Below are 57,671 nucleotides of genomic sequence, written 5' to 3' on the forward strand. Positions count from 1 at the left end.
CTCGATAATGTCTCATGCTTCGGACGAGTTTTTCGAAATGGGCAAATATTTGATCTTCGGCGCTTTTTTAACCGCTATTCTCCAGACCGCCATTGACCGAAGCACGTTTGACGCCTTTGCGGACCAGCCTTTATTCTCATACTTCTTTATGATGGCTTTTGCCTTTATCCTATCCATTTGCTCTACGTCGGACGCGTTCATTGCCTCGTCGTTCAGCGGCATGTTTGATTTTGGACCGCTGCTCGCTTTTATGGTGTTCGGGCCGATGATCGATCTCAAAAACACGCTTATGCTGCTGACCACATTCCGTGTTAAATTTGTGCTTAGCCTCATTGCTTTAACCGCTGTGCTGACTTTTGCAGGAGCCTGGATAACGGAGGTAATTATTCGATGACTCATCACCTTATACGAGCCGCTATATTGACCGGTTTTGCCATGTTTATCGTCTATTTGGACCGTACTGGCGAAATGATGCTGTACATTGCCCCCAGAATGGAGCTATACGTCAAGCTGTCAGCGATTGGGCTCTATGCTGCCGCTATTTATCAAGTCTACGCAGCACTGCAGAAGCGACTCGGCAATCATGCGCCAGACTGCGATTGCGAGCATGAGCATTCGCCTTCTATTTTTAAAAATATAATGATTTACGGACTCTTTATTTTCCCGCTACTGCTAGGATTTCTTGTTCCTACCGGAACGCTTGGCAGTGCGCTTGCAGCCAAAAAAGGGATAAGCCTCTCGGGAAGCGCCTCTATTGAACGGACTGATGCGCCTGGCTCGCCCTCGCCTTCAGTCAATGAAGAAGTAATTGCTGCGCCGCCTATTAATCAGGATGATCCGGATGCAGGCAGCATCGATGTCTTATTTCCTGCCGATGAATATACGGAAGACCATGCTGCATATGGGAAGAAGCTTTATAAACAGCCGCTAATCTCCGTCCCTGAGAAGCAGTTTATTGAAACGTTAACGACGCTTGATCTATACCGTGAAGCCTTTATTGGCAAGGAAATTGAACTAACAGGCTTTGTTTACCGCGAGGAGGATATGGGCAAGGATCGTTTTGCGGTCAGCCGGTTTGCCATGAACTGCTGCTCTGCCGATGCGCTGCCTTACGGATTAATGATCACGTGGCCTAAAGCGATGGATTATGTAGACGACGAGTGGGTATCCGTCAGAGGAACATTAACCACCTCAACTTATCTGGATAACGAAATCATTACACTCGAAGCTGTCAAGGTTGCGAGAATAAATGCGCCGGCATCGCCCTATGTTTATCCTGATTTGGATTTTGGACTGTAAAAATAACGAGCTGACGAATGCCGTCAGCTCGTTTTTGATTATGCTTGTGAGTCCCATAACTCATTTTTTTTAGGATAATAGCGTGAATTCCAATTGGCCATATTGTAGTTTGATTCGAACAAAATGCTTGCTGACCAAGAATTCGCGCTTGCACGTACAGAGAAATCGTAGAGAATTTCTCCATGTGTCCATTCGCTTCGATACTTAAGCGCTTCGATAGCCATTTGTTTAAAGGCTTGTACCTGCATTGCGGTCAGTCCCTTTTCCACGTTTTCAAACTTTCCATTTTTGCTCTCAATGGGATGATGCCTAACGCCAAACTTCCCTACCGCGTTATTGCGAACATGAATTAATACGGTACCAGCAGTTGCATTCGTAAGCTCACCCTCAAGCTGACGAAACACAAACTCTACTTGACGAGCGAGCGATGTGGATTCCAGCATCATACTAATTACCCTCCTTATTAATGAATTAGGAATGAGTTTCCATATAGGTCTCATCGCATATTATATAGTTCATTTCTATCATTTACAATATACGAAATTATTTTATTTCGTAAAACTTCAATTATTTCAGCTTAGTTTAATAACATTATTACATTATTATACATAATCAAATAAGACTTTTGGGCAACACCGTAAAATGAATCATACTCCCGAGTCTGACGAAGCTACTTATCAACTGAAAGTAAGCGATCTGACCTATTTTAGATCCTCCTCCTCCTTCGATTTAGGTTCTTTGAACCATACCTATTATGCCATTTAAAAATAAACAAAATTTAACGTCAATTACCGATTATAGTATCATTATCTAAATATTGTTACACCGAAAACGTATTTGGTATTTTCCGAAAAGCCGATTGCGCGTACTATTATTATTTATTATTATGAATCGACAATTATAGACCAATTTCGCACCGGGTGCTATAATATGGATAATCTAATAAAAGGAGCGTTTTCATAATGATCCAATGGTACTATTCGCTTTCTGTGCGCAATAAGCTGCTGATCACTTCCTATCTAAATTTAGTAGTGTTTGCCCTCATTATGCTTATCGTCTTATCAGTATCTGGCGGCTCGATTATTGCAGGCATATTCGTTACGATCATTATGGCAGTCGCGACGCTTCCGTTCGTTTCTTTCATTGAAAGATCAATTAATAATTCCTTCGATGAGATAAAGGGAACTGCGTTACGCATATCCAAGGGTGACTTCACCCAAAAAATTGACACCAACTCCTCTTCCGCATTAGGCGAGCTGGGACATTCCTTCAATAGCATGATTGATAAGCTTCGCGAAATTCTTACGGAAACGTCCAACATTATCCGTCACGTGTCCGATACGAGCCACAGCATTTTTGACAAAAATAACAATATCCAAATCGCCATGCAGCAGGTAGCCGCGTCTGCCAACGAGCTTGCAACTGGGGCGAACGAAATTTCCGAGGATGTATCGGATATGAGCGAGTCCATTACCGAGATCGAAGAGAAGGTATCCGACTACGCTACATCTACCAAAGAGATGAACACTCGCTCTGAACAGACGCTTCAGCTCGTTGACAAAGGCATGAAAGCTCTTGATGTACAAGCGGATGGCATGCGCCGCAACGTCGAGGCCACGGAGAAAGTTTCCGCTACAATTGAGGATCTTGCCCGCAAAGCACAAGGTATTAGCGCAATTACAACAACGATTTCTGATATTGCAGAACAAACGAATCTCTTATCACTGAACGCTTCGATTGAAGCCGCCAGAGCAGGCGAGCACGGCAGAGGCTTTGCCGTTGTTGCTCAGGAGGTTCGCAAGCTGGCCGAGGAATCAAGCGCCTCAACAAAAGAAGTTTTTAATTTAGTGAAGAGCATTGACGAAGGCATCAAGCAAGCTATCCGAAACATGAAGACAAACGAAGAGATCGTCAAAGTGCAAACCGAGCATATTAAGGAATCAGAAGTCGTCTTTTCTGAAATTGTTGAAAGCGTTCAATTCATTACAGATAAAATCTATGTATTCTCCCAAGAAAGCGATGCGATGCTCGAAAGCGCGCGCAAAATTTCCGGAGCGATTCAAAATATATCCGCGATTACGCAGCAATCTGCTGCGGGCACCGAGCAAGTATCGGCTTCTATGAACGAGCAGATCGCTTCCGTGCAAGCGGTCGTCGAAGAGACCGAGCGCATGCGTACGATGGCAGCCCAGCTGCTTAGAACGATTAGCGTATTTAAGATGAAATAATCATAATGACTGCCCCTATAGCAAAAGACCATGATCCACCGCAACACAGCGGTGAGAATCATGGTCTTTTTTTAAGCTTGCTGCTTCGATCGATAGGCTGTACGCTGCTCCTTGCGCTCAGCTTCTTTGAGCCTAGGGCATGTAAAGCAATAATAACCGCCGTCAACAAGATAATACAAGCAGCAGGCTGATTTCATTCTTACTTGCTTATCTGGATCGCCAAGCGATTCCGTCATACGGAATTTGACGTCCAACGGATTTTTGCTCCTGCCGAAAACAGCTCCTTCCAGCGATTTCACAAGCTCAAAGTTCTGATCAGCCAGCTGCTTTACTTGCTCGCTTTCGTCTCCATTCATTAGCCGTTCATAGCCATAAGCTAGAGAGGTTGGAAGCTGGCTCCAAAGCATGCCCACCTGTAATGTTCCGACCTTGGCTATCGATTCAAATACCGGTCGAACTGTCTGCTCGAAAAAAGCGATAAGCGTTTTCCTCGTCCACTCCTCCCTCTCTTCCGCTTGCTGAGGGGCAGATAATAGGTCAACGTTATGCATAAGGAAGGAGGTTGCATAATATTCATGATCATTATAAGCAGCTTTATAAATTTGAACGGTCAAATTGTTTAATGATAAGTCCGGTACTTTGTTCCATGCGGACAGCATATAGATCAAGCCTAGCATCGGTCCTCTAAACCAGCTCGCCATATATACTTCTCCTACAGAAGGGTCTGTGCCTTTTACCAATGGCGTATAAAGCTCTAACAATGACTTCATGTTACTCTCATCCAGCAAATCCAACGCAGGACAGCTGAAGACAAGATTTTCCGGCTTGCTAACCGTCAAATCAAAGCTGCTCTCCAGCAGCGCAACCCTTGTAGCATTCATCGATAACTCGCCCTCTCTTGTCAGACCATGTACAATATTACCTTTTATTATACCGTGACTGACAATGATTATCAATTAGCCTTTGACATCGTAACAGTCAGCTCGCCAAGCTTCTCGATTTGAACCGTAACGCTGTCACCGGATTGCAAGTAAACGCGCTCATCCCTCGGATAGCCGATCACTACGCCTTCAGGGGTTCCCGTTAAAATAATGTCACCTGGAACGAGCGTCATATGCTTAGATATGTAGCTAATGATCTCTCGGCAAGAAAATATCATGTCCGCCGTATTGGAATGCTGCTTTTGTATGCCATTCACGCTGCAGGAGATGGAAAGCTGATCTGGACTCGGCACTTCGTCTGCCGTAACAAGATATGGCCCAATCGGCGCAAACCCGTCACAGCTTTTGCCAAGCATCCATTGGGACGTGCGGCGCTGCAAATTGCGAGCCGACAAATCATTGGCGCAGCTATAGCCAAAAACGTAGTCAAGCGCATCCGCTTCTTCGATGTTTTTGGCTTTTTTTCCAATAATGATCGCAAGCTCAGCTTCATAATCTACCTCGTCGCTGGTGTCTGGAAGTTCTACAAAGTCGCCGTGAGCGCTAAGGGCATTTACAAACTTGTTGAACAAAATTGGCGAAGTTGGTATTTCCGCCTTTGTTTCCTCTGCATGCTTGCGGTAATTCAGGCCGACACATATGATCTTTTGCGGATTCACAACGACTGGGGCGAACGAGAGCTTTGATTCCTCTAGTATGCAGGAACGGTTTGTCTCATCTAATGCAGACTTGATTAATGCAACAAGCTGAGCAGCTGTCTCTTCGCCGCCTGCCATAGCCTCTTCAATCGTTTGCGGAGCAGCCAGTCCAAAAGCCTGCGATGCAGACGTCACATCGATAATCCCTTCCTCAACCTTAACGCCAAGCCTCAAATGGTTCGAATGCTTATAGTGCAGCAGCTTCATTTTCGCGCTCTCCTTTGTTTGGCAAATACAATCTGTATTTATCTTAAGCTTCCGCTTTTTTAATGTAAAGCGAATGAAAGGCATACACATGGGTAAAATAGCGGCACGACTCATTTACACTCAACTGCGGGGACTGATAAAGCATGAGGAACGTTGTATGCAAAATGGGGATGACTACAATTGGCGCTGCTTTAATAGGCTGCTTACTGCTTAATATGACATCCGACTCCTCTGTCGCATCTGCCAACGGTAAGCAGCTAATAACAGCCTATCATCCAACCAAAAACGATAAGAAGCGACGAGCAGCCGACATGTCATGGGTTAGGCTGAATAAGCAATTTCCGAGCGCCTTTCTCACCAACGGACCTCGCCATACGAAGCGAGTTGCACTAACGTTCGATGACGCTCCCGATCCTAGATATACACCAGCTATATTAGATGTATTAGCCCATTATGATGTTTGCGCTACCTTTTTTGTTGTAGGAAATCGCGCCTCCAAAAATCCTTCGATTGTAAAAAGGATACATAATGAAGGGCATATTATTGGCAACCACTCCTACAACCATGCCGTGCTATCGACCCTTTCTTTAAACAATTACCAAAAACAAATTTGGAGCACGGATGCAATTATCAAAAGCATTGTTGGCTATTCCCCTCATTTCATCCGTCCACCCTATGGCGAATTGCTTCCGCAGCAGGTGAGATGGAGCAAGCAGGCGGGATTTACCATTGTGAATTGGGATGTGGATTCGATCGATTGGAAAAACAACCCAAGCAGCACGGCGATCATGCAAAATATTAAAAAAACGCTTCAGCCAGGATCAATTGTGCTTCAGCATGCCGGCGGCGGGTCCAACCAAAATTTATCAGGCACGATTCATGCTTTACCTAAGCTTATTCAACTGCTCCAAAGCAAAGGATATGAGCTCGTGACGCTGCCTGAGCTTGTTGGACAAGCTGCAGCCCGCTAGATCACAAAAACAAAAAAAGGAATCCGCTGATTGATACGGATTCCTTCTAAACGATCTATTTTAAAACAAACACTTTAACGTTTTGGATACCAAACGACTTCGCTTGGCTCGTAACGCCCGGAACAAATATATCGATACGGTTGCCTTTAATGGAGCCTCCGATATCGGTTGCAGTTGCAACCATACCGCCTTGTGGCAAGCCGTTGTAATCATAACCAGTAACATAGAGCTTCGTTCCAAGCGGAATCATTTTGGGATCTACCGCAATTGTCCCCACCTTTAGCTTATCGCCAAAATAGTCGACAGCGCCCCATTTCCCATTTTCCGATGCTGCTGCCGTATAAGCTGTAGCTTGTACGATTAGCGCTTTCGAGTAATCGTACTCTTTGCCATTCATGGCTTTGACTGTCTTTGAGGAATCATCAGCGGCGGTAGCTGCCAGCGTTTCTGTTTTCTTGGCTGCTGCTGCTTTTGTAGTTGGAATGTTTAGCTTTATGCCTTTATATAAATTAAGCGGATCGACTTTTGGATTCGCTTCCATTAATGTATCCAAAGGAACGCTGTATTTCTTGGATAGCTTCCAGAATGTATCATTGTCATTCGTAGTATGTGTTTTTGTAGCTGCATTAACCGTTCCAGTTCCAGCCGCCATCATGACGGATAATCCAATTAAAGCTGCTGCCATTGTCCGTTTTTTAAACATAGGGGTAAAGCCTCCTGTGCTCTTCCGACGTTTCACAACCTCGGTAGCAATATTGTAAAAGAATAGTTAAGGGCGACAAGCGCCCTTAACATTAACCGTTTTGTTTATTCAGTTGATTAATATTAACCAGTGAATTCTTGTACCCATTCGCCGTTCACATAACCAACGCCGATTTTAGTGAAATTAGCGCTAAGAATGTTCGCGCGGTGACCGGCACTGTTCATCCATGCCGTCATAACCTCTTGCGGCGATCTTTGACCGGAAGCAATGTTCTCACCAGCGTAGGAATAAGTTACTCCGAAAGAACGCATCATATCAAAAGGTGATCCGTAAGTCGGCGATGTGTGGCTGAAATAGTTGTTAACATCCATGTCTCTTGCTTTCTCAGTAGCTACTTTCGTAAGCAGAGCATCACTTTTCAATGCCGCTAATCCAGCCTTTGCGCGTTCTTGGTTTACCAGGTCAACGACTTGAGTTGTGAATGTGCTAGCCGTTGTACCACTTCCCGTGTTGCCGCCAGTAGTTGTTCCTGGTTTAGTCGTAGTGTCTGTTCCTGTGCTAGGCTTCGTTACCGTGCCAGTACCAGTGCCTGTGCTTGGTTTAGTTACTGTGCCAGTACCAGTGCTTGGTTTAGTCACTGTACCAGTGCCTGTACCAGGGTTCGGCTTAGTCGTTCCAGCATTTCCATTAGATCCGCCGAAAGTTGGCATTTGAATCGTACCGCCATTCATAAGCTTGCTAATATCAATACCATATTTATCTGCGATCTGTTTAATCATATCTGGGTTAATCGTGTTAACAGGGCAGTTCTGAAAGTTGGAGTATGTTTTCACAGCCGGTGCTGCACCTGCCGTTGGAGCCGTAAAACCTACGCCTGCGCCGATTACTGTTGCTGCTAGTATGCCTGCGACACCTACACGTATTGGTTGCATCTTCATGAATAATTCCTCCTATAATAAGATAAGTTTTTTTTAACTAAACGTCTGTGGGCTGAAGTCATATACAGCAGCACGTTCGTTTTGTTTGCGTGTTGTTCTTCCTGACGCCACTTATCTTACCATGGGGTTTTGGTCGTTTCATGACACAAAAACTGGCAAAGGCTTAAAAATAGCTTGCAAAACAGCACCATTACTGCTTTATGAGAATATGCTCATTACTGTTTTTAGCTGTTTTTGCTCTATATTAGAGTTGTCCGCTAGCTTTTCGCAGCTCATTTGCCAGCCGATGGATTTCATCACGCTCCGCTTTCGTGGTGGCTGCGAACCACGCGGGAGAAAGCCAAGTAGAGATGATTTTGTTAGCGTCCGCAGGACTCATTTCAACATCCCTCCAATCACGAACGAGTTCTAGGAAGGAGACTTTACTAACCGAGCTGCCTGGACATGTTTTGCCTGGATTCATTTCACGGTGAAACTTAACCTGCGCTTCTGGCAGCTTCCACATCGTCATAATGCTGCTAGTTAGCTTAACAGCCGTTGCCAGCTGCGCACCCTCAAGCTTCTCGGCGCCAACATCAAAGTTTCCGATCATTTCGAACATAAAGGGATGAATGCGATCGTTATCGGCGTCGTTATAGCCGACTGCAGATGCCGGCGCTGCCAGCAATGAACGGCCTTCCCATATATAACCGTCCGGATCGATAGTCGCATGCTGCGCAATGTCTCCCCAATTTTGGGTAATCGCATGAAATCGCCACATCGCTTGAATGATTTTCATTTTGTCTTTCGCCTTGCGATAATCAGCAATCGTTGGCTTCCATGTTCCGTGCACGTGAACCTGCGAGAACTTTACCTTTGACACGAATGGCTTCAAATAATCCATATACTCCGCATACGTGAACCTGCGAAAGTTTTTGCGTTCAACGGCCATCAAGCATCGCTCCCTTTGGTAAAATCATTGCATCATTATATGCGTCGTACAACAAACCTGAAACGGCAGACAAGCAAAAAACAAGCCACGGGGAATATACCGTGGCTTGTTTCCTGTTATAGCGGATAGCCGCTTTCAGCTCGTTACCTGCTGCCGAGCCTCACGTTGCCAACCTCTGACATAATATCAATTTGAATATCTCCGCTTCCAATTTTGCCGTCTACAACGCTTTTGGAATCATTGCTATCCGTAAAGCCATCCCATTCAACTTTGCTGCTTCCAACGTCCTTCTGAATGTGAATGGCAGCTGATTGCGGTTGTTTATCTACATTAATAGTTATATTGCCGGTATCGGATTGCAATGCGATATTATTGCGAAGCTCTTCATTCTCTATGCGAATGTTGCCTGTGTCTGTTTCGCCTTTAAAGCTGCCTACGCCATCCGTAAAGGTAACGTTGCCCGTATCCGTTTCAAACTTGACTGCATTAAAGCTATAATCCGATACCTTCAGATTGCCGGTATCCAACTCCACATTTAATTGGTCCGCTTTCAGCTGATCAATGGAAATATTGCCGGTGTCCGTTTTGATATCAACGGTATCCCACAGCTTCTCAGGCAGCTCGACCGTCAGCTTTAGATTAATGATCGAGATGCCAAAGGTGAAGTTGTTTTTTGTGTTTCCTTCAATATAGAGCGTATCGCCCTTCGAATCGGCCGTAAACACAATTTTGTCATTATATTTTTTGCTGGCGTTGCCTTCTAGTCGCAAATGAATATCGTCCGTCGTTCCACGAACAAACGTGACATTAAACGTATCGGTTTCTGCATGAATAGATTTAATCGCCGACGCATCAACCGTCTTTTCCTGCAAATAGGGATCGCCTTTAAATTTCATCAAATCATTTTTATTAAAAACAAAAAATGCGCAAAGCACTCCAACGCCAAGCATGATTAAAGCAAGAGCTGCCAGCTTTTTCATTTGTTATTCCCCTTTACAATTCTTGTGTTGAACTTCAAATATTTCAAAGTCATTTTATAGAAGGATGCTGTTAAAGCCTTTAAGCCGATGATGAGCAAAATCGTAAGCGAGCTTGTAATTAAGCCTAGCGTCAAAGCCTGAGGAAGCGTAAACGTCCCGTTCCATATGCTCTCTACGACGATTCCTACGCCTGCAATTCCAAGAGCAGCAGCAGAAGCCCATAATGCGAGGAGTACGGCAGCCAAGGCTAGGTATGGACCTAGTATAAAAATAATATTGAATAGTCCAAGGCTAACCGTTGCAAACACGGCACGTGACAGCTTCCCGAAGCTGTTGTTCGTCTCAGCCTGGCCTACCCGGTAGCCGAGCAAAAGCTCGTTTGCAATTATTCTCGGATCTCCCAGCTCGCGTGCCGCATCTTCTTCGCTCTGGCCGTTTTCAACCGCTTGTTGAAAATGAATGTAATAATCGTATAACCATTCCTTCCGCTGTGCCTCCGGTATTGCAATAAGCATGCTCTCTAGCTCCATCATATATCGATCTCTTGTCGTCATGGCTTTAATCCTTCCTCTACGATTTCGTTTACGGCTCTTGTGAAATTTTCCCATTCTGCAATAAGGTTGCGCATATGGCTCCAGCCATCTGGGGTTAAATGATAATACTTTCTCGGGGGACCTTCAGTTGATTCCTTCAAATAGGTCGAGAAGTATCCATCCTGTGTCAACCTGCTCAATAGCGGATAGACGCTGCCTACTGCTACTTCGAATTTTTCTGATATTTTGACTGCCAGCTCATAGCCGTAACGATCTCCTCTAGTTGCCAGCACCAGCACGCATATTTCAAGCACGCCCTTTTTAAATTGGATGTTCATCTCTTGTCCTCCATTAGTGAAATCGAGCGAACCTGCCTCGTCAGCTCAGTTATGAAGCATAGCTTACTATTCACTATTATAGTATAGCGCCGCGCAAAGTCCTGCTATTTTGTATAATTTACCACATACTATTCTATAATGCAAGATAGTGTGCAAAAAATAATACCTCCGAGCTTCCGGCTTGCGCCAGTCTCTCGGAGGCATTGGATATCATTAGTTCACACTGATGAACTTGCCTGTCGCTTGTGATTCGAATGCACACAAAATAACCTTGAGTGAAGCACGGCCATCTTCGCCGCTTACTGCAGGCGTTGTGTTCGTAAGAATGCTTTCCAAGAAAGCATCAACCACGCCGCTAGTCTCCTGCTTGTCATTCGTCGAGATCGCGCCAACCTTATGCTTCTCAACAGTACCGTTGCGAAGTTCAACGATCACTTGATCGTCTGGGTGCGTACCGATTTTCATAACGCCGTTCTCACACCATAGAATTGTGCTGTTGTCCTCGCCTTTGTAATAAGTCCAGCTCGCAACAAGCGTTCCGATTGCACCGCTCTTCATGCGAAGCAAGCAAGAGGCATTATCGTCTACTTCGGTGCCTTTTTTGTCAAGCGTACCAACAAAACCAGCTACCTCTGAAACCTCATCGTCAAGCATCCAGCGGATAAGGTCGGATTTGTGAACGCCAAGGTCGCCCATTGCGCCCATAATCGCTTCCGGCTTGCGGAAGAACCAGCTGTTCGCGCCATCAATGCTCCAGCCGTCTGGACCAGGGTGACCGAAGGATGTGCGGAATGTTAGTACTTTGCCAAGAATGCCTGATTTCAATACTTGCTTAGCTTTAACATGCGGCGGCATAAAGCGTTGGTTGTGGCCAACCATCAGATGAACGCCGTTTTTCTTAGCAGCCTCGATCATCGCTTCTGCTTCCTCGTCTGTTACTGCCATTGGCTTCTCAACAAGCACATGTGCGCCAGCGTTAGCTGCAGCAATGGACATCGGTGCGTGCAAGGCATTTGGCGTACATACGCTTACCGCATCCGGTTTAATCTCTGCCAGCATCGTTTCGAAATCAGCAAAGGCTTTGCCGCCATGCAGATTTGCATAAAGCTCAGCGCGCTCAATAATCGGATCTACGAAAGCAACTAGCTCAACATTCTTATGAGCCGCATATTCCGGGATGTGACGATATTTAGAAATGGAACCGCAACCTACAACTGCTACACGAACTTTAGACATAATTGATTTTCCCCTGCCTATTCAAATTAGTTTATTTGCTCAAAAAATTCGTTTTCATCCATTCCATGCTTTCCGCAACAGCTTCAAGCGGCGGGTTCGCGCATGTGTCCTGCTCAACGATAAGCCATTCAACGGATGCTTTCGAAGCAGCTTCAATGATTGGCAATAGCGGCAAATCACCGCGGCCAAGCTCAACGGTATCGATTTGCTGGCCTTTCTCGCCGCCGCGGAAATCCTTCAAGTGGAGAAGCGGCAAACGGCCTGCATATTTTGCGATGTATGCAATCGGATCTACGCCGGAGTATTGCACCCAGCCGATATCCATTTCAACCTGCAAATATTGCGGATCGATACGCTCATACATTGCGTCAAATACGATTTGCCCATCGATTTCCACTTCAAATTCGAAATCATGATTATGGTAAGCGAACGTAATGCCGGCTTCACGGAAACGCTTTCCATACTCTTCGAATTTTTGGAGATGGCCGCGCCATGCTTCCGTGTCGCGAGCGTCAGCTGGAAGCCAAGGACAAATCGCATATTTTGCACCGATCGTTTGAAGATAGGCGATTTCGTTCTCAAGGTTTCCTTCGAGCAGATGCAAACCGATGTGGCTACCGATTGCTTTCAGGTTCAGCTCTTGCAGCAGGTCGCGCATCGCTTCCGCCTTGATATCTCCGTAGCCTGCAAATTCTACGCCTTCATAGCCCATTGCGGCAACCTTGCGAAGCGTGCCTTCAAAATCCTGCGCTGTAGCGTCGCGTAATGTGTACAACTGCAAACCAACATTCATTCTTGTCATGTGAGCTGCACTCCCTTATATTTTTCATTTTGATGTATTTGATTTTGCTTTACGACTTTCATTATATCGACAGTTTCATACGAAAAACAGTTATATTATTAGCCTTTTCTTATGCGATTTTGGTCAATGCATGTTTTATAGGCTAAAAAAAGAGGAGCAGCTCATAGATAGCCAACAAAGGGCTTGACTGAGCTGCTCGCTTGTTCCTTAAATATTAATGTTAAACGCCAATTGCTTAGAATTGGAAGACAGCTTAGCCGTATTGCCGTTTACTTCGGCTTCCGCGCCTTCTATGGATACGATATCTCCGAGACCTTTCAGCGCAATCGAGAAAGGCTTGCCGCTACCGTCCACTTTGATCGCAATCGCGCTTCCTTGGCGGCTTGCCGTTACCGTTAGCTCAGTTGCGCCTTTTACATCGCGAACTATCGTTGCAGCCGTCTTGCCGTCCTCTAGGTTATGCAGCTCAAGCAGAACGCCGTCGGCATAGTCGTAATCCGGACGGACATCATTTGCTCCAAGTGCAATAATCGAGTTCGGACGAACAAATAACGGAAGGCTGAAGAAATCATATTTCTCTTTGCGCCATGATCCGCCCTCTACGATTTCGCCGGACAGCAGATGCGTCCATTTGCCCGCTGGCAAATAGTAAGTGACATGACCTTGCTCGTTAAAGATTGGAGCTACAAGCAGCGAATCGCCCAGCATATATTGACGATCAAGAATTTCACTTGTTGGATCTTCCGGGAATTCAAGCACCATCGCGCGCATGGAAGGCAAGCCAAGCTCGGTTGCTTGAACAGCCGTATTGAACAAGTAAGGCATAATGCGGCATTTCAGCTTCGTGAAGAAACGCGTTACATCTACCGCTTCCGTATCATACGCCCAAGGTACCCGGTACGATTTGCTACCGTGCAGGCGGCTGTGGCTCGACAGCAAGCCAAAGGCTAGCCAACGCTTGAATACATGCTCAGGCGCTGTATTTTCAAATCCGCCAATATCGTGGCTCCAGAAGCCAAAGCCTGAGATTCCGAGAGACAGTCCGCCGCGCAGGCTCTCTGCCATCGACTCGTAATCGGCATAGCAATCGCCGCCCCAGTGAACAGGGAATTTTTGGCCGCCGGCGGTAGCGGAGCGAGCGAACAAGGCTGCTTCGTTTTTGCCAAGCTTCTCTTCCAGCACTTCAAATACCACTTTATTATAAAGCTGCGTGTAATAGTTATGCATTTTCATCGGATCGGAGCCATCTGAATATACAACATCCGTAGGGATACGCTCGCCGAAATCGGTTTTGAAGCTGTCTACGCCCATATCTACAAGCTCGCGCAAATAGCTCGCATACCACTCGCAAGCAGCCGGATTCGTGAAATCAACAAGCGCCATGCCTGGCTGCCACAAATCCCATTGCCATACGTCTCCATTTGGCTTTTTCACTAAATAGCCGTTTTGCTTGCCTTCCTCGAACAAGCGCGAGCGCTGCGCGATATAAGGATTGATCCATACGCAAATTTTGAGCCCTTTTGCTTTCAAGCGTGCAAGCATGCCGACTGGGTCTGGGAATACACGCTCGTCCCATTTGAAATCCGTCCAGTGGAATTCGCGCATCCAGAAGCAGTCGAAGTGGAATACATGCAGCGGCAAGTCGCGTTCTGCCATGCCGTCGACGAAAGAATTAACCGTTGCTTCGTCATAGTTAGTCGTGAATGATGTCGTCAGCCATAGGCCAAACGTCCAAGCTGGCGGCAGCGATGGCTTGCCCGTCAAATCGGTATATCTGTTAAGGACATCCTTCATGCTAGGACCGTCAATAATGAAATATTCGAGTGATTCTCCCGTTACGCTGAACTGTACTTTTTTCACTTTCTCCGATGCGATCTCGAAAGATACGAGCTCGGGATGATTGACGAATACGCCATAGCCCTTGTTCGTGATGTAGAAAGGTACGTTTTTGTAAGCTTGCTCGGAGCTTGTGCCACCGTCTTTGTTCCAAAGATCAACGACTTGGCCGTTTCTTACGAATGGCGTAAAGCGCTCGCCTAAGCCATAAACCCATTCACCTACACCAACATCAAGCTCCTCGCGCATAAATGTGCTTCCGTTGTTCTCTTTAATGTAAGCCATCGATTTTTGCGTGCTGCCCGTAATGCGCTCGCCGCCGCGGTAGAAATCAACTGCCCATACCGGGCCTTTACGTATATGAACGCTTAGATTGCCGCTAGTAAGGACGGCCTCGTTTTCGTTTTCTTCAATAACGACATGATCGCCGGTTTGCGAGGACAGCTCGAATGCCGGACCGCGTTCCACGACGCCTGCATTATGCACGAGCTTAACGCCGATGATGCCTGGCAGCGGTGAATGAAAATGAACCGTCAACAGCATCGTATCCAGCATATTTGAACGCGTAACGATTGGCTGGGGAGATGCGTAAGCTGTCAGCTTACCGTCATTTTGCTCAAAATCATGGACCTGTACGGCTCCTAATACTTTGTATTCATCACGAATGAGCCAGTTACCGTCTGTAAATTTCATGGACTGAACCAACCTTCCTGTTTTGTTTTATTTGCTTTCCTACATAATTGCATTATACTGATAATTAATCGAACTAATCTAACAAAATCATGCTCATCTATAGCACTATTCTGACGAAATGCCTCTCTGGGAGCCATTCATCATGAATCAAACATAGGAGGCACTTGCGAAATGGATCAAACAACGCGTCATGCTTTAAAGGAAGACCGTCTACACGGCGACAACATGTTCCCGCTAGCAGCCTATTGGATTGAACATCATGAAGCTGGTGTCCCCGTTCTCGAATGCCACTGGCATGCTGAGGCTGAATTTTTTTATGTGCTTGAGGGTGAAGTGCTCTTTCAGGTTGATACCGAGTATTTTCCTGTCCGGGCAGGCGAGGCCGTCTTCATTGATGGCGGGGATATTCACGCCGGACACGCTCTTGGCGATAAAGCATGTTCGTTTTGCGCGATCGTGTTCGATACACATTTGCTTGCCAGCGCAAGCTATGATGCCGTGCAAGAGCGCTATATTTCACCGCTTCAGGACAAGAAAAGAACGTTCCCGAGACATATTCAGCCTAATACGGATTGGGAACGAGCGCTGCTACATCATTTGCAAAGCATTATGAGCGTTTACGAAAGCCAGCCGCCCGGCCTTGAGACCGCGGTGAAGGGACGCTTCTACCTGATGCTTCACGAAATCGCTGCGGTAGGCGCCTGCTGCAACCGCAGCGAGACAAGCACGGCTGACACAACTAAGATTGATAGGCTGAAGAAAGCCATCGTCTATATGCAGCAAAACTTTCACAGGCCCATTCGAATCGCGGAAATCGCCGATCAAATTCCGATGAGCGAGGGACAATTTTGCCGTTTCTTCAAGACGATGACCAGACAGACACCGATCGAGTATTTGAATGCTTATCGGATTAGGCAAGCTACCGAGCTGCTGCTAAGGCCCGAGCTCAAAATATCGGCGGTTGCGCTTGATGTCGGATTTGATCACATTAGTTACTTCGTTAAAGTATTTCGCAAACTGATGAAATGTACACCTTCGCATTTCCGCAAAAAACAGCTCGAAGCGCTCGAACGACGAATATAACGAGCTAATAAGCGGTATTGAGATGGCTATTTGACAAAAGTTACAGCTTTGTAACCAAATACTCACCGAATTTTAAGAATTATTTAATAATTGTCAGTTACACTATAAAAAAAAATCCTTCGCGGGATGGAGGTCCATACTATGAAAACAATGCTGATGTTCCAAAATAAATCGATACCTGTCTATTTAACCGATACGAATAAACAAGCGATTGAAAAGCTGACCGCAGTGCTTAACCGCAAGCTGGCAACAGGCAAAAATGCTTTGAAAACATGTATTAAATCATTGATTAGCGTAGAAATTGTAGGCAGTGAAGCAACGCTTCATTCTTATTTTGAGCGCGATACGCTAACCATTTCTCTTTATTAAACCGATCCTATCCTAAAACCAGCAGATACGGCTGTCGCCTGCATTGGGCACAGTACATGTTTAGCGGCGAAATATAAGCTTTCCAATAGGGTGCTCCGCAAGATCTTCTCAGATCTTACGGGGCACCCTATTTGTTTATTTTTAATAGTAAACTTTAAAGTTGTGTACTTAACTTGCAGATTATATAATAGGAGCAAACCGAAAGGAATGAGGAGCTTTCCATGAATATCGAGGTTACGAGCCATAACATTAAATTTCTTGAATGCTTTGCATCGGATACAAGAATCAAAATCATTGAGCTGTTGAATATCAAGCCCATGAACATTAAAGATTTGGCAGAAGCGCTTGGCATTTCATCGGCTATCGTCACCAAGCATATTCAAAAACTTGAGGAAGCTTTAATTGTGACGACAGAGAGTGTCCCAAGCACGAGAGGCCGCCAAAAAATTTGCCATCTGACGCTTGATTCCGCAACGCTGCAATTCCGCGTGAAGGAGAAAAAGGATCAAAACCGTTATGCCGTATCGATTCCGATAGGCCAATACTCCTCTTATGAGGTAAAGCCGACCTGCGGACTGTCATCAGACACAAAAATTATCGGAATGGTCGACGACCCGCGCTACTTCTCTGATCCCGAGCGTATGAAAGCATGCCATCTATGGTTCGGCAGCGGCTATATCGAATATCGTATCCCCAATTACTTGGTTGGCAAACAGAGCGTCAGAAGCATTTCCATCTCGCTTGAGATTTGCTCAGAGGCACCACACTATAATGAAAATTGGCCATCTGACCTTTCTTTTTATTTGAATGATGTTTGTTTAGGCGTATGGACCTGTCCGGGCGACTTTGGAGCGGTAAAGGGCGTATATACCCCGGCTTGGTGGGAGCTCGGAACACAGCATGGCTTGCTTAAGCAGATCACCATCGACTCGGAGGGCTCCTACATCGACGGCATTCGGATGTCTGATCGGACCGTAACGGATCTCGCTGTTGAATACGGGGAAGATATCAGATTCCGGATAAGCGCACCGGAAACGGCTACCCATAGCGGAGGCTTAAGCATGTTCGGCAAGCAATTCGGCAATTATGATCAGGATATTCAGGTCTATATCGCTTATTAAGAATATGGCTGATTCGATTCGTACGAAGATTTTGATCGTTTGTCTTATATGCAACAAAGAAGGAGATGCACAGGACCTGTGCATCTCCTTCTATTAATACCATTATTCCGACGGTGCCGACTGCTGCTCTTCCTGCGGCAGCCTGCCGCCACCTCGGCCTCCTCCGAATCCGCCGGTGCGAATCGTAATCGACTCGGCCACCTGCGTATCATCCTTAAGCATAACGGACAAAATATCATCCGACTTCAGATCCGCAAGCGCGGCTTCCTTTTCCACCATTTGCTCGTTCTCGAAAGTAACGGAAACTATTTTTGTCGTATCCGTTACTTGAATGTCTACCGTCTCGTCTGTGAACATGGCACCCCTGCCGCCTTCTGGAGCAGTTCCATCTCCTGCGGGAGCTTGCGGGCGTTCACCAGCTGCTGGTTGTTCGCCGCTTGCAGGCGGCTGCTGTCCCTCATCACCAGCAGGCATTTCGCCAGTGCCGTCTCCTTGCGGAGGTCCGCCTTGTCCCATCGCCGACTTGTAGAGCGTGATCGTCTGCCCGTCAATCGACTTCACTTTTCCCATTAAATCCGCTTGTGCGCCCATTTGCCCTGCGCCTACGCTTGAGACCTTTGGCTGCGCTCCGCCATTTGCTCCATTTTGCTGCAATTCTCCTGCAGCATCTGTTTGTGCTTCGGCCGCCGATTGCTCCTCCTGCGCTCCGCAGCCCGCTAAAGCGGCAGCGATAACAACCGCGCTAAGCATCACTTTCCATTTGTTCATATCGTTCATCTCCTATGAATACGATTAATATTCCTTATCATGTTCATAATGAATACTAGCATTCGATTATGAACCAGAGATGAACAAAAACTAAATCATAGATAAAGATTGCTAGCCGAGCGACCGCCGCTTCCAGTTGCCCGATATAAACAGAATCGTGCCGACCCAGCCGCAAATCGAAGCTATAATTAATAGAACCGACAAGGATACGCTAGTTGAAAGCGACGCACTGAGGATAGGGCCAAGCGTACCGCGAACTCCGAACAGCATCAAATGCAGCCCGAACACCATCGCCTCGCGGCCCGGCGCTAACCGGAAGACAAATGCCAATATGCCAATATCCCAAATCGCTTCCCCGATTCCTTGAATCGCATTTCCTGTAATGACTGCAGCATAGCTGCCCCATAATCCATAGAGCATCGGCACGACCGCATATGCAGCAATGCCGAATATCAGCGTATATTTAATATTGATCCGATCGATCATCCAGCCCGCAATCAAAAAGGTAAGCAGCAGCGCTGTAAAATAAGCTACCCGGGCAAAGCCAATTTGTACATTGGTCAGCTCTAGTACATCGACCTGAATAATTTGATAGAGCGGATTTGCTAGCATATTGCCAAAGCCTGAGAATGTAGTAGCCGCTAAAAAAACAGCAAGCGTTCGATTTTCTTTAACGAGCTTCCATTGCTCCTGCAGTGGAAAACCGCCCTTTTTCAGAACAGCTGGCTTTGCCTCCGCCTTTTTGTCTGGCAGCCTTAACGTGTTAAATAAGCCTATCGAAAGCAAGCCTGTAATAGAAGCAGCTATAAGCGCACCCGAAGGGCCAAAGGCATCCGACCAGCTTCCGACAATGTAAGCGAGCGGAATCATGATGATCCCCATCGCTACCCGCACGTAGCCCATCAATCTGCCCCGCAAGTCGGATGGATACATTCGCGATACGAGCGCCGCATACGCAGGAGCCTGAATGCCCATCAACAATTGAAATAGAAGCGCCGCGACCACATAAACGGATGGATAGGCAAAAAACGCAGGCAGCAGCAGAAGCAGCCTACCGATCGCATTGGGTATAATGACGAACGGCCGCGGATTATTCGCTTTCTCGATCCAATTCGCCCAAAAAGGTGAAAACAATAAACCAACAGCTGGTGCAGCCGACAACAAGCCCACTTGAAAATTGGTTGCGCCCTGCTGAATCGCAAATGCGATATAAAATTGATTCAAGACGACATTAAATAAGCTGAATAAACAGGATGCGCCAAGATCGATGCGGGCGTTTCGCCATACGTCTACGCTCATTGGCATTCCGAATTTTAAAATGCGCGAGCTTGCTTTGGCCTCGGGTTTCATGTGGGTAGCTACCTTCTTCTGTTTGTTTGTGTACACGCTTTAGAGGACCCTTTGCGCCGCAAAGGATCCTCTCTTGCACTTCATTTGATTGGATATTACTACACTCCTACCCATTTGTACAGCATTAGTTGGAAGGAGCTTTTGCAGCTTTTGACGAGCGTTCCTTCGCACGGTTCTTCCTAATATTCCGGTAGTATGATAGACTTTTTCTCAAACGGTTAAAGCCATTTTCATATTAATTGGAGGGTACTACGTGAGTATAGCAATAGGAATTGATATTGGAGGCACAAAAATAGCATTCGGATTCGTAGATGAGCAAGGTGCCGTTATTGCCAAAGGCTCGCTCAAAACCGACCTTTCAGTCGCCCCAGAGGAGATGCTTGCAAGAGTAGCCGATGCGGTTAAGCAGCTAGCCGAGCAAAACGGGCTGTCGATTGAATCGTTAAAAGGAGTTGGCGTAGGTGCGCCTGGCCCGCTCAATACGCAAAAAGGCGAGCTTACCTGCCCGCCGAACTTAAAAAGCTGGTGGGGCTTCCCTGTCGTACAATCGCTTAAAGCACATTTGCCTCTCCCTATCAAAATGGAGAACGACGCTACCGCTGCTGCGCTTGCGGAGAAATGGATCGGGGCTGCACAGGATTCGGACCATTTCATCTTCATTACGATAAGCACAGGTATTGGCGCCGGCATCTTCATGCACGGCAAGCTGCTTACCGGATCAACAGGCAATGCGGGCGATGCCGGCTTCATGCTCGTTGATCAAGCAGGCACGCCATGGGAAGTGGTAGCCTCCGGCACAGCCGTTGCCCGTCAAGCGACGGAGCTGCTCGGCCGTGACGTTTCTTCCAAAGAAGCCTTTGAGCTGGCGGCGCAAGGCGATCCGCAAATGTCTGAGCTCGTGAACCGCGTGTTTACTTCAATCGGCATGGGCTGCGTATCGCTCATCAATATTCTCGATCCGAACAAAGTCGTCATCGGCGGCGGCGTTTCGCAGGTCGGAGAGCCGCTTTTTGCAGCAGTGAGGGATTACGTGTCCAAAAACGCGCTTAATCCATCAGGCAGGCAAGCCGCTATCGTTCCCGCATTGCTGCAGCAGGATGCAGGATTAATCGGCGCAGCCGCGCTGATTCAGCAAACGTACTAGTAAATAAGGGCAGTTCTTTTAAGGTTATTAACCTTAAAGGACTGCCCTTTCTTATCGCTTGCTGCGCTCATCCACGGCTACTGACTTTTTGCGCGTTGCTCCCATGGGAAGAGATCTATTTTTTAGATCTATTTTTGTCAAACTAGACTATTTCGCAGAAATACGTCTAGAAAATAGACTTATTCCTGTGCTCATCCTATCCAATCTCCGCTTTTGCGCCGCTCCAGCGGAAATAGATCTACTTTGTAGATCTATTTTAATCAAACTAGCCCGATCCGCAGAAATACGTCTAGAAAATAGACTTATTCCGGTCCCACTATTAGCGCCATTGCGCCGCTTTGTCTAACAGGACTACTTCACTTTTTTGCTAAGTCTGGCGAAGTCCGTTTAAATAAGTTTGGATTGTCATTTTTAAGCTTTCATCAATGGCATGAGGCATCCCAAAGCCCCCCTTCTGCTCAATAGAGGCAAAGCCGTGCAAAAAGCTTCGTAATCCCCGCACGATGTGTATCGATTGATCGCGATCCAGCTTATAATAGCTTAGCGTCTGCACCAACAGGTCAACCAGCTGCTGTCCGGCAGTAGCATATTCGGCCTCATCGGCATCCGGCGAGCGCAAAGTCAGTTCATATAAGCCCGGATGCTTCCGTGCAAAAGCGATATAAGCCGACGCTATCGCATGGATGGCCTCATCGCCGCTAACATCCTTTAATGCTTCATTAATAGAAGCCGCCAATTTCTTCAAACCGTACACGGCAAGCTGAATACGCAATCCATTCAAGCCGCTCACATGGTTGTATAATGAAGGCGAACGAACCCCAAGCTTCTGTGCAAGCGATGCAAGTGTAACCTCTTCTATGCCTTGCTCATCCGCAATTGCTGCTGCCTCTTCCACGATAGTGAGCAAATCCAGTCCTCTTCTAGGTGACAAGGTGAACCCCCCTTTTAACTTTCTATTTTGCCAAAGACCGTTCCGCTGCTTGAATCGCTTTTTCAATCAGCTGCTGCGGCTGCAGCACCATGTTGCCATGGCCCGCTGCGAGCAGCGAAGGCTTCAAATCTCTTAGTCGACGCGCCGTTTCGAGACTTGTTCGTTTATCCCAAGTTGCCATGGCGGGAAAAGGAAACAACAGCTTCAGCTGCCCAGATACCGCCACACCAGCGCGTGTCTGAAAGGCATCTCCAACGATCAAAATGTCGTTTCTCGTATCAAGAAACGCCATCGAGCCGGGCGTATGCCCTGGCGCTGCAACCGCAAGCAAGGAGCCGACGCGATCGCCATCCTGCAGCAGAACATCCGGCTTCGTGCGAACCTTCTTCGGTACGCCGCCGCGAATCGGAGCGCTTGGCTCGCCCTCCTCCAGCGAACGGTCTCCTTCAAGCAGTTTTGCATCCCTTTTGGAAATGAACACCTGGGCCGCTGGAAGCCGTTCCTTTAATCCATCGAGGGAGCCGATATGGTCTTCATGAGCATGCGTCAGCACAATACGATTGATGGGTTTGCCCAACTGCTCAGCTGCTTGAAGAATAGCCTTGACGTTATTCGGCAGCGCTGCATCCACAAGCGTAATACCGTCTTCTTCCTCAACCAAGTAGCAATTAACCGGAAACACATTTGGCAAATACGTCAGCTGTACAACCGTTTTCTCACGAGTCATTCTCATTCTAATCGGCCCCCTCAAATTAAAAACTAATACCGTTAGTTTTATAATAAACTAATGGTATTAGTTTTTGCAAGCCCAAATTTATAATTTCTTTTCGCTTAAGAGAAATGCTTCAATTTCCGCCTTGTCAGGAATCGAGGATTGGGCCCCGGCCTTCGTAACAGCGAGCGCTGCAGCAGCAGCGGCAAACGTCAAAGCCTGCTGAGCAGGCAGGCCATCAGCGCTTGCTGCCGTATAGGCGCCAAAGAACGTATCGCCTGCTGCTGTCGTATCCACCGGCTTTACTCGGAAGGCTGGAATCGCCGCTGATTCACCCTGATCATTTTCATAAAAGCAGCCCTTCTCGCCTAGTGTAATAATGACGCTGTTTGTCCCTTTACCCAGAATCCATGCCGCAGCCTCCTTGGCAGAGGAAACATCGCTTACCGCCAAGCCAGAGATGACTGCCGCCTCTGTTTCATTAATAATAAGGGTATGTATAAGCGGGAATACAGGCTCTGGAATAGGCCTTGCGGGAGCAGGGTTATAAAATACTTTGACGCCATTGCTGTTTGCGCTGCCCATCACGGACAAATTCGTCTCCCATGGTATCTCATTTTGAAGCAGCACCGCATACACATCCGTCCAGTTCCCCGCGCCTGCTGCCGCATCATCCGCCGTAAGCTGTCCGTTCGACCCCTCTGACAAAATAATATAGTTCTCGCCTTCTTCGTTAACCGTAATAATGGCGAAACCTGAAGTGCCTTTCTTTCGTAATACTTGGTCTGTGGCAATTCCATTATTTTGCAAGGCATTAATCAGCGTCTCTGCAAAAGGGTCCTCGCCAACAGCGCCAACCATAGCGCAATTGCCGCCAGCGCGAGCTGCCGCAACCGCTTGATTGGCACCCTTGCCGCCTGGAAAAAAAGAAGTTGCTGTACTAGGAATCGTTGCTCCCGGCAATGGAAAGCTTTTCACATTGCTGACGATATCCATATTGATGCTTCCAACGACGAGCAGCTTTTTCATCAATCGCTCAATCCCTTCCATGTTCGAGTTATCCTATTGTCATGTTTCAAGCATGAAACTATTTTAACAGAAGGAGCAAATATTGACATGATTACCGCTTTTATCATTGGCTGTGAAATTGGTTTTTGGGTATTTGTGCTTGCCGGACTGTTATTCCGCTATATTTTTAAGTTAAAGCTGCTAGGCACTCTCTTCCTGCTAGCTACCCCTCTTATCGATCTGGCGCTCGTTATCGCAACTGTTTATGATCTGCGCGGCGGTGCTGAAGCTACGTTCGCCCACAGTCTTGCAGCCGTATACATTGGCGTTTCCATCGCCTTCGGGCATCGGATGATCAAATGGGCGGATGAGCGATTCGCACATCGCTTCGCTGGCGGTCCCGCCCCTGCCGGCAAGCCGAAATACGGTACGGAGCATGCCCGATATGAACGGAATGGATGGCTGCATCATCTGCTTGCATGGGCGATCGGCTCCATCATCCTATACGGCATGATTTGGATGGTCGGAGATCCAGCGCGAACGGAAGCTTTATTTCATACGCTTCGTCTCTGGTCGCTCGTGCTCGGCATTGATTTTCTTATCAGCTTCAGCTATACGCTATGGCCGCGCAAAAAAAAAGCAGTATCCTAATAGCCAGGATACTGCTTTTTTCCCTTTTCTTGCCCGCGCTTATCTAGTAATGAGCTGCTCGCGGCTAGGTCCTACAGATATACTTCCGACTCTTACGCCGACGGCTGCTTCCACGAAATTAACATATTGCTGCGCTGCCTCCGGCAATTGCTCGAAGCTGCGCACGTGAGAAATGTCGCATTTCCAGCCTGGAAGTCGCTCTAGTACCGGCTTTGCCGAATCAAGCTTTGCCGTAACCGGGAAGTGCTCCATTACGATTTGACCGTCCAGCTCATAACCCGTACATACAGGAATCTCATCTAAGTAGCCAAGCACGTCGAGATTGGTCAGCGCTACCTCGGTAGCTCCTTGGAGCATGCAGCCATAGCGGGTAGCCACCGCATCAAACCAACCCATCCGGCGCGGTCTTCCCGTCAATGCGCCAAATTCTCCTGCATCTCCGCCCAATCGGCGCAGCTCGTCAGCTTCAGCGCCATTCAGCTCGCTTACGAACGGCCCCGCTCCTACGCAGCTGGAATAAGCTTTGACCACCGCAATAATTCGCGTAATCGCATAAGGCGGCAAGCCCGCTCCTATCGGTGCGAAGCCAGCAAGCGTTGAGGAGGAAGTCGAATACGGATAGATGCCATGATCCGGATCACGCAGCGCGCCAAGCTGTCCTTCCAGCAAAATCGACTCTCCATTCCGATAAGCGTCATGAAGCAGCTTGCTCGTATCGCAAACGAAAGACCGCAGCTTCTCCGCTTGCTCAAGAAGCTCAGGCAGAAGGTCTCGCGCGTTTATCGGCTTGCGGTTATAAAGCTGCTCAAGCAGTACATTTTTGGCTGCCAATGATTGTTCCAGTCGCTGTAGCAGCCGCTCTTCATCGTACAGTTCCGCTACCTGAACGCCAAGCTTTGCATATTTATCTGCATAGAACGGTGCAATCCCTCGCTTCGTTGACCCGAAGCTTGCAGCACCAAGCCGCTCCTCCTCCAGCTCATCGAACAGCCTATGAAAAGACAATACAACCTGAGCGCGCTCAGATATAACAATTCGTGGCACAGGCACGCCTCTGGCGAGCAGTTCATCACGCTCACGCAGCAGAACGTCGATGTCCAAAGCTGTTCCAGGGCCAATGACATTCGTAATTTCCGGATAAAAAACGCCCGATGGCAGCATGTGAAGCGCAAATTTCCCGTAGCTGTTAATAATCGTATGGCCTGCATTGCTTCCTCCCTGATAACGCACGACATAGGAAGATTTTGCAGCGAGCGCGTCCGTCATTTTGCCCTTTCCTTCATCTCCCCAATTCGCTCCCACTATTGCCGTTACCGTCATACCAATCGCCTCCCGATCTTGTTTTGACCCTGCAACGTTTATTATAATGACTGTTATAGCATTAGAATAATTGATATTACTAATATGAGATATTAGGTGAGGTAATAATTATGATCGCTAACATGGAGTGGTATCGCGTCTTTTATTGGACAGCCAAGACTGGCAGCCTGTCCCGCGCTGCCGAGCAGCTTTTTATTACACAGCCTGCCGTCACGCATACGATTAAGCAATTAGAAGCAAAATTAGGCGGTCAGCTTTTTTTTCGGATGGCCAAAGGGGTAAAGCTCACATCGGAGGGAGAGGTGCTGTACCGTTACATCGAGCAGGCCTATAGCTTTATGGAAACGGGCGAGCGAATGCTTGCCGAAATGCACAATCTACAAAGCGGGGAAATCAGCATCGGGGCTAGCGATACGTTGTGCAAGCATTATTTGATGCCTTATCTGGAGCATTTCCATAGGCAGTTTCCCGACATTCGCATTCGCGTAACGAATCGGACAACCCCGGAGACGACGGCCCTGCTGAAGGAAGGCAAAATCGATTTTGGCATCGTGCATATGCCTGCCTCAGACAATCAGCTGGACTTTCGCACAAGCATGGCGCTGCAGGATATTCTCGCTTGCGGCAGCGCTTATTCAGCGCTCAGTCAAACAGGCATATCGCTTGAAAACATTGGCGAGCATCCGCTGCTATTATTGGAAAAAGGAAGCAGCACTCGCCGTTTTCTTGACGAGCATGCCAAGTCGCATGGAGTTAAGCTCATTCCCGAGCTTGAGCTGGGCAGCTTCGATCTGCTTGCTCAATTTGCAAGAAGCGGCTTCGGAATAGCCTTCCTTATTCGTGAATACGTCTCAGATGAGCTAGCCTCAGGCGAGCTTATCGAAATCCCGCTGCACCCGCCCACTCCCGCTCGCAGCATCGGTGTCGCTACGCTGCGCGGCGTACCGATTTCCGCGGCTGCGAAACGGTTTCTCGAGCTGCTGCCGTAGCTTTGACGGCTTGCAAGCCTTGTCTGCGTTCTAGTTGGAAAAAAGTAAGAGATCATTTTTAGCTGTATTGTTCGTTTAAACATCGTTTATTCAAATCTGCCTGCCGCTAGAAAAAAAAACCGCATCCCTATCGGAATGCGGTTAACCTGTTAGCAGCTTTCTTAAAAATTGTTGTAAATAACGTCTGCCGTTACCTTCCCGCTCGTGACGTCTCCCGAGGTGAAGCCGGAAACCGTGTTGCCGACTTTAAATTCCTTGCTTACCAGTTGCTCGGAAGGATCAGGCGCGGTTGGACCCGTTATGCCGTAAGTCGTGTTTTCCGTTACCGTAACCCACAACTCGCCGATTCGGAAGCTTTGGCCGTCGACGCCTACCTCATCAATGACACCGTCAATGTTAACCCGATGCTTTGCCGATGTGGCTGGTCCCGGACCGTTATTTTCAACGACGCCGCCGCTTGGGTTGTTCGTGACTGGATCAGGGACCGTTCCACTTCCACTTCCGTTCTGATTAACCGCATAGATGCTCAAAGTCAATACCGCGCAAGCCGCGATGCTCGTTGCCCAGATGACCACCTTGTTTTTCTTTACTGCCGGATTAGCTGTTTTCATAGGAATCGCTCCATTTCGTTTATCGTTATCGATTTGTTTGTGCCTTTCAAGGTTTAAGCGTTCAAGCGTACGTTCTTGAAAATCTTCGCTCGTTTTCAATTTGGACATGGCCGATTTATAACTCGATTTCTTCATCTTCACAAATCACCACCTATAACTTCTTTAAGCTGATTGCGCCCGCGAGCAAGCCAAGTCCCTACCGTAGCGGGTTTGGCTTGAAGAATGTCCGCTATTTCTTCTAATGTGTAGCCCTCGTAATAATGCAGATGGATCGGGACCCGATATTTTTTATCCAATGATAATACAGCCTGCATGACCATGTATTCATCCCTAGGAAGGTAAGACAGGTTTTCCGGTATGGGGTTACGACTTTTAAACCAGCCCGTCTTGAGCAGGTTCTTGCATTTATTGATCGTTGTTCGGATTAACCAAGCTTTCTCATGATCAACACTGTCAAAGACGGGGGATTTCTGGAGATAGGCCAGGAATACTTCCTGCGCGACTTCCTCCGAGTCGGCAACGTTTTTGAGATAGGCGAACGCTATCTTAACCAGGCTGTCGGAATAGTTGACCACGGCTTTGCGGACGGATTCATTGAGCTCATATGAATCGTTCACCTGATGTCCCCCTTTCACTAGTAATACAATCAAGGAGCCCGTTATTTTTCACGCTGTAAAAATAAATTTAGGACAAATGCTTTAAAGGGGAGCACTGAGCTTCTTATCAGTATGTCCATCTGCCAAAAACCGCAACAGGTTAGCCGACCAGAAACAAACACAACAGACCCCTTGGGCGAATGGTGCCAAGGGGCCTGCGTAGAATGGGTGCCAGGCAGCCCATCCGGGTTATAAGAAGCTATGCTTTGTCTTTTATTATCTCTATCTTTCTTGCATTACCCTGTGAAGGAAAAGACTCGTCAACCCCGCCCTCTACCCAATAACGTACTTTTTGTCCAACTTTATATTTCCAGGTTGATGTTGTTAACCAAATAGCGTTACCTGTATAATCCTCAAAAATATCTATCCAGCTTTTCCCAAAGTCGTCCTCCTTTACATGATCCAAAATTAAAACCCTGCCTTCACTAATTTCAAATACATAACCTTGCCCTGAGGGTTCGGAAGTTGGCTTCGCTTCGCATCCCATTAAAGCAATTGCCATTCCTGCTATCATCAATATCTTTATATACCTCATTTTAAATTCACCTCCAAAAACTAAGCCTATGTAGCTTCATCATTGATCGAGCTATGCTGCCGGTTAGCTTGATAAGCTAGTGTAATATCGGGGGTTTCACGGAATCATTGGAGAACTAAGGATGTGATACAACCACCCAAATAATAGTATGGGAATACAACAAGTAATTAGTATTAATATAACAATAGCTTTACTTATTAATTGTTTCTTCATCTATAGCCTCCGTCGCAAAAATATCTTGGTTCCTACGTAGACGAATACTCGGGAAGTATTGTTGCGTGAAGCTGCCCTTAACGATGTCCGAGAAGTTGATGCGACAAGTATTTACAAGTAGGGCTGCCGCATAGGGATTCCGATGGAGCATGAGTCATTCTCGTAGTATCGTATTGTATTTTCGGTTAATCCGGTCTGCTCCGAAGTTTGTCTAATCGAAAACCCATTGATTTCACTCATTATTTTCATCACATGCTTTCTTTTATGTTTAAGTCCACTGTACTACTTGGAGCTTACTCCAAGTCAAGTAAGACACTAAGCCGCGATGTGCTCGCTTTCGAGTTATTACACGGAAGCATATGCGAGTAGCTGCATGAGCAACAAAAAAAGACTTCCAAAAAGCTCGAATAACGAGTTTTTCGGAAGTCTTTATTATTATACTTGCGGGATATGGCGCCAGCCGCCATATGCGGTAATGTCCTCTGCGTTCGCAGCCGCGTATGCTTCACAGACGAAGCCGGACACCTCTGAACCATCATTTAGCTCAACCTTGCCAATGCCTAGCGGCGCTGGAATTAAGGAGGTGAACGTTCCGAAGGCTGCCGGAGACATTTCCCATAGCTCGAGCTCAATGGATGCGCCGCCCTGCAGCTGCTTGATCATCCCTGGCTTCGCTGGCGTCGTTGGCAGCTTCACCAGCTTATAGCGAGGTGCTGATCTCGCTTCGCGCATGAAGCGCGCATGGAGGCCATTCATTTGCTTCTCCAGCGGATAGCCTCGCATGTGCAAGCCGCAAACCGCAACTACGATCATCTCCTCTGCTGAAGCCAAGGCAGCGCCTGACTCGTTCACCGATGCCAGCGCAGTCAAATCATCCCCAGCGTTAGCCAGCGAAAGCTTATTTGCGGCAGTATCACCCGTTTCAACAACTCGCTCATCTCCGCTCACGAACGAACGCGCAGCTTCGTTAATCAGATGCTCATTCTCCGCAAGCGCAAACAGCGTAATGCCGAAGGGCAGCCGCTCATCCGCAGTGCCTGCCGGAACGGCTACCGCACATAAATCGAGTAAGTTGCAGTGGTTTGTGTAGCGTCCCATATCGCTATTCGTGCGGATCGGGTCCTGCCTCACTTGCTCGCGCGTCCATGTTCCGCCGCAGGTCGGCATGACGAGCACCGCATCCTGCAGCAGCTTTCGTGCTTCAAGCTTATAAGCCTGCAGCTTGTGCATCGCCGTGAATACCGAGGTCGCATCATGCTTTGCCGCAGCTCCCGAGCGCAATATTTGTTCCGTCACCGGAAAGGCGGCATCTGGATTCGCCTCAATGAAATCTCTTAAATCCGCCCAGCGCTCCGCAACCCATGGACCATCGTACAGAATAGCAGCCGCATCCGAAAATAACTCGTAATCCACGTACGCAATCGGAATGTTTAATTGCTCTATTCGTTTCGCCGCAGCTTGCCAAGCGTCTTCATATTTCCCTGCGAAAGGTCCATAGAAATCTACCGGCTGCTTCGGCAAACAGATTTTAGCTGGCAACCCAGCTTCCTGCCTCGGCACATGCCGCGACCAAGGGTCATTCTCGTCAACGCCTCTAGCGATGCTATCCACGACAAGCGCATCCTCCAAGCTATGCGCAAATACGGTAACGCAGTCGAGGCTAGCGCATGCAGGGACAACACCCTTCACCGGCCATGAGCCGAGACTTGGCTTATAGCCGACAAGCTCATTTAGCGCAGCAGGCACTCGCCCCGAGCCAGCCGTATCTGTCCCGAGCGAAAATACGGCTTGGCCGCGGGCTACTGCAACAGCGGAGCCGGAGCTCGAACCGCCGCTGATCAGCTCCGGTCGAAGCGAATTATGCGCTTCGCCATAAGGGCTGCGAGTGCCGACAAGCCCGGTCGCGAACTGGTCAAGGTTCGTTTTGCCAAGCGGAATCGCTCCTGCCGCGACAAGCCGCTCCACTACAGACGCATGCTCCTGCGGCGTATAAGCAAATGCCGAGCAGCCAGCCGTCGTCGGAACGCCGGCTACATCGATATTGTCCTTGATCGCAAACGGGATACCCCAAAGCGGAGCATCAGCAGGGTCAAGCTCAGCTAGCCTTGCCAAATAAGGCTTAAGCGAAGCCAAGGACGGAGGCGTAATCCAAATATTCATGTCCGCATCTGATACTGACCGCTGCACGATTTCCTCGATAACATCCTCCGGCGTCAATAACCCGCTCGCATAGTTCTCTTCCAGCCATTCAATCGATAGCTTCTCGGGAATGGTCACTTTTGTCATACGACCGCCTCCGTTTCCTTATGCTGCAATATCCCAACGATCAATTGACCCGTATGCACCTGATCGCCCGGCTCTACATGCACGGAGCATACTTCTCCGTCGCATGAGGCTTGCTGTGAAAATTCCATTTTCATGCTTTCTACGATAAGCAAGGTATCGCCTTTCTTCACCTGCTCGCCAACGCCTACAAGCACCTTCCACACACTGCCCGGCATCGTGCAGCGAATGGCAGCCGCGCCCTCCTGCAGCTCTTCCTCCTGCTCAGTCCGCGCCGGCTCATGCTCCGCCACATACTCGGCAAGACCAAGCTCCTTCCAGCTCTCGCGCTCCGCTTGGAACGAAGCTTGCTGCTTCTCCTTGAACGCCGCGGCGCTCTCTTCAATTGATCCTAGAAAGGTCAAATATTCACCTAGATCAAACGTCGTTTCGGTAATGTCCGCTTCATATCTGCCGCGCAGGAAATCCTCGCGCAGCTTCAGCAGCTCATCGGCCTCCACCGGATAAAATTGAATTTGGTCAAAAAACCGCAGCAGCCATGGCTTGCCTGGCTTGAAGCTCTCTGTGCTGCGCAGCCGGTTCCACATTTGAATCGTGCGTCCTACGAACTGATAGCCGCCCGGACCTTCCATACCATATACGCACATATAGGCGCCGCCGATACCGACTGCATTTTCCGGCGTCCATGTTCTAGCCGGATTATATTTCGTTGTAACAAGGCGGTGACGCGGATCAACCGGCGTCGCAACCGGAGCGCCCAAATATACGTCACCTAAGCCAAGCACAAGATAGTTAGCTTCGTATACGATTTTTTGCACGTCTTCGATGCTATCCAGCCCGTTAATCCGTCTGATGAATTCGATATTGCTTGGGCACCAAGGGGCATCCGGACGAACGGTTTGCTGATATCGGTCAATCGCCAGCTGCGTTGCGGGATCATCCCATGAGAGCGGCAATCGAACGATACGCGAAGGCACTTGAATCGTCTCCAAAGGCGGCAGCGAGCTGTCCAGCTCCAAAATAAGCTTGCACGCCTCGCTTACCGTAATTTTGGAACGGTCAATGTGCACCTGCAAGGATCGAATGCCTGGCGTCAAATCCAGCACCGGAATTTGTCCGGACTGCTCGATCGCCTGCATAAGCGCATGCACTTGAAAGCGCAGCAGCAGGTCTAGCTCTAGATCGCCATATTCCACGAGCAGATTCTCATCGCCGCTGCAGCGGATTTTGATCGGGAATCTGCGGCCTTCTACTTCATTAACAAGCAGCGGGTAATCCGGCGTCAAAGCCGATGCCGTGTCCGAAAGCTCTGAGGAAGGCAAGCCTTCGCGCGCCGAGCCTCCGATCGCCTCCAAATTGCGCTCTTGCACATCGCGAAGCTCATCCGCTTCTTCAAGCGTCAACAACCGGAAGCGCACTTTATCGCCGGCATGCAGCTGGCCAATTTTCCAAAACTGCGCCGAAGCCGTCGTCACCGGACATACAAAGCCGCCAAGGCTCGGTCCATCCGGCCCCAGCAGGATCGGCATGTCGCCGGTCAGATCAAGCGTACCGATCGCATATGCGTTATCGTGTATATTCGATGGATGAAGCCCTGCTTCTCCCCCATCCTCCCTCGTCCATAGCGGTGCAGGCCCAATCAATCGAACCCCGGTGCGCGAGCTGTTAAAATGAACCTCATAAGCCGTCTCCGAAAGCTGCTTTAAATACTCGGGCTTCAAAAATTCTCCCGTGCAATGCGGTCCGGGAATGACGCCAATCGTCCATTCACGCGACATCTGCGGACGCTCGCTGGGAGCAAGCTCCACCAACAACGCAGGCTCAGCCGCTTTGTTTACGCCCAGCACGTCGCCTGCACGCAGCGCACGTCCGCCATGCCCGCCAAACCCGCCGAGCGTGAACGTCGCCGCGCTTCCAAGAATGCGCGGCATATCGAAGCCGCCGGCAACGAGCAAATACGTGCGCAAGCCCATTTGCGCTTCCCCAAAGCTAAGCACCTGGCCGCGATCGGCAAAAGTCGGCTTATACAGTTCAACCTTCACGCCGTCAAGCTCCGCTGCCATATCCGCGCCAGTAATGCAGAACCATGCGCCGCTGCGGAATTTATAAGCGCCCCCGCGCAGCGTCAGCTCAAGGCCAGCTGCCTGATCATCGTTGCCGAGCAGTTTATTGCCGATTCGGAAGGAGTAAGGGTCCATGGGCCCGCATGGAGGAACGCCGACATCCCAGTGTCCTACACGTCCCGGCCAATCCTGAACGGTCGTTTGCACGCCTCCGTCAACGACCTCGATCGCATGCTCGGCAGGCTCAAAGCCATTTAGCAGCTGCGTATAGACATGGCCGTCTACAACCTCTTGATCGCCAAGCAGTGCCTGCAAATATTGCAGGTTTGTCGTAATGCCGTACATTCTCGTCTCGCCAAGCGCCTGAATCAGCTTCTCGATCGCCTCTTTGCGATTGGCGCCATGAACGATAATTTTGGCAAGCATCGGATCGTAAAGCGTCGTCACCGTCAGCCCGTCTCTTACCCAGGACTCATTGCGTGCGTTTTCCGAGAATACAGCTTGATCCAGCTGGCCCGCGCTCGGACGGAAGTTTTGCAAGCAATCCTCCGCGTAAATGCGCGCTTGAATGCTGTGGCCGACTGGCGCTTTCACGAGCGACTGCAAATCCGTAAGCTCATTCGCCGCTTCAAGGACCATCCATTCCACTAAATCAACGCCCAGCACTTCTTCCGTAACGCCATGTTCCACTTGAAGCCTCGTGTTCACCTCAAGGAAATAAAATTCGCAGGTTTCCGGATCATACAAATATTCGACCGTTCCCGCACTGCGGTAGCCCGCTTCCGCAGCGAGGCGCTTCGAGGATTCGAACATTGCATTCCGAACCTCATCCGCCAGATTTGGGGCAGGGCTTTCTTCAATAACCTTCTGATTGCGGCGCTGGATTGAGCAATCCCGCTCGCCCAGCGTGACAACCTCGCCAAAGCCGTTGCCGAATATTTGTACCTCTACGTGGCGCGCTCTCGCAATATATTTCTCCAAAAACAATCCGCCGTTTTTGAAGTTTGTTTCCGCCAAATGCTTCACGCCGTCATAGGCTGCGCGCAGCGCTTCCTCATCCGCGCATACCCGCATCCCGATGCCGCCTCCGCCCGCGGTGCTCTTCAAAATAACCGGGTAACCAATTTGGGCTGCCTGTACGAGCGCTTCCTTCAGCTCCGTAATTAATGCCGTACCCGGCAATAACGGAACGCCTGCCCGCTCGGCAAGTTCCCTCGCCGAATGCTTAAGGCCAAACATTTCCATTTGCTCAGGCGTCGGCCCAATAAATACGATGCCATGCTCGCGGCAAGCACGAGCAAATTCAGCATTTTCGCTGAGGAAGCCATAGCCCGGATGAATCGCCTGCGCGCCTGTCTCAAGCGCTGTTTGCAAAATAAGCTCCGTATTCAAATAGCTCTCTTTAGCTGGGCCTTCCCCTATAAGAATAGCTTCATCCGCATGATCGACATGCAGGCTGTCTTGGTCGGCACTAGTGTACACGGCAACAGATGCGATGCCGAGCTTGCGCAAGGTGCGCTCTATGCGAACGGCGATCGCGCCGCGGTTTGCGATCAATACTTTTGTGAACATCGTAATCTCTCCTCGCCAAGTGAAGCTTCTGTTTTTTTTACAATGGTTGAATAAATCTATTGCTCCCAAATAAGCAGCCGAACCGGCGTCGGGTTATAGGCATTGCATGGGTTGTTAAGCTGCGGGCAATTGCTGAGCAGCACCGTTGTGCGGCAAAGCGACTCCAGCTCCACATAAGCGCCGGGCGAGGATACGCCATCCGCAAACTGAAGGCCGCCGTCAGCCGTAACCGGCACATTCATGAAGAAGTTAATGTTCGGAGCCAAATCCCGCTTCGTATAGCTTTCATTGCGCTTCGCCAGCTGCAGCATGAATGTATCGCGGCAGTTGTGCATGTGAAGCTTGTCATGCGAATAGCGAACGGTGTTGCTTTGCGCAGAGCATGAGCCGCCTACCGTATCATGGCGACCGCATGTATCCGCAACGATCTTCAGCATTTCCTTGCCGGACTCTGACAGCAGCACCGTGCCAGTCGTCAAATAGATGTTGCCTTGACCGGCGATCGTCGCAACCGCGCTGTAATGATCCTCTGGATGATCCGCATCGTAAAATAATGTGTCGGCCGCTTGATTGCCGTCCAAATCGACGATTCTTAGCACTTGCCCCGGCTTCAGATCATGCATCCAGCCATCGCCGGCTGCTATCACTTCATCGTATATGGCATCCTCTGCCTTACGCGGGCTTTCCACTCGATTTAAAACAGACATATGTCATTCCTCCTGATCAATGATTTTGATAATGGTAAGCTTTATAGACCTTGCAGCAAGTAATATTCTTGCGTATTTTCATAGGCGCGCCGATTCTCCGGACGGTAGTTCAAGCAAAAATCATCATCCGTAACAGCCTCCGCTTCCAGCACCTCAATTTGAACGGGCACCGACGGGTATTTACCGCTTGGATCAAGCGGGTTTGGCGTGTTAGACAGCACCAGCAGCACATCCATGTCGGTTCTCAGCGTTACAGCCGCGCCAGCCTGGCAATGCTCCGGGCTAAAATGCATCGTTCCCTGCTCATCGCAGAACACTTTGGAGAAAAGATTCACGACGGGAACCAAATCCCTTACGCCAAGTCCGTTTCTAACCAGCTCCACCGCAAAGTTTTCTTGTCCGCTATGCAGCCATTCATTACGCAGCTCTTGGTAAGTGGTCTTGCCGTATTTGGCATCCGTCGCCGCACGGCTCGTGTAGCCGCTTATCGTATCATGCCAGCCAAGCTGGTCGTCCACGATGCTGGCTAGCGACCTGCCGTTATCGCTCATGAGTATATTTCCTTTAGTTAGATGTGAGGTATGCTGCGCTTTTAACGAGTCCGGCATATTGTAGTGTTCCGTCAAATCCTTTGCATTGTATAAAAGCAAAGATACATTCGCTCCAGCCTCAAGCGCGGTGAACCGCAGCAATCTCCCTCGACTAATCGTTCCTGACCATTTGCCGCCCGGACGAATGGTTGTGCTCCAAATGCTGCTCATCCTTGTTTCCCCCTCAAAAAATGTTGGTCTTAAAAATAAAGAAAGCCCGGGAGAGTAATCTCCCAGGCTTTTATCCTTCCGTGTACTATAGCGGTTTGGGTTATCCAATAACCACCCCTGCTATATGCCGTCTCTCGGACCAGACCTGCTCCATGCTGACGATTCATTTCCATGTTCGGAAATCGTCAGCCGTCTTCAGCGGAACCCTAGACAGCTCTTCGTCCTCAATGGCAATCATGAGAACCTATATGTTGTTGTGAAGTTTCCTGACGTTAAACGGAGTATAATCGCGTTCAACTAACCTTGTCAATATTTATGTTAGGTATTATTACGTTAACCTTAAGCCCAAGGGAACAGGCGTCGATTTAGAAAGGCAAACACCCGATCGCTTACAAGACCGAGCAAGCCGATGACGATAATGCCGACAAAGATTTCATCGGTATTCAGAAACCGCTGTGCCTTCATAATCTGATAGCCCAGTCCGCTGCTTACGGCTACGAGCTCCGCTACTACAAGATAAGTCCACGCCCAGCCTAGAATGAGACGAAGCGTATTCATGAGCTGAGGCTGGATGGCCGGTATGATAACCGTCTCAATCGCCTTCCATCTCGTTGCTCCGAGCGTAAACGAAGCATGCAGCAGGTCATGCGATACGCGCCTAGTAATATCCGAGACCATCAGCACCAGCTGGAAGAAGCAGCCGATAAAAATTAACAGCACCTTAGCCCATTCTCCGATGCCCGCCCATACCATAATGAGCGGAATGAAGGCTACCGCCGGCATATAGCGGATAAATTCCATCGGCGGCTCTACGAAAGCTTCGCCGTACTTAAACGTGCCGGCAAACACTCCGATTGGTATGGCGATCACGCAGGCCAGCAAAAAGCCGGCTGTAACCCTGAATACGCTAATGCCGATATGCCCCCAATACTCTGGGCTGCCGAGATTTAGTAGGAGCTGAACGAGCACGGCATGCGGCTTCGGCAGGAAAATCGGACTAACCGTTTCGGTATAGCTGAGCAGCGACCAAACGCCAAGCAGCAAAACGAAGGAGATACCCGCCGTTACGGCAAACGACCTCGGGCCGATGTCTTTGAATATTTGAAATTTATGCGGTTTACGTCGTAGTGGCGTCCCCATCGCTTATCACTTCCCTGCTTTATGATTTACAAACTGTGGATCCAGCAGCTCATCAACGCTATCAAGCTTATCGACCATATCAAGCTTAAAGAGAAAATCCGCTGTTTTCAGACCTGTGTAGCTAAGCGATGTATACTCGTCGCGCTTCTCGAATGCTTTGACGTTATCCTCTACCCCGAATAACTTAATGCTGTCTAAGCCAAGCTTAAAATCTTCCGGTGTCGTCTCCGCTTTCTCAGCGAGCAGCTTAATCGCTTCTTCCTTGTTATCCTCGTACCAAGCCAGTGCATCAAACCAGGCATCAACGATTTTTTGCACATCCTCCGGTCGATCCTTCACGACCGAATCACGGAACACGAGCAAGTCGGGAATGAGTCCCGGCGTATCCTTGGACGAATAAAGCACCTTGCCCTTGCCTTCCTTCACAGCAGTCGTTTGGAACGGCTCCCAAAGCACCGATGCATCCGTATTGCCTGAAATAAAAGCAGGCCCTGCATCATTCACCGTCATATTCACATATTTAATGTCCTTCTCGTCCATCCCGTTCTCGGCGAGCGCCGTAAGCAAAAGGAAATGATCAACGGTACCGAGCTCCGTCGCTACTGTTTTTCCTTTTAAGTCTTTGATCGAATTAATGTCAGGTTTACTCACAATGGCATCTCCGCCATGGGAGTTATCATTCACTAGAACAGCCTTTAGGCCGATTCCCTTAGAAAGAGGAGCCAGTGAATCGCTTAACGTCTGGCTGTTCGCATCAACCTTGCCAGCAGCGATCGCTTGGAGCGAGTCGCTGTATACCGGGAAAAACTCCAGCTTCACGTCAACGTCATGCTTCTCGAAAAACCCTTTCTCCTCTACCAAATACCACATATACCAACCCGGCCAAGGACTAAGCGCAATCGTAATCGGATCATCCGAAGCCCCGCCCGATGTTTCCTTTGTTTGGCCGGAACAAGCAGGCATAAACGCCATCGCTACAATAAGCATAACCATCAATGATGCCTTCAGTGATTTTTTCATTACTCCCCACTCCCGTCATTTTTTTAGCGCCTAAAAAGCCCTATAAAAAAAACAAAAGCCAGGGAGAGTGATCTCCCAGGCTTTTATCCTTCCGTGTTATATAGATGAGCGGGTGTTCCCCTTCTCCTCTATACGCCGTCTCTTGGACCAGACTTAACCACTTGCCGAACGCATTCTTGATGCGCCGAGTCATCGTTAACGGAACCCTAGACTGCTAGCTGCTCTCATCAATAAGGATTGAGAGCCGATATTCTTTTGTCACAAAACCTTACGTTTAACCGAATTATAGTGCGGAACGTACGGATGTGTCAATAAGCATGTTAGGTTTTATTACATATAGTTTAAAAGATACGAAAAAAAACGTCCTATTTCAAATAGGACGCTCTGATTGGCTTGCATTCGTTTTTGCCGGAATGGTTATACATATTGACGTACCGATACCTCTTTTGCTAACAATCGTGACGCCATACTCTGCGCCAAAATGAAGTCTGATTCGCCCGTCAACATTACGAATGCCATAGCCGACATTCAAGCTCTCTACTGGATCGGACAGCTGGCGCAGCACTTCGGGGTGAATGCCGACACCGTCATCAATGACTTGGAAGGTGATCAGCTCTCCCTCCAGCTTTCCAACGATCCGAATGTTGATCCGATCGCCATACCAAGCGTGCTCTAATGCATTTTCGATAAATGGCTGCAAAATAAGCTTCACGGTTGTGAACTTAAATAGATCAGGATCAACATCAAAAAACACCTGCATGCCGTCAGCAAATTTGGTCTTCTGTATGTTAATATAAGCGCTGACCTGCTCCAGCTCATTTCTAATCGGGATAACGGTTCTTCCTTCATTAAGCGACAGCCGATAAAATTTCGCAAGATCGAGCACCATCCGCTGCAGTTTATCGACCTCGCCAAACTTAGCCAAGCGGCTGATCGAAGAGAGCGTATTGTACAAGAAGTGAGGATTTATTTGTGCTTGCAGCGATTCTAGCTCTGCTTCCTTTTTCTTTATGTTCGTCATATATACTTCTTGAATCAATTCATCGATGTTCTGACCCATTTCATTAAGGGCAATGGATATGCGAGTAAATTCATCATTCCCCTTAAAATTGATGCTTTTCTGAAAATTACCTTCTTGGAACGAATCCAGTACGCGAACGATTTTGGAAACTTTACGAGAGTAGAAACGGGATATAAACAGGCCCGCGAATGAAAATACGATGTAACAGGCCAAACAAATGAGTATCGTCCAAAACCTGACCTCTTTGGTCGCCTTCTCCATAATATCTGTTGGAACGAGTGCGACAAGATGCCAATTCAGCTGCGGTATCGGCTCATCAATGACCCAATAATTCGCAATTTTCTCTTCGCTCAGCGTCTCGCCCAGCTTATAGTCCGTATCGCCGGAGGAAAACATAATTTTGCGATTTTCGTCCATTGCAAAAATTTTGGTGCCCTTGCCGATTTTCTCGGAATCGACACTCTCGAGCAGATCCGTTAGCCGCAGGCTGATCCGAACAAAGCCAATTTCCTTAACTGCGATTGAATCATTCATATCAACAAGCCTTCTCAGCAAGGAAATATGGCCAAATTTCGTGTCTCCTTCCACCTGCTTCCATTGCATCGTCTCACCGTATCGCTCTGTCGGATATTCCAAATACCATGGCCTGTCCTTGATTCTTTCAATATGATACAAATCAAACAACGGCCCCTCCGAATTAAGCGGATCGGTATCTTTGTAGTTATGATAAATCTCAGGCAGCGTATTGTTATGCAAATAGATTGCGAGCCTTATCTTGTTGTTCGCCGCATCGATCGTCGTTAGTATTCTAGGGAGGAGCTGCTTCGTCGTAGCCTCGTAGCTAACCCAGCCCTCCTCATAACGGCGCAAGTAGGAAGCTAGATTGCTGTCAAAATAAAGCATGCCCGAAATGCGCGACATATCCTCAAGCTTGTATTTGATATTATCCTTCATCTGCTCAAGCGTGCCGTGATTAATCTCGCGTGTACGCTCTTGGATGGAGTTTGTAAAGATCAAATTGGCTGCGTAGCCGACTAACAGCACCGGTATAATAATAAACAAGCTATAAGTAAGCATCAGCTTAATCCCGAAAGGAATATAACGATGCTCCTTCTTGTGGATGGTCATGATCGTCTGTACTCCAGCGGCGTCATGCCGTAAGTTTCTTTGAATTGTCTGCTGAAATAAGGCAAATGTCGATAGCCTACGCGATCGGCTATTTCATAAATTTTCATATTTGTCGTTTTGAGAAGCTCGCAGGATTTCTCCATTCGCAGCTGAATGAAATACTCGCTGAAGTTTTTTCCTGTTTCTTCTTTGAAAATCAAGCCAAGATAGTTTGGCGATAGCGAAAATTGCTCTGCTAAATCTCGAAGTGTAATGTTATCATGCGTTCGTTCTTTCATGAAGTCGATCATTTGTTTAATCAGCTTCCAATTTTTCTTGTGCTTATTCGCCTGCAGCGTCTCGGAGATTTCGTAAACTCTCCGTCTAAGCCATACATGAATGTCATTAATCGTTTCAAATTGCATAATGACATCGTAATTGTTCAGCTCCATCCCTAGCAGCTGAAACACATTTTCATTCGTTCTTTGCAAATAATTATCGAGCTTCATGAGAATGTAAAGCGCATAGTTTCGCAGCGTAAATTTGGATTTTAAGTTTTTGGCTACCTGAAACAAATCATCGAGCTCATCATGAATACGAACAAGCTCATAACCAGACATCGCCCCAAATAGCGCTTCAAGCTTAGCATCGAGATGCTTCACATCTTCCTTCTCTGCCTGTCTAACCTCGCCATGTCCGATTACTTTTCCTTTGCCGTAAAACATTTTCATGTCAAGAGCTTCTACTGCTTGACGATAGGAGATCGTTACTTCGAAGATGGAGCGGCACTGCTCGCCGACTCCTGCCGTAATGGAGAACGTATTTTGCTTATTTACAAGATTGACGATTTGCTCTAGCACGGCATCATTTTCCGTACCCTCAATAAGTAGTGCAACTCGGGCTTTGCTTATTTTGCAAATCTGCCGTACGCCAAGCTCCTTGCAGATCGATACAACCTTCTGCATCTCATTTGGAACGTTACGGCTCTCCTCATGCTGCTTCAAAGACATATCATCGATTTCGATAACAGCAGCATAACCAGGCCAACTGAACTGGTTCATTTCATACTCTTGATTCAATACCTCTATCGTCTTCTCACTGCTTGTCCCTTCCAGCAGCTGCAATAAATACTCATTCTTTACGATCGGCACCATTTGCCAATAGGCATCCTGCCTTACACGCTCTTGGTCCAAATCGTCGCGAACCTTAAGCAAGGAATCGATCAGCTCCTGATCGTCCATCGGCTTAAGCACGTAATTGACCGCGTTTAGCGACAATGCCTGCTTCACATAGCTGAAATCCTGATAGCCGCTTACGAATATGATTTTTATATCCTTCGACATTTCGAGTGCGCGCCTCGCCAGCTCCAGCCCCGTCATATTAGGCATTCGGACGTCCGTTACGAGAATGTCTACCTTTTCAGCATCTAGCACTTTACAAGCATCAAAGCCGTTCATCACGCCAGCCACGACCTCCATTCCAAGGTCTTCCCAAGGAATAAAGGTACGCATGCCTTCCAAATCCAGCCTCTCGTCGTCTGCAAGCAATACTTTATACATGATGTTATCAGCTCCAATTAGGAAAACGCGATAGGTTCATTATGCAAAGAAAATAGCTCTTTATAAATGAAAAAACTCGGGTACACTAAAAATCTTAGTATACCCGCCGTTTTATAAAAAGCTATAAACTTATTGCGCTTTCATTTTCGCTAGATTTTCCTGCCATTTTGTAGTTTTGAATGCAAGAAGCTTGTCATAACCAGCTGCTTGAGCATCCTTTTCCGCTTGATCTAGAATAGCTAGCACGTCTGCGTCGCTCTTAGCGAACAATGCTTTTGCTCTAACTTCTAGGTAAAGATCTTCAATACGTTGACGGATAATGCCTTCCTCTGTTTCCGGCTGTGGATCAATGTTGATAAATTCCGTAGCATTGGATTGCGTTTTCCACGTAATTTCACGTTGGTAACGAGTCGACCAGTTTTGCTGCTCTACCGGCAACGTAGCTTCGAACTTCGCTTTTGTTGTATCTAGGAATACGGTGTTACCAACCCAGTTCAGGTTAGTCGTAATCCCTTGAAGCTTCGCAAGCTCGCCTGCTTCGGAAGTGTATTTATCAGTGAAAATTGGTGTTTCTCCATCAGCTTCTACGCCATCCCAATAGATTCCTGGAGGTCCCCACATCAATGCGCTTTGTCCCTCAGCACCAGTCAACCAGTCATAGAAAGCAAAGATTGCTTCTGGGTTTTTAGCTTTTTTCGTAATTACAGTTACGTTCCAACCTAGCATACCATAAGTTCCAGGGAAAATTTTATTTTTATCTAGGCCTTCTTTATGAATTGGCCAAATCATGAAGTAACCAGCTTCTGGATCGTTTTTCACGAGCTCAGCATGTGCTTGCATCGCGATTTCAGTCGGGCTTGCTGCAGCGAATACAGCTACACGGCCAGTCATTACTTTTTCTGTAATTTGATCGATCGTTTGCGTCATCGCATCTTGCGTAATCAACTTCTCACGGAACAGTTTAGCCGTATACTGCAACGACTCACGGTATTGCGGATCAAGGAAGATCGAAGTCAGCTTGTCGCCGTTAGGTACAGCACGCATACCTGGGAACTTCTGATCATTTTCTTTGAATGCGGAGTATAGGACGTCAAGACCTTGTCCATCTTTTGCAAGATGCGGCTCGTATGGAACGACGTTCGGATACTTTTCTTTAACAAGCTTCAAGTAGTTGTAAAGATCATCGGTTGTTTCCAGCTTAGGAGAACCAAGCTCCGTATAGATTTTTTTGTTTACAACATAGCCTGAGTTACCATTCGGCTGCTTTGTATACCAGTTAGGGAACTGATAAAGCTTGCCATCCTCCGAACGAAGCATGTTGATGCCTTCTTCACCCAGCCATTTTTTCAGGTTAGGATATTTTTCGAGGTAGTCGTCAAACGGTACAAGCAAATCTGCGCTGCGCAATTTCTCTACATCTACGCGCTCTAGCCAGATTGCATCAGGCAAATCGCCTGTAGCGATCATGGTGTTCAGCTTCTGAGGAGCTGCACCGCCGGAATGAATCGGTTTGACATTAACTTTCTTTGTATCTCTTATCCATGTGCTTGTAATATCGCCACCCCATGTTGGCATTGTATACCAATCATAGTGACCATAAAGGGTAAAATCGAGCTGCTCCTTGCCTAGCTCATACACGGATGCAGGTTTGTTTCCGCTATTCTCTTCCGTTTTGTTATTAGCTGCTGTTTCTCCGTTGCCGGAATTACCGCTATTACCGCTGCAGCCTGCCAATAAAGAAACGGCCATAAAAGCGGAGACGATAGGGACAAGAAGTTTACTTTTCGCTTTCATCTGTTTAAAATCCCCTTTCAAGCTCATTTTTATATGTTCAAAGCTTTCGCTTTAAACTTCTTTTCATACTTTTCCCGCTACTCTTTCAGCGATCCAACAAGAACGCCTTTCACGAAATACTTTTGCACGAATGGGTATACCATAATGATTGGGATCGTAGCTACCATCATTGTCGCCATGGACAATGACTTGCTCGTTACCGTTCTCATTTTGGCCATTTGGCCTTGTGCCGCTGAATCCAGCTGAGACATCTGATCGGAAACGATGTTTGAGTTCAATATTTGCTTAAGCATCGTTTGTATAGGAAGCAGCTTCTCATTGGTAATATAAATACTAGGACCAAACCAATCATTCCAATGAAAGACAGCTGTGAACAGCGACAGCGTAGCAATAACCGGTCCAGAGAGCGGAACAACGATTCGGAAAAAGATACCCCAATTGCCGCTTCCGTCGATTTTCGCCGATTCCTCAAGACCTGCAGGCAAGCCTTGGAAGAAGGTACGGAATATGATCATGTTCCATACGCTGATCAGCGAAGGAATAATGAACACCCAGAACGTATTCATAAGGTGAAGCTCACGGATCAACAAGAATGAAGGAATTAGACCGCCAGAGAAGTACATCGTAATGATACATAGAATCATGTAAAATTTGCGGCCCATCAATTCTTTCTTAGAGATCCCGTATGCGAAAATGGCTGTTAGAATAATGGATGCTGCCGTACCGACAACCGTACGAGCAATCGATATCATAAAGGCGCCAATCATTCTATCGTCTTTAAATACGATGCCGTAGTTTTCGAGTGTCCAAGCACGCGGCCAGAACGTTACACCGCCCATTGACGTGTCAATACCGGTATTGAAGGAAATGACCAGCGCATTCCAGAAAGGATAGAAGGTCATAAAAGCTAATAATGTTAGTAAAATGTAGATGGTTACCGTCATCACGCGGTCTCCAAAGCTGAGCCTGATCACTGCATCCTCCGCCTTTCCGGGCTAATTATAGTCTACCACAAGCTGCTGCCGGCTCTGCGTGCCAGATAGTTCGCCATCGTCAGAAGTCCAACGCTGATCACGGCTTTGAACAGTCCTACCGCAGTAGCGTACGAGTATCTTGAACTTTGAATACCGACTCGATAAACGTACGTATCGATGACATCAGAGACGTCTCGGAGCACCGGGTTAACGGCAAGCAAGAGAATATCCTCAAAGCCTGCATTCAATAGGTTCCCTATCGCCAAAATCATGAAGATAAGGACAACCGGCATGATGGAAGGCAACGTGATCAAAAAGATTTGTTTAAACTTGCTGGCTCCATCCATCGAAGCCGCCTCGTACATGCTTGGGTCAATGCTGGCGATAGCCGCCAAGTACACGATGGAGCCAAAGCCGATTTCCTTCCAAACGCCAGTCGATACGAGTATGGACCAGAATAATTCCGGAAGCGATAAGAAATTGATCGGTTCTTCAATAAAATTCATTTTTTCAAGCAAAATGTTTACGCTGCCATTATCCGTCGAAAGCATCGACATGATCAATCCCGCGACGATTACCCATGACATGAAGTGAGGCAGGTAGCTGACCGTTTGTACGAGTCGCTTGAACATCATGTTCTTCACTTCGTTGAGCATTAAGGCCAGCGCGATCGGTGCCGGAAATCCAATAAAAAATTTCAACAAGCTTATAATGATCGTATTTCGCATGACTTCAAAAAACTCCGGGGAGTTGAAAAACATGTCGAAATGCTTCAAACCAACCCACTCACTCGCAAAAAAGCCCTTAAAGATGCTGTAATCCTGGAAAGCCATCAATACGCCATACATCGGAATGTAGCTAAACACAATAATGAGTAACAATGCAGGCAACACCATCATTTGGATGTCCATTTGCTTCAAGAATCGCAAGAAAACGTTTTTAGTTTTTGGTTTAATTACTAGTTCGTCTTTAACGGAAAGCTGCGCCACTACTCAATCCCCCTTGCTCTTGTTGTTCTTCTTGTATTTTATCGTGATACCTAAAACACGAATAGCTATCTGAACAACTATAAATGATACTTTTCAATCATCGAAGTAAGCGCAATCAATTAATTTGTGACAAAAAAAGCAGCAGGCCGAGGCAATGGCCTTGTCCTGCTGCTTTTTCATTATGCATCTCGTCTGCCGTAACTAACTGCGAAACGTTTCATTTTGCGATAGGCCGCTGGGTCGAGCTGTTTGAGCGGATAAAATTGCGGATGATTCGAGTTCACCTCAAGCACCCACAGCTGCTGCTTTTTGTCGTAAGCGAAATCGACGCCAAGCTCATGCATGCCCGACCGTTTCTTGCTCAAAGTATGCGCGATTTGCAGAGCGACACGGCTAAGTTTCCCTACGCGGCTTGCGGTCTCGGCTTGTGACAGGCCTTGTTTTTTTCCCAGCTTTTTCATCGATAAAATAGTGCCGCCTTGATAATGGTTCGTAACGATTTTATTGCGTGCTCCGACCTTGACGATTAGGCCCGTGCAGACCCAAGTCCCTCCTGGCTTCCGCTGCACCATCGCTCGAATATCGTATGGACAATCGTTCACATGATCCAATGAAATCCCTTTTTGAATAATTAGCTTAGCCGACCTTTGCTTCTTTATCCGATCATAGATATCAAAAATAGACTTGTAGAGACTGCGTACTTGTTTCTTTTTAACAATCTCATACAGTTCATAATCCGAATCGTTCTTTTTGACTTTAAAGATGCCAATCCCATGAGACCCTATGTCGGGCTTAACATAAACCATTTCATAACGATTTATCATCATCTCCAAATGCTCAAGACTAAACGAAACGGTTTGCGGCACGTAACTTTCCAGCATCGGATTGGAGGATAAGTATTCACAGACTCGCTGTTTTCCTCGTATATTGCGGCTCGCATAATTTTTTTTGTACAATTCCATTCACCTCCATTTACTATATGTGAGAGAGGTCTATAGCAATTGTACGAATGTTTATAGATAGAAAATATAGTAAATTGAAGGAATGAACACTTCGGCTGGAACATATTGCTTCTTTTATTCGTTATAATGTAGTTAATAGCTTCGTTATAAATTAATTAATACAATCGAAAGGTGTGTAGTAATTGTTTCGTTTAAATGAGGTATCCAAGCCTATCCGAACTTCTCTTCTCGTAACTATCCTGCTCGTATTCGCAATCAGCACCGCGTCCGTACTTATTTATGGTGATCATTTTTTGCTTGGCACCTATGAAAAACTAAATAATGATGACGTGAAGTATGTAAACAGCGCCAAAATTTTGTTGAATAAGCATACGCTTGCTTATAACAGCGGCGAGTCCCCGTCCTCCTTCATTATGCCTGGGATGCCTTTTGTTTTGTCAGGCTTAATGTTGATTTTCGGACAAGGTGAAGCTGCTGTGATCGCATTTCGAATTTTGCAGGCAGCGCTGCAGGCCTTCTCTGTTTATCTCATTTTTGTCATTGCGAATCAGTTGTTTAACAGCAGAGCAGCTCTTATTGCCAGTATCGCAACCGCGCTATATTTACCAGATTATTTCTCTTCTGGCGTTATTTTGTCCGAGACGATATTCCGAACGATATTTATGCTGTTAATTTGCTTCAGCCTGCTTGCTTTAAAGAGCAATCAAACGAAGCATTACATCATCGTCGCCGTGCTCGTCGTATTAGGCTGTTACTTTAAACCGCATACCGGACTTTTTCCAGTTGTGTTATTTCTATTATGGCTGTTCAACAAGGTTTCCTGGAAAACGATCGTCAAGCATACGGTTGTCATTTCCATAACGATGGTACTGCTGCTCTGCCCTTGGTGGATACGCAACTACATCACATTTGACGAGTTTATTCCGTTCACCAAGTCTGCCGGAAATCCTATGCTTTTAGGCGCTTTAATTAATAATGCAGCTCCCGCGCAGCCATTCTTCGACGCTCACCCGGAGTATCCGGGACGCGATAGAGCCAGCCTGTTTCTAGGCTCAGATGATGCTATGGCCGATACAGCGAAAAAAATTATGCGCTACGGCTTTACGAACCAGCCAATGGATTATTTGAAATGGTATACCACCGATAAAATAAAAGGGCTGTATCTCGGACCATACTATTGGAGAACGGTGTTCGACATCCCCATTGTGTACGTCTATCCGATGCATACGTTAATGACGCTGATTGGCACAGCTGGATTGCTGCTCATGCTTGTCAGTGCCATTAGGAAGCGTAATATACCCTATTTGCTTTTGCTGCTGACATTGGCTTATTTCACCGTTATTTATATTCCATTCGTCGCCTTCTCCAGGTACGGCTATCCGAATCTGTTTCTAATTTTCATAGCTGGGGCGTATTTGATTGATCGGATGATTAGTATTCGAGTTAACAAGCGCTTGGCAGCGGGGAAAGCAACGGCTAACTTGTGAGTTGCTACCAACCTTTAAAGGCGTTTACTACCAGACCTTCAAAGGCGTTTACTACCAGACCTTCAAAGGCGTTTACTACCAGACCTTCAAAGGCGTTTCGTACCCTCCCAAACCCTCCCTGCCTAGGGAGGGCCCCGAGGCGCTGCGCCCTCTGGACACCCGCACGGAGTAACGTTGAAGATAATGAGGCGCTTGACCGAGACTTCTGCGTTGGAGCGCTTTCGTCCCCTTGGGACACGCTTTAATTTGGTGGTGACATCTAAATTAGTTTTCAAAAGAGCCCTGATTAGTTATCCCTACATCGGATAATTGATCAGGGTTCTTTGCGCTTGTTGGCTACGTTGTAGTTTGTACAACGCAATCGGGCAAGTTGAGATGGGAGGAGGTGTGGAGGACCGATTCTGTTGTATTTTTTACAACGTAGATGCGAGGTTGGGTGTTGATGTTAGGTTTCTATTGTAGAAAGTACAACAGAAGCATCCGATACTTAGTGCCGGCCGCCTGAGCTGCCGGCGCAGCAATGCCTGCGAATTATGCCAGAACCATACAAAACACCATAAAAATACTTATAACCCTGTTATAGTCCCCACTCCATGCCCCTTATCCGAATAAAGCGCTAACATATGTTAAAGCCAGCACGCTCTATTTGAGTTACATCTATACCTTTAAAGGATATGGATAAATCTACAAGCAATACAAATGCAAGATTTATGCAGGTATTTTAGTCGCTTTGTTAAAAGGTTTGGATTAATCGCACTTTCTTTTCAAGCCGCATTTCTGATCCATTTTTTTATGAATATGTTTCTAGCATCCTCAATTGACAATAGGTAGGATATCCACTACTATTTACTGGATAAATCGAAATATCGCACTAAAGCATATATGAAGCTCGCTATCAGCAAGTGATTTTGTAGCATGAGCGTACTTGTAATAAAGGAGTCCTGTGATGAACATTAAAACCATTGCGCAGCTTTCCGGGGTATCCATCGCTACGGTGTCAAAGATTATCAACAATTACACAGACGTAAGCCAAGAAACGCGCAAGCGGGTCCTAAAGATTATGGAGGAGAATGGCTATAGGCCATCCTCATCTGCGAAAACGCTTGCAACAAAGAAATCAAATCTAATCGGCGTCGTGTTCGCCGGCAAATTAAATTCGGAGCTCAAGCATCCGTTTTTCATCGACGTTATCGACTCCTTTAAGAAACAAATCGGCTTATTCGGGTTTGATGTGCTGTTGTTCTCGAATGAGAAATTTTTTGATACAAAAGAAGATTACCTCGCGCGGTGCCGGCATTTCCATGTGGACGGCTGCATTATTATAGCCGGTGACGAAATCGAGCCCAGCGTGCACCAATTAGCCGCATCCGATATTCCGTGCGTAGGCCTCGATATTAAGTTTTCCGGGCCCAACTTCTCTTATATCATGTCGGATAACGACAAGATCTCTTCCAAGGTCGTGGAGCATTTCTACATGAACGGCTACCGAGATATCGGATTCATCGGGATAGAGCGCAAGTCGGAGGTCGCAACCATAAGGGAAACGGCATTCATGAAGTCACTGCGCAGCTTCGGCATTCATGCGAATCCCGAATGGATATTGCACAGCAAGGAATATGACGAGGAAAGCGGTTATCAGGCGATGAAAGCGCTGCTTGTGAGCGGCTCTGCGCTTCCGAAAGCCATCTTTACGATCTCTGATATTCTGGCTTTCGGTGCCATGCGGGCGATCAAGGAGCATAATCTCTCCATCCCCGGCGACATCGCCATCATTGGCTGCGACGACATCGACGCCAGCAAATATACGGACCCATCCCTTACGACGCTCAGGCAGGACAAAGAGAAGTTTGGCCGTCTCGCAGCGATGATGCTCTTTGATTTGATAAATAAACAAACCGAAGCGCAGAGCATCGTGGTCGATACCGAATTAATCATTCGCAAATCATGCGGCAGCCTGTAAGCATACCAAAAAACGTGTTCTATTCAAATAACGAATAGAACACGTTTTTTTTATTGGCCTAACAATATTTTCGCATAAGGCGAATCAATCGGAATCATGATGACCGGCTCATTTTTCAAAGTGGTCGCGTAGCTTTCCAGCGTCCGATAGAAATTGTAGAACTGCGGATCACTGCCATAAGCTTTGTTATAAATGATGGCTGCTTCACGTTCGCCTTCAGCGACGATTTTTTTGGCATCGGCTTGGGCCTGAGCGAGCAGCTCCGTCGCGGTGCGATCCGCCTTGGAAGTAATTTTGCGTGACTCCTCGTCTCCCTCGGACAAATAGCGGGCCGCAATCGATTGGCGATCCGAAATCATCCGGTTGTACACGCTCTGCTTATTTTCCTCCGGCAAATCGGTCCGTTTGATGCGGACATCAATGACTTCTATTCCGTAATTATCCCGTGTCAAAGCGGATACTACATCCTTCGTAATCTCGTCGTTGATGTTGCCGCGAGCAGTATTTTCGCTGATGATATTATCGTAATTTACCTCCGACAGCTTGCGCCGAACAGAGTTGTATACCGCCTCATCAATCCGCTGAATACCGCCGCTTACCGACTGCACGGTTCTCAAAAATTGCGATGCGTTGGTGATGCGCCATACCGTATAGTTATCCACTACGATCGGCTTCTGGTCCTTCGTCAGAATCGTTGTCGGGCTGCTCTCATACGTCATTTGGTATTTAGGCAGCGTCGATACGTTCTCAATGAACGGAAGCTTAAACTTAAGACCCGGCTCAGGTACAGCTCTCATCGCTTCTCCGAACCGAAGCACAACCTTATATTCGCCTTCCTTTACGATATACATCGAGCCAGAGCCCAAAATAACGATCACAAGCACGATGATTAGCGTCAGCCATTGTTTTCGTTTCATTGTGCGCCACCTCCTTGCGGAGCTTCTGCGACTGGCGGAGTAGTTGCAGGCGGAGTCGCCGCGCTGCCCGTTCCACTGCGCAGCAGCTCATTCAGCGGCAAGTAATTTACCGTATCGCTGTTAGAATTCGTAATGAATATTTTCGCATTCGGCAAAATTTTCTCAAGCGTCTCCAGCACGAGCCTGCTTTGGGTCACATTCGGATTTTTTTTGTACTCTCCGAATATCGCATTAAACTTGGCAACGTCACCCTCCGCGTTCAAGATCCGCGATTTCTTCTGCCCTTCCGCATTCTCAAGAAGCGCCTGCGCCTCTCCGCGCGCCTTCGGTATGCGGTCATTCTCATATTTTGCGGCATTGTTGATTTTCGTGTTTTTTTCCTCGCGCGCGTTCGTTACTTCCCTGAAGGCTTCCGCTACCTGGCCGCTTGGCGGCTCGATATCCTGGAACTTGATATCAATGATTTGGATGCCTGTCTTGTACTTGGCCTGCAGCTCGATCAGCTTCTCCCTAACCTTGTCCTGGATGACCGTCTTACCGTCGGTGATCGCATAATCAAGCTTCTCTGAACCGATGACGGAACGGATCGAGGAGCTTGCCGCATTGCGCAAAAATTGTTCAGCATCTGCAATGTTGTATAAGTAGTCGTGAATGTTGCTTATCTTCCACTGAACAACCGCGTCTGCCGATACGATGTTTTCATCACCGGTTATCATCATCGCCTCTTCATCGACCGGAATCGCTTCCGAGCCTTCCTGGCGGTAACCGATATGAATCCGCTGCGTCAGCTCTGCCGGAACGGTAATGACCTGCTGTATCGGATAAGGCCATTTGAAATGCAGTCCTGCCGAGGTTTCCCCCGAATATTTGCCGAACGTTAGAATGGCAGCCCGTTCTTGCTCTTGCACCGTATAGAAGGATGACGTTCCTATTAAAATGACAACCACTGCCGCAACGATACCAACGACGATTTTCTTCACGGTGCCCGGGCTTAATTCCGGCGGCCTGCGGCCGCTCATACCAAGATTCTGTTCTTGATTTTGATTCTGATCCGTAAAGCTCAATGATCTCTCCCCTTTCAAGCGTCTGTTATATTTTTCAAAATAAAGACTTCGGGGATAATACGAGAAAGTCAGGCAAAGGTCACGGATTTTTGGCAAATTTTCTTATTTTACTTTAATAACAACCTAATCCCTTCGATTATCTGCGAATTAAGCCGTCTTTATCGCCATTATGCTTGTTTATATAACAGAAGCTTAGACTCTGCCGGCGCCAGCACAATACGATGCTCTACGTCCTCCGGCCCAATGCGCCATTCCTGTCCGCTCCATAAATCCAATGCTATTATCCCCTTAGAGGAATCTATGCCCGTTCTTGCAAATGATGCGACCTTGACGCTCTCGTTCTCAACATCAAAATTAAACGCGGCAACGAAGGTGCCTTCCTCGCCGCTTAACACGAACAGCCCTTCGCTTTTGCTGCCGCTTCTGCCCTCAACCGGACGGAAGGTTTCACCGCGCCGGGCTAGCGCCATGACCTCTTTGTTGGTCATCAACAGCTTTGCCCGCTGAGCTGCCTCCTCCATGCGGTAATCATCGCCCAGAAGCAGCGAGGTGCCGGCAATGACCGCACTATTCAACCGGCTTCTACCTTCATGCTCGCTGATGGCGCGCTGATTGTCGCTTTTGTAAAGCACGACATGATCGGGATCATTAAAGCGATAGAGGCTATCGTTGATCCACCAGCCATAGGTGAGCGCATTGAGCATATATTCGGTATCGTCAATCGTCCCGAACGCATCGCAGGAAACGCGTCGGCTATGCGCATAACCATGCGGAAACAACGGAGCAATGGACAAATTGATCAAGAAAGGCCGTCCGATCCGCCCTGGCGCCAGCGTCTCGCTGATAGCGGCCATGCCGATGTTATACGCCTGAATACCGGTTCTTACGTTAGCATCATAGAATACGCCCTCCATAGCGCCATGCGTCAGAAAGTCCAGCTTCACGTAATCAAAGCCCAGCTCCACGAAGCTCTCCAGCTTTTGTTTAATTCGCTCGAGTGCGGCAGGGTGAGTCGGATCAATTGCGAATGCGCCATCAAGCTTCGGAAGCGGCTGCCCTGCACGATCCTTGATAAGGATGTCCCGGTAAAGCACAGCTCCGTCCGTTCCTTCAACAGGCGTCATCGGATCGCTTCCCCAGAATGCGAATGGCGTATAATAAATGCCCGGCTTCTGGCCGTTTGCCTTCACCCGTCTTACCGCATCGTTCAACTGCTCGTCACTCAGGCTATTCCAGAACGAATCGAAGTTGACGTACAAGCTCCCATTGTCATCAGCAAAACCGTTTTGCTGCAGCTCCTTGGCGAAAAAATCCGAGGTATGCGTATAAACGTCATAATCGAGCTTATCCATGACAGCAGACCAGCTGTTCCAGCCCATTGGCACGCCGCCTTCCCATGGAAGAGCAGGGGACAGCACGGCATTTGCCTTACCGTACGCCTCCAGTCCGTCGCGGTAATCAGGGAAAGCACCTACAAAAATCGTCGGCGATACGATGCTTTTGCCGCGAATAGAGCCATGAGCTACCGTATCTCTCGTCTGCATGTCGGCTGCTCCGCCATATACGCGAAGTCTGCCAACCGCTTCCGCAAACGTTCCCTCTACAACTAATCCCGTTTTCCAGCAGTCATGGGTTACCGAGCCAAGGACGAAGCCATTTCTGCTTGTCGAACGGTAAATGGCTGTCGTCTCATAGCTATGTACGCTGCAAGGAATGGCATGGGAGGCAAAGCGTACCCATTTATCATTATCAAACGGGACGAACAACGCTCTAATCTCCTCGCTAGAGTCTGTGCCCTCAGCAAACCGTACTACGCTTCCATCATTCAAATAGGCAGCAAGCGGCGTCAGCTCATTTGTCTCCCACTCAAATTCGCTTTCCACTTCCAGCTCGGTCAGCAAAAAAGGAAGCTGCTCATATATGCGAAAATGCTGGCGCATTGCCGGCTTGCCAAGCTCCTCATGCTCAAAGCTCCAACGCACGCCCCTGCCGAAGCCATCCTCGATTGACGAAGCCGAAGCCTCGTTTATCCTGTGCTTGCTGTAATACGTAGATCGCAGCTGGTCAAGTCCGTAACGGGCCTCCGCGTACAGTCCGATTAGCGCTTCGCCGCTGCTCCAGCGCAGTGTCACGCTGCCATCTTTCATATTCGCTATTGCCTGAATGACGCCATTACCGACGACATACTCATCCTGTACTTGCTCCAGTTTGATTTCCCCAAAGTTCATCTTTTATCAGCTCCTAGGTTGGAATTAAAGAAGGCCGGCTGCGCCGGCCCCCCCTCATGCTTTGCTTTCGATTATTTCCAAAGCTCCATGCGGGCTTGGTAATTCGTTGTATAAATAGCCTCAACCTTCTCGTCGCCGGCTGCTTTCATGTCGCTCAGCATTTTATCAAAGATGCTGCTTGCTTCCTCGGCAGACTTCGCCATAACCGCTTTCGTCAGCGCTTGCTTCATAATGTCGGTCACCTTCTGCTCATTAAGCGCTTCAGGCGTTCCGCCCTGTGGCCCCAGACCCTCGTAGATAACCGAGTCGTATACGGAATCGGATAGGTTCTTGAGCGCCATTTGATCCACTGCACCCCGTTGATAGCGGCCTGGTAAATCATAAGGCGTTCCATCCGATCCATTGCCGTTTTTAATGAACCAAGTCCATTTGCGAATGCCTGTTTCTTTCGCGTATGCATTCCAATCATCCTTAAAGCCTTGCAGCACTTCTGGGCGAGGCGTATGCTTGCCGTCCTTCATATCCCAGTGCTGGCCTTCGATGCCCCACATCAATAAATATTGGCCTTCCTCGCTTGCCAAAAAGTTCATAAATTGCATCGTGCGTTCCGGATTTTTATTTTTCTTCGTAATGGTGATCGCATCCCAGCCCAGCGAACTCCGACCGCCATAAGACGTTTTGCCTGGATCTACGCCATCCGCTACAACCTTGTAAGGGAACAACTGCGACTCTTCGCCGCGATCCTTCAATAGAATGGTGTTAGCCGCACCGGGATCCCAGAAAGAGCCTGTAGTCGACAAAATGGTTCCTGTCGCCAGCTTCTGCTCCCATACCTGCTTTTTATTGATTGCCCATTCCTTATCCAGCAAGCCAGAGCGGTATAAATCGTTCATATAAAGAATCATGTCGCGGTATTTCGGGTCTTTTACGTCAAACTTGATTTGCCCATTGTCCTCGAATAAAGGCATTAGGCCAAACATCCCTTTGAATGTGTTGAACGAACCGCCGAAGTTTTCGCCGTCCATCGTTAACGGGATCGTATCCTTGCCATCCATCGCCTTGTATTTCGCTTTAAAATCTTGCAGCAGCTGCTTGAATTCGGATTGCGTGAAAGGCACGCCGCCTTCCGCTTTATCGGGAGCCAGCTCCTTCAAAATATCTTTGCGGATATTGAAGCTGTATACGGGCTCGTTCTCAAATCCGTACCAATTGGAGAGATAATAGTTTTTTCCGTCCTTATAGCGCGTTTTGTTCAGCACGTCGCCATACATTTCCGTTACATCGGGTCCATACTTTTCGATCAATTCATTTAATGGAATAATAGCACCGGAATCGATATATTTATTGACCAGATCGCTTCTGCGATCGAACAATATAATATCGGGCAGGTCGTCGCTTGCAAGCATCAAGTTAAGCTTTTCCGCCGGATTGCCGGTCGGCTGCTGGATTTCAACCGTGATTCCCGTACGCTTCGTGATTTCCGCCGCAACCGCGTTTGTGAATTTGTCGGATGTATTTTTATCAAAGAAGGTAAGGGTCAAAGGCTCGTTCGAAGGCGCATTCCCTGAACCGTTTTCACTTGCAGCCGGGTCTTCATTATTTTTCGTATTGCTGGAGCCGCAAGCGGATAATACGGATAATACAACGATTAAGCTTAGAAACAGAATGATCCGTTTTTTAATTTTCATAGTAGAAATCCCCCTTGTTGTGATTTTATTATACTACCATTTCCATCAAAAGCATTTTGCTCAAAGGTCCCATCACCTCCAGTAATTAATCCGAAAAATTTAGCTTTTTACCGCGCCTAGCGTCATGCCTTTAACGAAGTACTTTTGAAGGAACGGATAAACCATTATTATAGGAAGAGTCGCGACCATGGTAGCAGCCATTCGAATCGTATCCGGCGACACAGCCAAACGTTTGGTGGCATCGGCAGCCTGCTGCGCATCGCCAACCATCGCGCTCGTTTGATATTGGTTCAAAATTTTGACCAATACCGCCTGCAGCGTCTTTAAATCGGGGTTATACGTAAAGACATACGAATCGAACCACGAATTCCAGTGCATGATCGCCGTGAACATTCCGATCGTCGCAAGCACCGGCGTCGTAAGCGGAAGGATGATCCGAAAGAAGATTTGCAAATAATTTGCCCCGTCTATCTTAGCCGATTCGTCCAGCTCCTGCGGCAGCTGCATCATGAAGGTGCGCACGATAATCATATAAAACACGTTCATCATGCCCGGCAGGATGAACACCATAAAGCTGTCGATCAGATGCAAGCTTTTGAGCACCATGTAATAGGGAATGAGCCCTCCCCCGAAATACATCGTGAACACAAAGTACAACGTCCAGAACCGGTTTCCGACCAGTTCGCGCTTGCTAAGGGTAAACGCCAGCATACTGATGACAATGACCGCAAGCGGCGTGCCTATTACCGTTCTCAGCACCGTAACCTTGATCGCGTTCCAAATCTCGCTATCCGACAAGATCTGCTTATAGCTCGCCAAGCTGAAATCCCGCGGCCACAAGTATAAATTGCCTCGCAGCGTATCCTCGGCGCTATTAAGCGAAATGATAAAGATGTTCCAGAACGGATAAAAGGTTACGATAAAAACCGCGATGATGAATAGATACACGATGGACATAAAAAGAAAATCATTTTTAGCTTTTATCATGACATGTTCTCCTTTGCATTGTTTTTCGTTAGAACAGCGTCTGCTCGTTCATCTTTTTGGCCATCGTATTTACGCTTATGACGAGGATGAAAGCGACGACCGACTTAAACAAACCGACAGCTGCACCGTAAGAGAACATCCCGTTCTGCAGACCATATTTGTACGTGTACGTATCGATGACTTCCGAGTACTGAAGCACCGTATTGTTTTGGAGCAGGTACTGCTGGTCGAAGCCCGCGTTCAAAATGCCGCCTACCGCTAAAATCGCAAGAATGATAATGGTAGGTTTGATGGACGGAAGCGTAATATGCAGCATTTGCTTGAGCCTGCTGGCTCCGTCTACCTTCGCCACCTCATACAGCTCAGGGTTGATCGCCGAAATGGCGGCTAAGTACATAATGGCGTTAAAGCCCATGTCCTTCCATGTGTTCCCAATGGCGATAATCCACCAGAACAACGGACCATTTTGCATAAATTGTATGGGCTCGTCGATGAACCCAAGCCCCGTCAAAATATTGTTGAGCACGCCTCCCGAGGAGAGCACCGTAATGATGATATTCGCTGCTATGACCCATGAAATGAAATGAGGCATG

At 47.7% G+C, this 57,671-nt stretch carries 51 protein-coding genes and 2 riboswitches (2 of these 53 only partly in view); of the genes, 12 read left to right on the forward strand and 39 right to left on the reverse strand.

Annotated features, from left to right (window positions below; all coding sequences use genetic code 11):
- Nucleotides 1-394, forward strand: the final stretch of a protein-coding gene (locus HI950_RS10295) for a permease (protein ID WP_169083721.1). The gene continues 638 nt to the left of window position 1, outside the view; the window shows 394 of its 1,032 coding nt (coding positions 639-1,032); its start codon lies off the left edge, out of view; it ends in the stop codon at nt 392-394.
- A complete protein-coding gene (locus HI950_RS10300) occupies nt 391-1,299 on the forward strand; it encodes a TIGR03943 family putative permease subunit (RefSeq protein ID WP_169083720.1) in 909 nt (302 codons plus the stop codon). Before HI950_RS10295 ends, HI950_RS10300 begins: the two co-directional genes overlap by 4 nt.
- A 38-nt stretch (nt 1,300-1,337) precedes the next feature.
- On the opposite strand, the gene HI950_RS10305 is transcribed toward HI950_RS10300, so the two are convergent.
- On the reverse strand, nt 1,338-1,745 hold the full coding sequence (locus HI950_RS10305) for an O-methyltransferase (protein WP_169083719.1): 408 nt from the start codon (nt 1,743-1,745) through the stop codon (nt 1,338-1,340).
- Nucleotides 1,746-2,264: 519 nt separating this feature from the next.
- On the opposite strand from HI950_RS10305, the gene HI950_RS10310 reads away from it, so the two are divergent.
- Nucleotides 2,265-3,527: a methyl-accepting chemotaxis protein gene (locus HI950_RS10310; protein ID WP_317618333.1), complete on the forward strand. Its 1,263-nt coding sequence runs from the start codon at nt 2,265-2,267 to the stop codon at nt 3,525-3,527.
- A gap of 71 nt (nt 3,528-3,598) precedes the next feature.
- Here the strand turns inward: HI950_RS10310 and HI950_RS10315 are convergent, their stop codons facing one another.
- Together HI950_RS10315 and HI950_RS10320 are read right to left on the reverse strand one after the other, a co-directional pair.
- Nucleotides 3,599-4,408: a hypothetical protein gene (locus tag HI950_RS10315; RefSeq protein WP_169083717.1), complete on the reverse strand. Its 810-nt coding sequence runs from the start codon at nt 4,406-4,408 to the stop codon at nt 3,599-3,601.
- A 71-nt stretch (nt 4,409-4,479) separates the two neighbouring features.
- A complete protein-coding gene (locus HI950_RS10320; protein WP_169083716.1) occupies nt 4,480-5,373 on the reverse strand; it encodes a fumarylacetoacetate hydrolase family protein in 894 nt (297 codons plus the stop codon).
- Nucleotides 5,374-5,516: 143 nt separating this feature from the next.
- Between HI950_RS10320 and HI950_RS10325 the strand changes: the two genes are divergently transcribed.
- Entirely contained in the window at nt 5,517-6,344 is an 828-nt protein-coding gene (locus tag HI950_RS10325; RefSeq protein ID WP_169083715.1) for a polysaccharide deacetylase family protein, read from the forward strand.
- A 55-nt stretch (nt 6,345-6,399) separates the two neighbouring features.
- Here the strand turns inward: HI950_RS10325 and HI950_RS10330 are convergent, their stop codons facing one another.
- The 9 genes from HI950_RS10330 to yicI form a co-directional block, all read right to left on the reverse strand.
- Nucleotides 6,400-7,047, reverse strand: a complete 648-nt coding sequence (locus tag HI950_RS10330; protein WP_169083714.1) for a 3D domain-containing protein — start codon at nt 7,045-7,047, stop codon at nt 6,400-6,402.
- Between the two features lie 122 nt (nt 7,048-7,169).
- Nucleotides 7,170-7,985 carry a CAP domain-containing protein gene (locus tag HI950_RS10335; protein ID WP_169083713.1) on the reverse strand — a complete coding sequence of 272 codons (816 nt, stop codon included), beginning with the start codon at nt 7,983-7,985 and terminating at the stop codon, nt 7,170-7,172.
- A gap of 244 nt (nt 7,986-8,229) precedes the next feature.
- A complete protein-coding gene (locus HI950_RS10340; protein ID WP_169083712.1) occupies nt 8,230-8,916 on the reverse strand; it encodes a peptidoglycan recognition protein family protein in 687 nt (228 codons plus the stop codon).
- A 143-nt stretch (nt 8,917-9,059) separates the two neighbouring features.
- Nucleotides 9,060-9,896, reverse strand: a complete 837-nt coding sequence (locus HI950_RS10345; RefSeq protein ID WP_169083711.1) for a DUF4097 family beta strand repeat-containing protein — start codon at nt 9,894-9,896, stop codon at nt 9,060-9,062.
- On the reverse strand, nt 9,893-10,450 hold the full coding sequence (locus HI950_RS10350) for an HAAS signaling domain-containing protein (protein WP_169083710.1): 558 nt from the start codon (nt 10,448-10,450) through the stop codon (nt 9,893-9,895). The genes HI950_RS10345 and HI950_RS10350 overlap by 4 nt, the downstream gene beginning before the upstream one ends.
- Nucleotides 10,447-10,767 carry a PadR family transcriptional regulator gene (locus HI950_RS10355; protein ID WP_169083709.1) on the reverse strand — a complete coding sequence of 107 codons (321 nt, stop codon included), beginning with the start codon at nt 10,765-10,767 and terminating at the stop codon, nt 10,447-10,449. Before HI950_RS10355 ends, HI950_RS10350 begins: the two co-directional genes overlap by 4 nt.
- 213 nt (nt 10,768-10,980) lie before the next feature.
- Nucleotides 10,981-12,003: a Gfo/Idh/MocA family protein gene (locus tag HI950_RS10360; RefSeq protein ID WP_169083708.1), complete on the reverse strand. Its 1,023-nt coding sequence runs from the start codon at nt 12,001-12,003 to the stop codon at nt 10,981-10,983.
- A gap of 31 nt (nt 12,004-12,034) precedes the next feature.
- Entirely contained in the window at nt 12,035-12,805 is a 771-nt protein-coding gene (locus tag HI950_RS10365; protein WP_169083707.1) for a sugar phosphate isomerase/epimerase family protein, read from the reverse strand.
- A 207-nt stretch (nt 12,806-13,012) separates the two neighbouring features.
- A complete protein-coding gene (yicI, locus tag HI950_RS10370; protein WP_169083706.1) occupies nt 13,013-15,334 on the reverse strand; it encodes an alpha-xylosidase in 2,322 nt (773 codons plus the stop codon).
- A gap of 171 nt (nt 15,335-15,505) precedes the next feature.
- Here yicI and HI950_RS10375 point away from each other — a divergent pair, with 171 nt between their 5' ends.
- From HI950_RS10375 to HI950_RS10385, 3 genes are all read left to right on the forward strand, one after another.
- A complete protein-coding gene (locus HI950_RS10375; RefSeq protein ID WP_169083705.1) occupies nt 15,506-16,417 on the forward strand; it encodes an AraC family transcriptional regulator in 912 nt (303 codons plus the stop codon).
- A gap of 141 nt (nt 16,418-16,558) precedes the next feature.
- On the forward strand, nt 16,559-16,786 hold the full coding sequence (locus tag HI950_RS10380; protein WP_169083704.1) for a 3-dehydroquinate dehydratase: 228 nt from the start codon (nt 16,559-16,561) through the stop codon (nt 16,784-16,786).
- A 221-nt stretch (nt 16,787-17,007) separates the two neighbouring features.
- Entirely contained in the window at nt 17,008-17,907 is a 900-nt protein-coding gene (locus HI950_RS10385; RefSeq protein WP_169083703.1) for an ArsR/SmtB family transcription factor, read from the forward strand.
- 102 nt (nt 17,908-18,009) lie between these two features.
- Here HI950_RS10385 and HI950_RS10390 read toward each other — a convergent pair whose 3' ends face one another.
- A complete protein-coding gene (locus HI950_RS10390; RefSeq protein ID WP_169083702.1) occupies nt 18,010-18,675 on the reverse strand; it encodes a hypothetical protein in 666 nt (221 codons plus the stop codon).
- Nucleotides 18,676-18,786: 111 nt separating this feature from the next.
- A complete protein-coding gene (locus tag HI950_RS10395) occupies nt 18,787-20,025 on the reverse strand; it encodes an MFS transporter (protein ID WP_169083701.1) in 1,239 nt (412 codons plus the stop codon).
- A 253-nt stretch (nt 20,026-20,278) separates the two neighbouring features.
- Between HI950_RS10395 and HI950_RS10400 the strand changes: the two genes are divergently transcribed.
- Nucleotides 20,279-21,169: an ROK family protein gene (locus HI950_RS10400; RefSeq protein WP_169083700.1), complete on the forward strand. Its 891-nt coding sequence runs from the start codon at nt 20,279-20,281 to the stop codon at nt 21,167-21,169.
- Between the two features lie 367 nt (nt 21,170-21,536).
- Here HI950_RS10400 and HI950_RS10405 read toward each other — a convergent pair whose 3' ends face one another.
- The 3 genes from HI950_RS10405 to rbsK form a co-directional block, all read right to left on the reverse strand.
- A complete protein-coding gene (locus HI950_RS10405; protein WP_169083699.1) occupies nt 21,537-22,100 on the reverse strand; it encodes a TetR/AcrR family transcriptional regulator in 564 nt (187 codons plus the stop codon).
- A gap of 22 nt (nt 22,101-22,122) precedes the next feature.
- Nucleotides 22,123-22,833 carry an MBL fold metallo-hydrolase gene (locus tag HI950_RS10410; protein WP_169083698.1) on the reverse strand — a complete coding sequence of 237 codons (711 nt, stop codon included), beginning with the start codon at nt 22,831-22,833 and terminating at the stop codon, nt 22,123-22,125.
- A gap of 81 nt (nt 22,834-22,914) precedes the next feature.
- Nucleotides 22,915-23,862, reverse strand: coding sequence for a ribokinase (gene rbsK, locus HI950_RS10415; protein ID WP_317618328.1), 948 nt, complete (start codon nt 23,860-23,862; stop codon nt 22,915-22,917).
- Nucleotides 23,863-23,928: 66 nt separating this feature from the next.
- On the opposite strand from rbsK, the gene HI950_RS10420 reads away from it, so the two are divergent.
- Complete coding sequence (locus HI950_RS10420; protein WP_169083697.1) at nt 23,929-24,471, forward strand: hypothetical protein; 543 nt, start codon at nt 23,929-23,931, stop codon at nt 24,469-24,471.
- 39 nt (nt 24,472-24,510) lie between these two features.
- Here HI950_RS10420 and HI950_RS10425 read toward each other — a convergent pair whose 3' ends face one another.
- The gene (locus HI950_RS10425) at nt 24,511-25,791 is read right to left on the reverse strand and encodes an adenylosuccinate synthase (protein ID WP_169083696.1); all 1,281 of its coding nucleotides are present in this window, start codon (nt 25,789-25,791) and stop codon (nt 24,511-24,513) included.
- Between the two features lie 110 nt (nt 25,792-25,901).
- Between HI950_RS10425 and HI950_RS10430 the strand changes: the two genes are divergently transcribed.
- A complete protein-coding gene (locus HI950_RS10430) occupies nt 25,902-26,780 on the forward strand; it encodes a LysR family transcriptional regulator (RefSeq protein WP_169083695.1) in 879 nt (292 codons plus the stop codon).
- Nucleotides 26,781-26,941: 161 nt separating this feature from the next.
- On the opposite strand, the gene HI950_RS10435 is transcribed toward HI950_RS10430, so the two are convergent.
- The 15 genes from HI950_RS10435 to HI950_RS10505 all read right to left on the reverse strand — a co-directional run bounded on the left by HI950_RS10435 (nt 26,942) and on the right by HI950_RS10505 (nt 46,747).
- On the reverse strand, nt 26,942-27,526 hold the full coding sequence (locus HI950_RS10435; protein ID WP_169083694.1) for a hypothetical protein: 585 nt from the start codon (nt 27,524-27,526) through the stop codon (nt 26,942-26,944).
- Between the two features lie 2 nt (nt 27,527-27,528).
- Nucleotides 27,529-28,008, reverse strand: coding sequence for an RNA polymerase sigma factor (locus HI950_RS10440; protein ID WP_169083693.1), 480 nt, complete (start codon nt 28,006-28,008; stop codon nt 27,529-27,531).
- 238 nt (nt 28,009-28,246) lie between these two features.
- Nucleotides 28,247-28,582 (reverse strand): YobA family protein, encoded by a 336-nt coding sequence (locus tag HI950_RS10445; protein WP_169083692.1) that lies wholly within the window; start codon nt 28,580-28,582, stop codon nt 28,247-28,249.
- 648 nt (nt 28,583-29,230) lie between these two features.
- Complete coding sequence (atzF, locus tag HI950_RS10450; RefSeq protein ID WP_169083691.1) at nt 29,231-31,081, reverse strand: allophanate hydrolase; 1,851 nt, start codon at nt 31,079-31,081, stop codon at nt 29,231-29,233.
- Complete coding sequence (gene uca, locus HI950_RS10455; protein ID WP_169083690.1) at nt 31,078-34,713, reverse strand: urea carboxylase; 3,636 nt, start codon at nt 34,711-34,713, stop codon at nt 31,078-31,080. The genes atzF and uca overlap by 4 nt, the downstream gene beginning before the upstream one ends.
- A gap of 56 nt (nt 34,714-34,769) precedes the next feature.
- Nucleotides 34,770-35,420 carry an urea amidolyase associated protein UAAP2 gene (locus HI950_RS10460; protein ID WP_169083689.1) on the reverse strand — a complete coding sequence of 217 codons (651 nt, stop codon included), beginning with the start codon at nt 35,418-35,420 and terminating at the stop codon, nt 34,770-34,772.
- 41 nt (nt 35,421-35,461) lie between these two features.
- Nucleotides 35,462-36,181: an urea amidolyase associated protein UAAP1 gene (locus tag HI950_RS10465; protein ID WP_169083688.1), complete on the reverse strand. Its 720-nt coding sequence runs from the start codon at nt 36,179-36,181 to the stop codon at nt 35,462-35,464.
- A gap of 57 nt (nt 36,182-36,238) precedes the next feature.
- A riboswitch (guanidine-I (ykkC/yxkD leader) is annotated at nt 36,239-36,402 on the reverse strand.
- Nucleotides 36,403-36,520: 118 nt separating this feature from the next.
- Entirely contained in the window at nt 36,521-37,321 is an 801-nt protein-coding gene (locus tag HI950_RS10470) for an ABC transporter permease (protein ID WP_169083687.1), read from the reverse strand.
- A 6-nt stretch (nt 37,322-37,327) separates the two neighbouring features.
- Nucleotides 37,328-38,341, reverse strand: coding sequence for an ABC transporter substrate-binding protein (locus HI950_RS10475; protein ID WP_169083686.1), 1,014 nt, complete (start codon nt 38,339-38,341; stop codon nt 37,328-37,330).
- A 70-nt stretch (nt 38,342-38,411) separates the two neighbouring features.
- A riboswitch (guanidine-I (ykkC/yxkD leader) is annotated at nt 38,412-38,562 on the reverse strand.
- A gap of 149 nt (nt 38,563-38,711) precedes the next feature.
- Nucleotides 38,712-40,490 (reverse strand): cache domain-containing sensor histidine kinase, encoded by a 1,779-nt coding sequence (locus tag HI950_RS10480; RefSeq protein WP_169083685.1) that lies wholly within the window; start codon nt 40,488-40,490, stop codon nt 38,712-38,714.
- The gene (locus tag HI950_RS10485; RefSeq protein WP_169083684.1) at nt 40,487-42,028 is read right to left on the reverse strand and encodes a response regulator; all 1,542 of its coding nucleotides are present in this window, start codon (nt 42,026-42,028) and stop codon (nt 40,487-40,489) included. Before HI950_RS10485 ends, HI950_RS10480 begins: the two co-directional genes overlap by 4 nt.
- A gap of 129 nt (nt 42,029-42,157) precedes the next feature.
- Nucleotides 42,158-43,822, reverse strand: coding sequence for an extracellular solute-binding protein (locus HI950_RS10490; RefSeq protein WP_169083683.1), 1,665 nt, complete (start codon nt 43,820-43,822; stop codon nt 42,158-42,160).
- A 77-nt stretch (nt 43,823-43,899) separates the two neighbouring features.
- The gene (locus HI950_RS10495) at nt 43,900-44,796 is read right to left on the reverse strand and encodes a carbohydrate ABC transporter permease (protein WP_169083682.1); all 897 of its coding nucleotides are present in this window, start codon (nt 44,794-44,796) and stop codon (nt 43,900-43,902) included.
- A gap of 32 nt (nt 44,797-44,828) precedes the next feature.
- On the reverse strand, nt 44,829-45,785 hold the full coding sequence (locus HI950_RS10500) for an ABC transporter permease (protein ID WP_169083681.1): 957 nt from the start codon (nt 45,783-45,785) through the stop codon (nt 44,829-44,831).
- A 179-nt stretch (nt 45,786-45,964) separates the two neighbouring features.
- Complete coding sequence (locus HI950_RS10505) at nt 45,965-46,747, reverse strand: YheC/YheD family protein (protein WP_223285201.1); 783 nt, start codon at nt 46,745-46,747, stop codon at nt 45,965-45,967.
- Nucleotides 46,748-46,929: 182 nt separating this feature from the next.
- On the opposite strand from HI950_RS10505, the gene HI950_RS10510 reads away from it, so the two are divergent.
- A complete protein-coding gene (locus HI950_RS10510) occupies nt 46,930-48,234 on the forward strand; it encodes a glycosyltransferase family 39 protein (protein WP_169083679.1) in 1,305 nt (434 codons plus the stop codon).
- Nucleotides 48,235-49,180: 946 nt separating this feature from the next.
- On the forward strand, nt 49,181-50,194 hold the full coding sequence (locus HI950_RS10515) for a LacI family DNA-binding transcriptional regulator (RefSeq protein WP_169083678.1): 1,014 nt from the start codon (nt 49,181-49,183) through the stop codon (nt 50,192-50,194).
- 50 nt (nt 50,195-50,244) lie between these two features.
- Here the strand turns inward: HI950_RS10515 and hflC are convergent, their stop codons facing one another.
- The 6 genes from hflC to HI950_RS10545 all read right to left on the reverse strand — a co-directional run.
- On the reverse strand, nt 50,245-51,111 hold the full coding sequence (hflC, locus tag HI950_RS10520; RefSeq protein WP_169083677.1) for a protease modulator HflC: 867 nt from the start codon (nt 51,109-51,111) through the stop codon (nt 50,245-50,247).
- Nucleotides 51,108-52,175: an FtsH protease activity modulator HflK gene (gene hflK / locus HI950_RS10525; protein WP_223285202.1), complete on the reverse strand. Its 1,068-nt coding sequence runs from the start codon at nt 52,173-52,175 to the stop codon at nt 51,108-51,110. The genes hflC and hflK overlap by 4 nt, the downstream gene beginning before the upstream one ends.
- A gap of 167 nt (nt 52,176-52,342) precedes the next feature.
- The gene (locus HI950_RS10530) at nt 52,343-54,403 is read right to left on the reverse strand and encodes an alpha-amylase family protein (RefSeq protein ID WP_169083676.1); all 2,061 of its coding nucleotides are present in this window, start codon (nt 54,401-54,403) and stop codon (nt 52,343-52,345) included.
- 71 nt (nt 54,404-54,474) lie between these two features.
- Nucleotides 54,475-56,091 (reverse strand): extracellular solute-binding protein, encoded by a 1,617-nt coding sequence (locus HI950_RS10535; RefSeq protein WP_169083675.1) that lies wholly within the window; start codon nt 56,089-56,091, stop codon nt 54,475-54,477.
- A 99-nt stretch (nt 56,092-56,190) separates the two neighbouring features.
- The gene (locus HI950_RS10540) at nt 56,191-57,078 is read right to left on the reverse strand and encodes a carbohydrate ABC transporter permease (RefSeq protein WP_169083674.1); all 888 of its coding nucleotides are present in this window, start codon (nt 57,076-57,078) and stop codon (nt 56,191-56,193) included.
- 28 nt (nt 57,079-57,106) lie between these two features.
- Nucleotides 57,107-57,671: the 3' portion of an ABC transporter permease gene (locus HI950_RS10545; protein ID WP_169083673.1), read on the reverse strand. Its footprint extends 425 nt past the window's final position; 565 of the gene's 990 nt are visible here — the last part of the coding sequence; the start codon falls outside the window, past its right edge; the stop codon is at nt 57,107-57,109.

This window comes from Paenibacillus sp. PL91 (assembly GCF_012935325.2).
In the GTDB taxonomy this organism is placed as follows: Bacteria; Bacillota; Bacilli; order Paenibacillales; family Paenibacillaceae; genus Pristimantibacillus.

Excerpts from the sequence above, each read along its gene's own strand:
- HI950_RS10300 (WP_169083720.1), top strand. The coding sequence starts at position 391 with ATGACTCATCACCTTATACGAGCCGCTATATTGACCGGTTTTGCCATG.
- HI950_RS10305 (WP_169083719.1), bottom strand. The coding sequence starts at position 1,745 with ATGATGCTGGAATCCACATCGCTCGCTCGTCAAGTAGAGTTTGTGTTT.
- HI950_RS10315 (WP_169083717.1), bottom strand. The coding sequence starts at position 4,408 with ATGAATGCTACAAGGGTTGCGCTGCTGGAGAGCAGCTTTGATTTGACG.
- HI950_RS10320 (WP_169083716.1), bottom strand. The coding sequence starts at position 5,373 with ATGAAGCTGCTGCACTATAAGCATTCGAACCATTTGAGGCTTGGCGTT.
- HI950_RS10325 (WP_169083715.1), top strand. The coding sequence starts at position 5,517 with ATGAGGAACGTTGTATGCAAAATGGGGATGACTACAATTGGCGCTGCT.
- HI950_RS10330 (WP_169083714.1), bottom strand. The coding sequence starts at position 7,047 with ATGTTTAAAAAACGGACAATGGCAGCAGCTTTAATTGGATTATCCGTC.
- HI950_RS10335 (WP_169083713.1), bottom strand. The coding sequence starts at position 7,985 with ATGAAGATGCAACCAATACGTGTAGGTGTCGCAGGCATACTAGCAGCA.
- HI950_RS10340 (WP_169083712.1), bottom strand. The coding sequence starts at position 8,916 with ATGGCCGTTGAACGCAAAAACTTTCGCAGGTTCACGTATGCGGAGTAT.
- HI950_RS10345 (WP_169083711.1), bottom strand. The coding sequence starts at position 9,896 with ATGAAAAAGCTGGCAGCTCTTGCTTTAATCATGCTTGGCGTTGGAGTG.
- HI950_RS10350 (WP_169083710.1), bottom strand. The coding sequence starts at position 10,450 with ATGACGACAAGAGATCGATATATGATGGAGCTAGAGAGCATGCTTATT.
- HI950_RS10355 (WP_169083709.1), bottom strand. The coding sequence starts at position 10,767 with ATGAACATCCAATTTAAAAAGGGCGTGCTTGAAATATGCGTGCTGGTG.
- HI950_RS10360 (WP_169083708.1), bottom strand. The coding sequence starts at position 12,003 with ATGTCTAAAGTTCGTGTAGCAGTTGTAGGTTGCGGTTCCATTTCTAAA.
- HI950_RS10365 (WP_169083707.1), bottom strand. The coding sequence starts at position 12,805 with ATGACAAGAATGAATGTTGGTTTGCAGTTGTACACATTACGCGACGCT.
- yicI (WP_169083706.1), bottom strand. The coding sequence starts at position 15,334 with ATGAAATTTACAGACGGTAACTGGCTCATTCGTGATGAATACAAAGTA.
- HI950_RS10375 (WP_169083705.1), top strand. The coding sequence starts at position 15,506 with ATGGATCAAACAACGCGTCATGCTTTAAAGGAAGACCGTCTACACGGC.
- HI950_RS10380 (WP_169083704.1), top strand. The coding sequence starts at position 16,559 with ATGAAAACAATGCTGATGTTCCAAAATAAATCGATACCTGTCTATTTA.
- HI950_RS10385 (WP_169083703.1), top strand. The coding sequence starts at position 17,008 with ATGAATATCGAGGTTACGAGCCATAACATTAAATTTCTTGAATGCTTT.
- HI950_RS10390 (WP_169083702.1), bottom strand. The coding sequence starts at position 18,675 with ATGAACAAATGGAAAGTGATGCTTAGCGCGGTTGTTATCGCTGCCGCT.
- HI950_RS10395 (WP_169083701.1), bottom strand. The coding sequence starts at position 20,025 with ATGAAACCCGAGGCCAAAGCAAGCTCGCGCATTTTAAAATTCGGAATG.
- HI950_RS10410 (WP_169083698.1), bottom strand. The coding sequence starts at position 22,833 with ATGAGAATGACTCGTGAGAAAACGGTTGTACAGCTGACGTATTTGCCA.
- rbsK (WP_317618328.1), bottom strand. The coding sequence starts at position 23,862 with ATGGAAGGGATTGAGCGATTGATGAAAAAGCTGCTCGTCGTTGGAAGC.
- HI950_RS10420 (WP_169083697.1), top strand. The coding sequence starts at position 23,929 with ATGATTACCGCTTTTATCATTGGCTGTGAAATTGGTTTTTGGGTATTT.
- HI950_RS10425 (WP_169083696.1), bottom strand. The coding sequence starts at position 25,791 with ATGACGGTAACGGCAATAGTGGGAGCGAATTGGGGAGATGAAGGAAAG.
- HI950_RS10430 (WP_169083695.1), top strand. The coding sequence starts at position 25,902 with ATGATCGCTAACATGGAGTGGTATCGCGTCTTTTATTGGACAGCCAAG.
- HI950_RS10435 (WP_169083694.1), bottom strand. The coding sequence starts at position 27,526 with ATGAAGAAATCGAGTTATAAATCGGCCATGTCCAAATTGAAAACGAGC.
- HI950_RS10445 (WP_169083692.1), bottom strand. The coding sequence starts at position 28,582 with ATGAGGTATATAAAGATATTGATGATAGCAGGAATGGCAATTGCTTTA.
- atzF (WP_169083691.1), bottom strand. The coding sequence starts at position 31,081 with ATGACAAAAGTGACCATTCCCGAGAAGCTATCGATTGAATGGCTGGAA.
- uca (WP_169083690.1), bottom strand. The coding sequence starts at position 34,713 with ATGTTCACAAAAGTATTGATCGCAAACCGCGGCGCGATCGCCGTTCGC.
- HI950_RS10460 (WP_169083689.1), bottom strand. The coding sequence starts at position 35,420 with ATGTCTGTTTTAAATCGAGTGGAAAGCCCGCGTAAGGCAGAGGATGCC.
- HI950_RS10465 (WP_169083688.1), bottom strand. The coding sequence starts at position 36,181 with ATGAGCAGCATTTGGAGCACAACCATTCGTCCGGGCGGCAAATGGTCA.
- HI950_RS10470 (WP_169083687.1), bottom strand. The coding sequence starts at position 37,321 with ATGGGGACGCCACTACGACGTAAACCGCATAAATTTCAAATATTCAAA.
- HI950_RS10475 (WP_169083686.1), bottom strand. The coding sequence starts at position 38,341 with ATGAAAAAATCACTGAAGGCATCATTGATGGTTATGCTTATTGTAGCG.
- HI950_RS10480 (WP_169083685.1), bottom strand. The coding sequence starts at position 40,490 with ATGACCATCCACAAGAAGGAGCATCGTTATATTCCTTTCGGGATTAAG.
- HI950_RS10485 (WP_169083684.1), bottom strand. The coding sequence starts at position 42,028 with ATGTATAAAGTATTGCTTGCAGACGACGAGAGGCTGGATTTGGAAGGC.
- HI950_RS10490 (WP_169083683.1), bottom strand. The coding sequence starts at position 43,822 with ATGAAAGCGAAAAGTAAACTTCTTGTCCCTATCGTCTCCGCTTTTATG.
- HI950_RS10505 (WP_223285201.1), bottom strand. The coding sequence starts at position 46,747 with ATGGAATTGTACAAAAAAAATTATGCGAGCCGCAATATACGAGGAAAA.
- HI950_RS10515 (WP_169083678.1), top strand. The coding sequence starts at position 49,181 with ATGAACATTAAAACCATTGCGCAGCTTTCCGGGGTATCCATCGCTACG.
- hflC (WP_169083677.1), bottom strand. The coding sequence starts at position 51,111 with ATGAAACGAAAACAATGGCTGACGCTAATCATCGTGCTTGTGATCGTT.
- HI950_RS10530 (WP_169083676.1), bottom strand. The coding sequence starts at position 54,403 with ATGAACTTTGGGGAAATCAAACTGGAGCAAGTACAGGATGAGTATGTC.
- HI950_RS10535 (WP_169083675.1), bottom strand. The coding sequence starts at position 56,091 with ATGAAAATTAAAAAACGGATCATTCTGTTTCTAAGCTTAATCGTTGTA.
- HI950_RS10540 (WP_169083674.1), bottom strand. The coding sequence starts at position 57,078 with ATGATAAAAGCTAAAAATGATTTTCTTTTTATGTCCATCGTGTATCTA.